Source organism: Luteibacter sp. OK325, from assembly GCF_003050935.1.
Taxonomy (GTDB): domain Bacteria; phylum Pseudomonadota; class Gammaproteobacteria; order Xanthomonadales; family Rhodanobacteraceae; genus Luteibacter.
In genome coordinates, this window is sequence record NZ_QAOX01000011.1 from 1 (window position 1) to 57,671 (window position 57,671).

The 57,671-nt window shown below is 64.1% G+C and carries 44 protein-coding genes and 2 tRNA genes (1 of these 46 running past the window's edge); 15 read left to right on the top strand and 31 right to left on the bottom strand.

All coding sequences use genetic code 11. The features are described 5' to 3' along the window. Window positions 1-104: 104 nt before the first annotated feature. The 5 genes from C8J98_RS19160 to C8J98_RS19180 all read right to left on the bottom strand — a co-directional run bounded on the left by C8J98_RS19160 (window position 105) and on the right by C8J98_RS19180 (window position 7,234). Window positions 105-2,375, bottom strand: coding sequence for a thiamine pyrophosphate-dependent enzyme (locus C8J98_RS19160; RefSeq protein ID WP_107915052.1), 2,271 nt, complete (start codon window positions 2,373-2,375; stop codon window positions 105-107). A gap of 24 nt (window positions 2,376-2,399) precedes the next feature. Then, window positions 2,400-3,002 carry a glutathione S-transferase family protein gene (locus tag C8J98_RS19165; protein WP_107915054.1) on the bottom strand — a complete coding sequence of 201 codons (603 nt, stop codon included), beginning with the start codon at window positions 3,000-3,002 and terminating at the stop codon, window positions 2,400-2,402. Between the two features lie 13 nt (window positions 3,003-3,015). Next, window positions 3,016-4,185 (bottom strand): acyl-CoA dehydrogenase family protein, encoded by a 1,170-nt coding sequence (locus C8J98_RS19170; RefSeq protein ID WP_107915055.1) that lies wholly within the window; start codon window positions 4,183-4,185, stop codon window positions 3,016-3,018. 80 nt (window positions 4,186-4,265) lie between these two features. Further along, window positions 4,266-5,123: a molybdate ABC transporter substrate-binding protein gene (gene modA, locus C8J98_RS19175; protein WP_199229966.1), complete on the bottom strand. Its 858-nt coding sequence runs from the start codon at window positions 5,121-5,123 to the stop codon at window positions 4,266-4,268. Continuing rightward, a complete protein-coding gene (locus C8J98_RS19180; protein WP_107915057.1) occupies window positions 5,120-7,234 on the bottom strand; it encodes a TonB-dependent siderophore receptor in 2,115 nt (704 codons plus the stop codon). The genes modA and C8J98_RS19180 overlap by 4 nt, the downstream gene beginning before the upstream one ends. Window positions 7,235-7,371: 137 nt before the next feature. On the opposite strand from C8J98_RS19180, the gene C8J98_RS19185 reads away from it, so the two are divergent. Continuing rightward, window positions 7,372-8,247: a DMT family transporter gene (locus C8J98_RS19185; RefSeq protein ID WP_107915059.1), complete on the top strand. Its 876-nt coding sequence runs from the start codon at window positions 7,372-7,374 to the stop codon at window positions 8,245-8,247. A 125-nt stretch (window positions 8,248-8,372) separates the two neighbouring features. Here the strand turns inward: C8J98_RS19185 and C8J98_RS19190 are convergent, their stop codons facing one another. The 3 genes from C8J98_RS19190 to C8J98_RS19200 all read right to left on the bottom strand — a co-directional run bounded on the left by C8J98_RS19190 (window position 8,373) and on the right by C8J98_RS19200 (window position 15,340). Further along, window positions 8,373-9,311 carry a 5'-nucleotidase gene (locus C8J98_RS19190; RefSeq protein ID WP_107915061.1) on the bottom strand — a complete coding sequence of 313 codons (939 nt, stop codon included), beginning with the start codon at window positions 9,309-9,311 and terminating at the stop codon, window positions 8,373-8,375. Window positions 9,312-9,484: 173 nt separating this feature from the next. Then, window positions 9,485-10,243, bottom strand: a complete 759-nt coding sequence (locus C8J98_RS19195) for an NAD kinase (RefSeq protein WP_107915063.1) — start codon at window positions 10,241-10,243, stop codon at window positions 9,485-9,487. A 177-nt stretch (window positions 10,244-10,420) separates the two neighbouring features. Further along, a complete protein-coding gene (locus tag C8J98_RS19200; RefSeq protein WP_107915065.1) occupies window positions 10,421-15,340 on the bottom strand; it encodes an NAD-glutamate dehydrogenase domain-containing protein in 4,920 nt (1,639 codons plus the stop codon). Window positions 15,341-15,608: 268 nt separating this feature from the next. Between C8J98_RS19200 and C8J98_RS19205 the strand changes: the two genes are divergently transcribed. The 4 genes from C8J98_RS19205 to C8J98_RS19225 all read left to right on the top strand — a co-directional run bounded on the left by C8J98_RS19205 (window position 15,609) and on the right by C8J98_RS19225 (window position 21,523). Further along, the gene (locus tag C8J98_RS19205; RefSeq protein ID WP_107915067.1) at window positions 15,609-16,265 is read left to right on the top strand and encodes a TetR/AcrR family transcriptional regulator; all 657 of its coding nucleotides are present in this window, start codon (window positions 15,609-15,611) and stop codon (window positions 16,263-16,265) included. Beyond that, complete coding sequence (locus tag C8J98_RS19210) at window positions 16,262-17,476, top strand: efflux RND transporter periplasmic adaptor subunit (RefSeq protein WP_107915069.1); 1,215 nt, start codon at window positions 16,262-16,264, stop codon at window positions 17,474-17,476. Before C8J98_RS19205 ends, C8J98_RS19210 begins: the two co-directional genes overlap by 4 nt. Before the next feature lie 12 nt (window positions 17,477-17,488). Then, a complete protein-coding gene (locus C8J98_RS19215) occupies window positions 17,489-20,812 on the top strand; it encodes a multidrug efflux RND transporter permease subunit (RefSeq protein ID WP_107915071.1) in 3,324 nt (1,107 codons plus the stop codon). 450 nt (window positions 20,813-21,262) lie between these two features. Then, window positions 21,263-21,523 carry a hypothetical protein gene (locus tag C8J98_RS19225; protein ID WP_107915075.1) on the top strand — a complete coding sequence of 87 codons (261 nt, stop codon included), beginning with the start codon at window positions 21,263-21,265 and terminating at the stop codon, window positions 21,521-21,523. A 73-nt stretch (window positions 21,524-21,596) separates the two neighbouring features. Here C8J98_RS19225 and C8J98_RS19230 read toward each other — a convergent pair whose 3' ends face one another. Next, window positions 21,597-22,763 (bottom strand): acyl-CoA dehydrogenase family protein, encoded by a 1,167-nt coding sequence (locus C8J98_RS19230; RefSeq protein ID WP_343125729.1) that lies wholly within the window; start codon window positions 22,761-22,763, stop codon window positions 21,597-21,599. 164 nt (window positions 22,764-22,927) lie between these two features. Here C8J98_RS19230 and C8J98_RS19235 point away from each other — a divergent pair, with 164 nt between their 5' ends. From C8J98_RS19235 to metH, 3 genes are read left to right on the top strand one after another with little or no spacing between them, the layout of a single operon-like run. Further along, window positions 22,928-23,854 (top strand): metalloregulator ArsR/SmtB family transcription factor, encoded by a 927-nt coding sequence (locus tag C8J98_RS19235; protein WP_107915080.1) that lies wholly within the window; start codon window positions 22,928-22,930, stop codon window positions 23,852-23,854. A 13-nt stretch (window positions 23,855-23,867) separates the two neighbouring features. Beyond that, window positions 23,868-24,950: a homocysteine S-methyltransferase family protein gene (locus C8J98_RS19240; RefSeq protein ID WP_107915083.1), complete on the top strand. Its 1,083-nt coding sequence runs from the start codon at window positions 23,868-23,870 to the stop codon at window positions 24,948-24,950. Then, on the top strand, window positions 24,947-27,649 hold the full coding sequence (gene metH, locus C8J98_RS19245; protein WP_107915085.1) for a methionine synthase: 2,703 nt from the start codon (window positions 24,947-24,949) through the stop codon (window positions 27,647-27,649). The genes C8J98_RS19240 and metH overlap by 4 nt, the downstream gene beginning before the upstream one ends. Before the next feature lie 16 nt (window positions 27,650-27,665). Here the strand turns inward: metH and C8J98_RS19250 are convergent, their stop codons facing one another. The 9 genes from C8J98_RS19250 to pilV form a co-directional block, all read right to left on the bottom strand. Continuing rightward, window positions 27,666-27,998: a lipid-A-disaccharide synthase N-terminal domain-containing protein gene (locus C8J98_RS19250; protein ID WP_107915087.1), complete on the bottom strand. Its 333-nt coding sequence runs from the start codon at window positions 27,996-27,998 to the stop codon at window positions 27,666-27,668. Window positions 27,999-28,098: 100 nt separating this feature from the next. Next, window positions 28,099-28,173: transfer RNA gene (locus tag C8J98_RS19255), tRNA-Val, on the bottom strand. A 50-nt stretch (window positions 28,174-28,223) separates the two neighbouring features. Continuing rightward, a complete protein-coding gene (locus C8J98_RS19260; protein WP_107915089.1) occupies window positions 28,224-28,820 on the bottom strand; it encodes a GspH/FimT family pseudopilin in 597 nt (198 codons plus the stop codon). Beyond that, window positions 28,817-29,278, bottom strand: coding sequence for a DUF4124 domain-containing protein (locus C8J98_RS19265; RefSeq protein WP_158272763.1), 462 nt, complete (start codon window positions 29,276-29,278; stop codon window positions 28,817-28,819). The genes C8J98_RS19260 and C8J98_RS19265 overlap by 4 nt, the downstream gene beginning before the upstream one ends. An 8-nt stretch (window positions 29,279-29,286) precedes the next feature. Then, a complete protein-coding gene (locus C8J98_RS22380) occupies window positions 29,287-29,709 on the bottom strand; it encodes a type IV pilin protein (RefSeq protein WP_199229967.1) in 423 nt (140 codons plus the stop codon). A 2-nt stretch (window positions 29,710-29,711) separates the two neighbouring features. Next, window positions 29,712-35,195 (bottom strand): hypothetical protein, encoded by a 5,484-nt coding sequence (locus tag C8J98_RS19275; protein ID WP_107915096.1) that lies wholly within the window; start codon window positions 35,193-35,195, stop codon window positions 29,712-29,714. 17 nt (window positions 35,196-35,212) lie between these two features. Beyond that, a complete protein-coding gene (locus C8J98_RS19280; RefSeq protein WP_107915098.1) occupies window positions 35,213-35,908 on the bottom strand; it encodes a PilX N-terminal domain-containing pilus assembly protein in 696 nt (231 codons plus the stop codon). Further along, window positions 35,905-37,038 carry a PilW family protein gene (locus C8J98_RS19285; protein ID WP_158272764.1) on the bottom strand — a complete coding sequence of 378 codons (1,134 nt, stop codon included), beginning with the start codon at window positions 37,036-37,038 and terminating at the stop codon, window positions 35,905-35,907. Before C8J98_RS19285 ends, C8J98_RS19280 begins: the two co-directional genes overlap by 4 nt. Window positions 37,039-37,049: 11 nt before the next feature. Next, window positions 37,050-37,556, bottom strand: a complete 507-nt coding sequence (gene pilV / locus C8J98_RS19290; RefSeq protein WP_146171679.1) for a type IV pilus modification protein PilV — start codon at window positions 37,554-37,556, stop codon at window positions 37,050-37,052. Window positions 37,557-37,750: 194 nt separating this feature from the next. On the opposite strand from pilV, the gene C8J98_RS19295 reads away from it, so the two are divergent. Next, the gene (locus tag C8J98_RS19295) at window positions 37,751-38,011 is read left to right on the top strand and encodes a hypothetical protein (protein ID WP_107915104.1); all 261 of its coding nucleotides are present in this window, start codon (window positions 37,751-37,753) and stop codon (window positions 38,009-38,011) included. Between the two features lie 337 nt (window positions 38,012-38,348). Here the strand turns inward: C8J98_RS19295 and C8J98_RS19305 are convergent, their stop codons facing one another. Further along, the gene (locus tag C8J98_RS19305; RefSeq protein ID WP_233260303.1) at window positions 38,349-38,909 is read right to left on the bottom strand and encodes a GNAT family protein; all 561 of its coding nucleotides are present in this window, start codon (window positions 38,907-38,909) and stop codon (window positions 38,349-38,351) included. A 136-nt stretch (window positions 38,910-39,045) separates the two neighbouring features. Here C8J98_RS19305 and C8J98_RS19310 point away from each other — a divergent pair, with 136 nt between their 5' ends. Then, the gene (locus C8J98_RS19310) at window positions 39,046-39,483 is read left to right on the top strand and encodes a hypothetical protein (RefSeq protein WP_107915108.1); all 438 of its coding nucleotides are present in this window, start codon (window positions 39,046-39,048) and stop codon (window positions 39,481-39,483) included. 89 nt (window positions 39,484-39,572) lie between these two features. On the opposite strand, the gene C8J98_RS19315 is transcribed toward C8J98_RS19310, so the two are convergent. The 6 genes from C8J98_RS19315 to murJ all read right to left on the bottom strand — a co-directional run bounded on the left by C8J98_RS19315 (window position 39,573) and on the right by murJ (window position 46,871). Then, window positions 39,573-39,648 (bottom strand) — tRNA-Thr (locus C8J98_RS19315). Between the two features lie 42 nt (window positions 39,649-39,690). Continuing rightward, window positions 39,691-40,632, bottom strand: coding sequence for a 4-hydroxy-3-methylbut-2-enyl diphosphate reductase (gene ispH, locus C8J98_RS19320; RefSeq protein WP_107915110.1), 942 nt, complete (start codon window positions 40,630-40,632; stop codon window positions 39,691-39,693). Window positions 40,633-40,752: 120 nt separating this feature from the next. Continuing rightward, a complete protein-coding gene (lspA, locus tag C8J98_RS19325; protein ID WP_107915112.1) occupies window positions 40,753-41,259 on the bottom strand; it encodes a signal peptidase II in 507 nt (168 codons plus the stop codon). Window positions 41,260-41,334: 75 nt separating this feature from the next. Then, window positions 41,335-44,193, bottom strand: a complete 2,859-nt coding sequence (gene ileS, locus C8J98_RS19330; RefSeq protein ID WP_107915114.1) for an isoleucine--tRNA ligase — start codon at window positions 44,191-44,193, stop codon at window positions 41,335-41,337. 5 nt (window positions 44,194-44,198) lie between these two features. Beyond that, window positions 44,199-45,164, bottom strand: coding sequence for a bifunctional riboflavin kinase/FAD synthetase (locus C8J98_RS19335; protein WP_107915116.1), 966 nt, complete (start codon window positions 45,162-45,164; stop codon window positions 44,199-44,201). Between the two features lie 99 nt (window positions 45,165-45,263). Beyond that, complete coding sequence (gene murJ, locus C8J98_RS19340; RefSeq protein WP_107915118.1) at window positions 45,264-46,871, bottom strand: murein biosynthesis integral membrane protein MurJ; 1,608 nt, start codon at window positions 46,869-46,871, stop codon at window positions 45,264-45,266. A 199-nt stretch (window positions 46,872-47,070) separates the two neighbouring features. Between murJ and rpsT the strand changes: the two genes are divergently transcribed. After that, complete coding sequence (gene rpsT, locus C8J98_RS19345) at window positions 47,071-47,334, top strand: 30S ribosomal protein S20 (protein ID WP_046969368.1); 264 nt, start codon at window positions 47,071-47,073, stop codon at window positions 47,332-47,334. A gap of 238 nt (window positions 47,335-47,572) precedes the next feature. Here rpsT and cgtA read toward each other — a convergent pair whose 3' ends face one another. The 4 genes from cgtA to C8J98_RS19365 all read right to left on the bottom strand — a co-directional run bounded on the left by cgtA (window position 47,573) and on the right by C8J98_RS19365 (window position 50,161). Further along, a complete protein-coding gene (gene cgtA / locus C8J98_RS19350; RefSeq protein ID WP_107915119.1) occupies window positions 47,573-48,640 on the bottom strand; it encodes an Obg family GTPase CgtA in 1,068 nt (355 codons plus the stop codon). A 90-nt stretch (window positions 48,641-48,730) separates the two neighbouring features. Beyond that, window positions 48,731-48,988, bottom strand: a complete 258-nt coding sequence (gene rpmA, locus C8J98_RS19355; protein ID WP_063571082.1) for a 50S ribosomal protein L27 — start codon at window positions 48,986-48,988, stop codon at window positions 48,731-48,733. Between the two features lie 19 nt (window positions 48,989-49,007). After that, the gene (gene rplU, locus C8J98_RS19360) at window positions 49,008-49,322 is read right to left on the bottom strand and encodes a 50S ribosomal protein L21 (protein WP_107915121.1); all 315 of its coding nucleotides are present in this window, start codon (window positions 49,320-49,322) and stop codon (window positions 49,008-49,010) included. A 302-nt stretch (window positions 49,323-49,624) separates the two neighbouring features. Further along, on the bottom strand, window positions 49,625-50,161 hold the full coding sequence (locus C8J98_RS19365; protein ID WP_107915123.1) for a DUF2059 domain-containing protein: 537 nt from the start codon (window positions 50,159-50,161) through the stop codon (window positions 49,625-49,627). 202 nt (window positions 50,162-50,363) lie between these two features. On the opposite strand from C8J98_RS19365, the gene uvrA reads away from it, so the two are divergent. The 4 genes from uvrA (at window position 50,364) to C8J98_RS19385 (ending at window position 56,261) form a co-directional block, all read left to right on the top strand. Then, window positions 50,364-53,339: an excinuclease ABC subunit UvrA gene (uvrA, locus tag C8J98_RS19370; RefSeq protein WP_107915125.1), complete on the top strand. Its 2,976-nt coding sequence runs from the start codon at window positions 50,364-50,366 to the stop codon at window positions 53,337-53,339. Further along, window positions 53,336-53,770, top strand: a complete 435-nt coding sequence (locus C8J98_RS19375; RefSeq protein ID WP_107915127.1) for a thioesterase family protein — start codon at window positions 53,336-53,338, stop codon at window positions 53,768-53,770. Before uvrA ends, C8J98_RS19375 begins: the two co-directional genes overlap by 4 nt. Before the next feature lie 183 nt (window positions 53,771-53,953). Continuing rightward, window positions 53,954-55,423: a DUF4139 domain-containing protein gene (locus tag C8J98_RS19380; protein WP_107915129.1), complete on the top strand. Its 1,470-nt coding sequence runs from the start codon at window positions 53,954-53,956 to the stop codon at window positions 55,421-55,423. An 82-nt stretch (window positions 55,424-55,505) separates the two neighbouring features. After that, the gene (locus C8J98_RS19385) at window positions 55,506-56,261 is read left to right on the top strand and encodes an enoyl-CoA hydratase/isomerase family protein (RefSeq protein WP_107915131.1); all 756 of its coding nucleotides are present in this window, start codon (window positions 55,506-55,508) and stop codon (window positions 56,259-56,261) included. Between the two features lie 187 nt (window positions 56,262-56,448). On the opposite strand, the gene C8J98_RS19390 is transcribed toward C8J98_RS19385, so the two are convergent. Both C8J98_RS19390 and C8J98_RS19395 read right to left on the bottom strand, forming a co-directional pair. Then, window positions 56,449-57,381, bottom strand: a complete 933-nt coding sequence (locus C8J98_RS19390; protein WP_107915133.1) for a Nudix family hydrolase — start codon at window positions 57,379-57,381, stop codon at window positions 56,449-56,451. Continuing rightward, a protein-coding gene (locus C8J98_RS19395; RefSeq protein WP_107915135.1) for a dihydrofolate reductase crosses the window boundary here: on the bottom strand, window positions 57,381-57,671 show its 3' portion. Its footprint extends 198 nt past the window's final position; 291 of the gene's 489 nt are visible here — the last part of the coding sequence; its start codon lies off the right edge, out of view — the gene reads right to left on this strand; the stop codon is at window positions 57,381-57,383. Before C8J98_RS19395 ends, C8J98_RS19390 begins: the two co-directional genes overlap by 1 nt.

Sequence of the window (57,671 nt, forward strand, 5' to 3'; positions counted from 1 at the left end):
CGCTTGAGCGCCGGGTCGATCGGTCGATATCCCATGGGTCACCTCGGTAGGGATTTTGCTCCTACATGGGTGTCCAGGAAAATTAGACCACTGCAAATCGGCTCCTACAGGAGGGCTAGCTCTTCCGCCGCAGCCACGATATCGTCATCGCCCGGCAGCACCAGGAACGCGGCGCCGGCAAGCGGCGTAAACGTATCCGCGCCGACCACGCGCTTTAGCGGCAGATGTCCCAGCCCACCTTCGACGATGGCGGTGATCACGCCCTCGCCGACGCCGGCACTCTTGCGGCCTTCGTCGACGACGAGGATGCGCTTTGCGTTGGCCGCCTGCGCAGCGATGAAGCCGTCGTTGAGCGGTACCAGCCAGCGCAGGTCGACGACGCGGACCTTCCAGCCATGCGCCGCTTCGATGCGCCTGGCCGCGCGCAAGCTCATCGGCACGCCGTTGCCGAAGGTGAAGATGACCAGGTCGTCCGCATCGTCGTTATAGACGCGACCCTCGCCCAGCGGCATGGCCTGGCCCTGCTCGGGATACGCGAACTGCCACTGGCCATCACCGGGCTCGTACAGATCCTTGGTCATGTACAGCGCGATCGGCTCGAAAAAAGCGGTGACACGACCGTCCACCTTAGCCAGTGCCGATAGCGTGCGCAGCATGGTCGCCGCGTCGTCGCCACGGCTGGGACAACCGACGACAAGGCCGGGGATATCGCGCAGCGCGGCGATGGAATTGTCGTTGTGGAAGTGGCCACCAAAGCCCCGCTGGTAGCCGAGCGAGGCCACGCGCATGAGCATCGGGTTGCGATACTGGTCGTTCGAGAAAAACTGCAGTGACGCCGCTTCGCCACGAATCTGGTCGCAGGCGTTGTGGAAGTAAGCGAGGTACTGGATCTCGGGCAACGGCAGCATGCCCATGTTCGCGTACCCCTGGGCGAGGCCAAGGATCATCGTTTCATCGAGCAGCGTATTGAATACGCGCGCGTTGCGGAATGCCTTGTGCAGGCCCTTTGTCACCGTGTACACGCCACCCTTCTGCGCAACGTCTTCGCCGAAGAGCAGGCTCTCGGGGTACTTCGCCATGAGGTCGTGAAGCGCCTGACCGATCTGGATGGCCAGATGACGTGGCGGCTGCTTCTCAGGCAGCCTTTCAACACCACCGAAGACGCGCTCGCGCTCGGTGGCATCGGCAGGACGCTCGGCTTCGGCGCGAACGGCGGCCGGTGTATACGGCGCCAGCGGTTGCATCACCTCGGCGAGCGTGGTGATACGCGGCCGACGATCTGCCTCCTCGGCGGCCTCGAAGCAACGCTTGCGCGTGTCGTTATAAAGATTCAGCAGGCTATCGCGGTCGTACAGGCCGGAGGCCAGCGCGATGGCCGCGCTGCGTAGTAGCGGATCGGTGGCTTCAAGCGCCACCAGTTCCTCGATCGAACGCCATTCGATCTCGAAGTCGGTGCCGGCATGACCCATCACGCGCGTGGTGCCCAGATGCAGGAAGGTGGGGCGGCGCGTGCGACGGCAATGCTCCACGGCCTTCTGCACGTCGGCGTAGCCGCCGGCGAGATCGAGGCCGTCCGCGTAGAAATAATCCAGATCCGGACGGTGGCGGAAGTTGTTCGCCACCCAACCACCCGGTGTCTTCACCGAGATACCGATGCCATTGTCTTCGCAGACGAAGAGCACGGGAGCGGGCAGCTTCTGGTACGCCGTCCACGCCGCCGCATTGAACGCGGTCTGTGCCGTGGCATGGTTGGACGACGCGTCGCCAAAGGAACAGATGGCGATCGAGTCGGCGGGAATCGGCAGCGTATGCGCGATACGACGCGCCTGCTCGATGGCGACGGCCGTGCCCAGGGCCTTGGGCAGATGCGAGGCGATCGTCGAGGTCTGCGGCAGTACCCACAACGGCTTGCTGCCCCACACCTTGTGGCGACCACCGGAGGCCGGGTCGTCCTTGCTTGCGGCGAACGAGAGCGCGGAATCCATCACCGGATCCATACCCGGCAGCTTGCGGAAGCGCTCGGCCATGAAACCGCCGCTACGGTAATGCAGGAAGGCGGGATCGGTGTGGCGCGTCAGTCGCGCCACCATCGCATTGCCTTCGTGACCGGACGAACCAATGGTGTAGAAGACCTTGTTCTGGACGCGCAGCACGCGCGCCATGAGATCCAAATGGCGACTGATCAGCTGTGATTCGAGAAGTTCGCGAAAGCCCCGCGCATCGAGCGCGCTGCCCGGCAGCACGGGCTCATCGTCGCGCGGAGGCCGGGCGACATCACCCTTCCAGAACTGCACGAACTCGACGAAATTCTGGTCGACGATCTCGGCGCGATTGAAGCCCTTGTGGCGGGCGGCGATGGGATGCGGAACGGACATGGCGAAGCACTCGGGGAAAGAGGATCAGGCGACCATCGCGGAAAAGCGGGGCTGCGCGTGCACGCGCTCCAACCAGGCGGCAATGCGCGGCCAGTGGCTCATCTCGAAACCGCCGTCGGCGGCACAATGGGTATAGGCGAACAACGCGATGTCAGCCACACCAAAATGACCGCCACTGAAGAACGGCTCACGACCGAGATGGTCTTCCATCACGTCGAAGGCCTTGGCGCCACGCTCCAACAGAACCGGAAGTTCGCTGCGGCGCGCGTGGCTTTCGGGCAGCCATTTGCAGACGAAGCGCGCCACGGCGACATAGGGCTCGTGGCTGTACTGCTCGAAGAACATCCACTGCAGCGTACGCGCCCGGTCCCACGGGTCGGCCGGTAAATAGGCCGTACCGTCGGCGAGATAACACAGGATCGCGTTCGACTCCATCAGGCGACGGCCGTCCTCGAGCACCAGCAGCGGCACCTTGCCGTTCGGATTCAACGCGAGGAATTCCGGTGTGCGCGTGGCGCCGCTGGCGCTGTCCGTGTCCACCCAGCGGTACGGCGTGCCCGTCAGTTCCAGCAGCAGCTGCAGCTTGTAACAGTTGCCTGACGAGCGCAGGCCATACACGGTGAGCATGAGGAGTTCCGTCTCAGAACGCGTTAATGCCAGTGAGTTCGCGGCCGACCACCAGCTGATGCACGGTCTCGGTGCCTTCGTAGGTGATGACCGATTCCAGGTTCAGCGCATGGCGGATGGCCGAATGCTCGGTGGTAATGCCGGCGCCGCCGAGGATGTCGCGACAATCGCGCGCGATGTCCAGTGCCATGCGCACATTGTTCCACTTGGCCAGCGAGACCTGGGTCGGCTGCAGGCGGCCGGCATCCTTCAGACGACCGAGCTGCAGCGAGAGCAGCTGCGCCGTGGTGATGCGGCGGGCCATGTCGGCCAGACGGATCTGCACGGCCTGGTTGGCCGCCAGCTGGCGACCGAACAGGATGCGCTGCCCGGCATAGTCGAGCACTTCCTTCAGGCAGGCCTGCGCGGCACCGATCGGCCCCCAGGTGATGCCGTAGCGTGCCTGGTTGAGGCAGCCGAGCGGCCCCTTCAGGCCCTTCACGTTCGGCAGGCGGGCGCTGTCGGGCACACGCACGTCGTCGAAGAACAGGCCGGAGGTGACCGAGGCGCGCAGGCTCATCTTCTTGTGCACGACTTGCGCGGCGAAACCCTTGGTATCGGTCGGCACGACGAACCCCTGGATGCCGTCATCGGTCTGTGCCCAGACGATGGCGATATGCGCGAGATTGCCGTTGGTGATCCACATCTTGGCGCCGTTGATCACCCAGTCGCCGCCATCCTTGCGCGCCACCGTTTTCATGTTGGCGGGATCGGAACCGCCGTGCGGCTCAGTCAGGCCGAAGCAGCCGATCACTTCGCCGGCGGCCATGCGCGGCAGGTACTCACGTTTCTGTTCGTCTGAGCCGTAGGCGAAAATCGGGTACATGCACAGCGAGCTTTGCACCGAGGCGAAGCTGCGCAGGCCGGAATCGCCGCGCTCCAGTTCCTGGCAGATCAAACCGTAGCTGACAGCGTTCATGCCCGCACAGCCGTATTCCTCAGGCAGCGTGGCACCGAGCAGCCCGAGCGCAGCGATCTCCGGCACCAGTTCGGCCGGAAAGCGGGCCTGGTCGAAAGCGTCGCCGATCATCGGCAGGACCTTTTCGTCGACGAAACGGCCGACGGTATCCTGGACCATTCGCTCCTCGTCGGTGAGCAGGGAACGGACGTCGTAGAGATCGAGGGGGTCGAGACGCTGAGCCATGCGGGTACTCGTAAGTCGGCTACGGGAAAGCCCTCGATTGTAGTCCTGCCCCCCCTCCCGGTCATGCCGGGGCGCAACATTCAGCGCTCAGGCGCCGCCACCGCGCGGAAGCCGTAAGCCGGGAGGCGCTCCTGCGCCGCAGGGGACATGGCGTAGAGCGCGAACCGGTACGCCGCAGCGCTCCGCGCGGGGTCGCCGTCCCGCAGCACCACGCTCATGCCGTAGTCCACAGGCAGAGACAGGTTGGCGGGCACCTCGACCTTGCGCAGGTCCGGGTCGGGTGTCGCGTCATGTGAACTGCAGTAGCCAAAAAACACGTCGACGTCGTGGTGCTGGAGGAAGTACTTCGCCGCGCCCACGTTGCCCGGAATCGTGGGCGCGACCGGGCCACCGACCAGTTTCTTCGCTTTGGCTTCGAGGTTGGTGCGCGCGCCCGGATGGACGGTCTCCGCGCGAGCGAAGAATTGCCATGCGTAATCGCCTCCGGGATCCGCGCCGGGTGTCGACGTGCCGATGCGCGTGCCGGGCGCCAGCAGGCGATCGAGCAGATTCGCGCTAGTGATTCCGGCGTCCGGCAGCGTCTGTACGCAAAGCGCGTTACGTGCGAATACCACCGGCGGCGTTGCCTTGCCCTCGCTGGCGAGTCTCTCCGGGTGTGCCATGTTGGCGGAGATGTAGACATCCGCCGGCTCGCCTTTCTCGATGCGTTCGCGCAGCAGGCCGGCCGGACCGTTGACGATACGTACCGGTTCTCCGGTCGTTGCCGTGTACTGTTTGGCGATGTCGGCAAGGGCTCCGGTCAGGCTGCCCGCCGCATAAACGACGATGCCTGCCGGCGTGCTCGAGGTGGCCGAGGGCGCTGCCGCCGGAGGCGACGTCGCTGCGACGGCTGGGAGAACCACCAGCGCGCCAGCCATCATCCATGTCGCCATCTTCATAGCAGGTCCACCTGGACCGACGCGCGTACCGTTCGCGGCGCGCCCAGCGTCGCCGTGGCGCTACCGGCGGCGTTGTATCCATTCTGGCCGGCAGGGCTGACGTTAGCCCAGTAATGCCGGTCGGTGGCGTTGTCGAGCGCGAGACGGAAGGTCACGGGGTAGGTATGAATGCGCGTCTGGAAGCGTCCGCCGATGTCGGCCACGGTATATCCCTTCACGAAATAACTATTGGGGTAGTCGCCGGCACGGCGACCGGCGTGATTCACGTTGAGGGTCAGCGTGAGACCCGAGACCCACGGCAGCCGATACTCGATGAGGGAGTTGTAGACGACACGGGCCAGGCCGAGGATCTGCTTATCGCTGGTGCTGGCCGAGCCCGTTCGGTACAGGCGCGGGTCGAGCAATGAGACACCGGTGAAAATGGTCACGTCACGGCCGACATCCCCGTTCGCCGTCAGTTCGATACCGCGGTTCACCTGGCGCCCCTGCTGCGCAAACACATTGTCGGCACCGACGTAGGCATACGGACGTTCGATGCGATACAACGCAGCGCCAAGATCGATGCCTGCCACGCGAGCCTTGTAACCGGCCTCCCATTGTTTGCTGCGGTAGGGCGACAGGCTCTGGTTCACGTTCGCCGTGCCGGCGGGTGCGATATCGCCTTGCTGCAGGCTGTCCGCATAGGTGACATACGCCATCTGTGTCGGCACCAGCTTGAACATCACACTACCAGTGGGGCTGATACCGTGGGCATCGTAGGAGCTCGTCGTCGCCCCCTGGCGATTGTAATTGCGCACGTACAACCAGCTGTCGCTGGCAACCACCAGCGCCGACCACTGCTCGTCGAAACCGATGGTGTCGCCGAGCGAAATCGATTGCTGCTTCGTGTTCATCGACTTGTAGCGTTGCGAGAAGTCCGGCAGTCCCGGTTTCGCGAAAGAGACCGGAGCGTCGAGACTGGCGCGGCCGACGGTCACCGGGCCGGTCGTGAGCGGTGTATAGCGGCTCCAGTAAAAGCCGTTGTTCGCGATGAGCAGGTCGTGGGTAAGCGGGCCGGTTTCCACGCGACCGTTCAACGCCAGCATGTTGCTGACGATCATGTCGTAGCTGTATGTGGTGGTCGCCGCCGTCGTCGTGTAGTCACCGGCGTTGTCCGTCAGCGTATTGGTTGGCACCGTCGAACGCCGGTCGTTGCTCTCCTTCAGCACTCCGGCGCGGAAGGACCAGCGATCGTTGAACGCCGTGCGCAGGCGTGAGCTGACGATGCGGGTGATGTTGTCGTCACCACCCCAGGTTTGTCCGTAGCCTTTACGCGTCGGATCCGGCGCGGACGGCAGGACCACGCCGCGCCCCAGCGCGAACGTGCCCGGGAAACCGGTGGAGGTGTAGTGGTAGTAGCTCGCGTCGTTTTCCAGCACGGTGCTTTCACCGAGCCGCGCGTCGAAGGCAACGCTACCGAGGCGACGGGCGAGCCGGCTGCCATCCACGTAGCCCGGTCCGTTCTGGTCGAGCACGTTCACCCGGTATCCGAAGCGGTCGTCCACGCCGAAACGACCGCCGAGGTCGGCGTGGCCAAGCGCCGAGCCGCGCGAGTTGTAACGTACATCGAATTCGCGCAGCGGCGCGTCCGTGGGCCGCTTGAAGATGTAATTGAAGGTGCCAGCGGGACTGGCAGGGCCGTACAGCGCCCCAGCGAGGCCGTTCAGCACCTCGATCTGTTCGAACTGTTCGATCGGGTAATCGGTCGTGGCGGCAATATTGAGGCCGTCGATACGGGTGTTCTGGACGACGCCGGCCTGCAGGCCACGGCTCTGTGGCCGGATGTTTTCGCCCTGCACGGTCGGCAGGAAGCGGAACGCCTCGCGAACGCTTTGCAGCTGCTGATTGCGCGCGAGGTCGTTGTTCACCGCCTGCACCGAATACGGCGTATCCAGCGGTGAGCGATCGCCCAGCGGCCCCATGCCGACCTTTTCGGTCCGGTAGGAGGCCTGTCCGGCCTCCACCGTATAGCCCTCGAGATCCGTCTTCGGCGTGGCATCCTGGCCAAACACGGGCGATACGGTGAGACACAGCCATGACAGCGACAGGAGGCGGCGCGGCCGGAAACGCATGTTTGAACCCTGAAAAGCGAGATATACCCGACTTTATAGCGCAGTCGCGAAGCATTCTTTACCATTCGTGACGTACCGATGCGCCAGAAGATGCAAACGTTTGCATAATGGCCCTGCCCTCGCCCACTGGATTCCCCATGTTCAAAGGCGTCCTGCTCGGCTTCGCCTGCTACGCCGCCTACGCGTGGAGCGATGCCTTCGTGAAGTCCCTGGAGGGCTCGCTACCGCCTTACGAGGCGGTTTTCTTCGGCGCCGTGCTGGCCATGGCCGCCTTTCCGTTCCTGAAGAAGCCCGGCGATCGCTGGAGCGAGATCGTGGTGTCGAAGATGCCCGGCCTGTGGCTGCTTCGCGCCATGGCCGGCGCGATCGGCAATATCACCGCCGTGATGGCCTTCACCGCCCTGCCCATGGCCGAGGCGTTCTCGCTGATCTTCCTGCTGCCGATCTTCGTCACCATCCTCTCGGTGGTGTTCCTGCGTGAACACGTCGGCTGGCGGCGCTGGTCGGCGGTGCTGGTCGGTTTTCTCGGCGTGCTGGTGGTGCTGCGTCCCGGCTTCCGTCATCTGGGCACGGGCCACGTCGCCGCGATCATCTGCGGCATCACCGGCGCTTTGTCGATCATCGCCCTGCGCATGGCAGGGGCCACGGAGAAGCGCATCACGCTTTACGGCGCGGGCGTGGTCGGACCCATGCTCGCCGGGTTCATCATGATGCTGCCGCATTTCGTCTGGCCGGACGCGCACCAGTGGTTGCTCGTGCTCGGTTACGGCCTGCTGGCCGCGGCCGGCGCGGTGCTGCTGATGCTGGCGACGCAGAACGCGCCGGCGGCGCGAGTCGCGCCCACGCAGTACAGCCAGATGCTATGGGCGATCCTGTTCGGCTACCTGATCTTCCACGACCATCTGGACTGGCCGATGCTGGTTGGCATCGTGCTGATTCTGGGCGCGGGCTTGTTCACCTTCGTTCGCGAGGAGAAGAAGACCGATTGGTGGCGGTGGACGAATATTGTTTGAGGCGACCTGGATTCGCCGATGAATCGGCTCCCACAAAAGCGCAAGGGAATCGCCGATGAATCGGCTCCTACAAAAGCCGTTCTGTGTGTGGGAGCCGCTTCAGCGGCGATCCGGCGGCAGCCGGCCTAGGTATTCGAAACCCCATGGGGTACGTGCCCAGTCGCCACGTGGCGCCTCGCCGATTCCACATTCGCCGGTGAATCATCGAAGAAAATATCCGCCCCGAAGGCATCGAGGAACGGACCTTTGTCGCGGCCGCCCAGGAACAGGGCTTCGTCGATACGGACACCCCAGCGGCGCAGCGTCAGGATGACTCGCTTGTGTGCCGGTGCGGAACGGGCCGTCACCAGGGCCGTGCGAATGGGTGAGGTTTCTGCCGGGAACGCTGCTTGCAGGCGGTGCAGCGCGGAAAGGAAACCACGGAACGGGCCACCCGAAAGCGGCTCCGCCCAGAGCTCGGACTCGCTGCGATGGAACGCATCAAGGCCCTGCTCTTTCGACACCCGCTCACCTTCGTCGCCGAATATCACGGCGTCTCCATCGAAGGCGATACGCAGCTGTTCGCTGGAGCGCTGCGGCGCCGTGGACGGCAGGATCGTCGCGGCGGCAACGCCGGCGCGGAGTGCGCGACCCACGTCTTCCGCATTGGCGGAAAGAAACAGGTCGGCCCGGAACGGTGCAATGTAGTCGGAAGTCGGCGCACCGCTGGTAAAAGCGGCGCGCGAGATATTCAGCTTGTAGTGCTGGATGGCATTGAAGATGCGTAAACCCGTATCGCCGGAGTTCCGCGACAGCAGGATCACCTCCACGGGCGGCACGTCGCCAGACAAGGCGTTCAGGCCGAGCAACTTCTGCACCAGCGGGAAAGCCACGCCGGGGGTCAGGAGTTCGTTCTCACGCTCGATCTGGTATGAGCGATAAGCATCAAGGCCATCGCGCTCGAACAGCTCGTGACCGTCTTCCATGTTGAACAGCGCACGCGACGAGATGGCCACGACCAGGCGGTTGTCGTGCACGGAGGCATCGGCGTGGGCGGTCTGGGTATCGTTGTCGGGGGCGTTCATCGGGGCGGTGTCCGTGTTGCGTCACTGGACACCATCCTAATGCACCGGCCCAACCTTGCGGGGGGGCCATGCTGTTGTGGGAGCCGATTCATCGGCGATGGGGGGCTCGCGAAACACTGGCCCGCTGCCGCGGGATCGCCGATGAATCGGCTCCTACAGGGGTAGTGGCCGCTCTACAGGGCGAACTGCTCGTCGAGGATGCGCTGCTGCAGGTTGTGTTCGGGGTCGAACAGGAGGCGAACGGCATTGCGGCGGGATTGCTTCACCTCCACCTTGCGCACGTCGCGCACTTCGTGGAAGTCGGCCGTGGCGCTGATCGGTCGCTTGTTCGGATCCTTGGTTTCAAAACCCACCCGCGTGGCGTGCGGAAGGATGGCTCCTCGCCAGCGGCGTGGGCGAAAGGGGCTGATCGGCGTCAGCGCCAGGACATTTGCATCCAGCGGCAGGATCGGACCGTGGGCGGAGAGGTTGTAAGCGGTGGAACCGGCCGGTGTGCTCACCAGGATCCCGTCGCAGACCAGTTCTTCGAGCTTCACCTCGCCGTTAAGGCTCACGCGCATGTGCGCGGCCTGGTTGCTCTGACGGAGCATGGCCACTTCATTGAAAGCGAGCGCACGATGCTCGGCGCCATCGCAACAGGTGCTGTGCATCTCCAGTGGATGCAATACGGCCGGATGCGCACGCTCGATGCGCTCGGCGAGCGCGTCGAGCTCGTGCTGGTTCATGAGAAAACCGAGGCGGCCGAGCTTCATGCCGTAAAACGGCACGCCAAGGGTTCGGTAGGTATGCAGCGTGCGCAGCATGAAGCCGTCGCCGCCAAGTGACACGATGATCTCGGCGTCCCCGGGTTCCACGCTGCCGTAACGCTTTATCAGGGCGGCGCGTGCACGTTGGGCGACGTCGGTTTCGCTGGCGACAAAGGCTAGGCGCATGGATGTCGGCTTGAAAGGACCAGCGGGGAGCTTAGTCCTTCGGGCGGGAGATCGGCTAGGTGGAGGGTTTCGCCAGCACCCATTCGCCGATGAATCGGCTCCTACCAGGCAGGACATCACCGATAAATCGGCTCCTACATTTTCCTGTAGGAGCCGATTCATCGGCGATGGCCCGGGTCAGACCGGGATCTGGGCCAGCTGGGCCAGGCGACGGACGGCGACCGAGGCGATCGGGTAGTCAGCGTTCTGGGTGAGGATTTCCGCCAGCATGGTGCGTGTGTACTTGAGCGTGGCGTCGTCACGCTGCAACCAGGCCTGGACCGGGCTGACATCGGTACGATCGCCGGCGACCGAGATCACCTGCAGGGCCAGGGCGCGATGCTGGGCGTTGAGCTCGTCCAGCAGCGAACCACGGGCTTGCGCGTGCCATGCGCCTTCCACGTTGAGCGCTTCGATCTGCCCACGCAGCCACTCGAGGTCGAGGGCTTCGGCCAGCTCGTAGAACACCCTGGCAACAGTGGCGATGTCCTTGCCGCTCTGCTTCGACACTTCGACCATGTCCAGTGCCGCGCGCAGTACCGGGACACGGGCAAGGCGAACCGCCAGCGACTCCGGCACGCCCAGGCCTTCCCACTTCTCCTGGCTCGCGGCGAAATCGCCACGACCGGTATCGGTCAGGCCGTCCGGCAGGGCCTTGCGCAGAACGATCACTTCGCTGGCGTAACGATCGACATTGGCCGCGATGTCCAGCGTGCCGCCCGGACGGTTGAGCAGCCAGCGGGTCAGGTGGCGCAGCAACGACCAGATCTGCAGGATCGCGTCGATCTGGGTGTTCTCAGCCACCGTGCCGTCGAGTGCCTCGATCTCCGCCCAAAGCTCACGGGCATCGAGGATCTCGCGCGCCGCGGTGTATGCCTTGGCGATAGACGCCGGGCCATGGCCCGTGTCTTCCTGCATGCGCATCATGAAGGTGGCGCCCATGCGGTTGATCGTCGAGTTCGTCACCGCGGTGGCGATGATCTCGCGCTTCAGCCGATGACGCTGCATGTGCTCGGCATATTTCTCATGCAGGGGCACGGGGAAGTAACGCACCAGCTCACGCGAGAGGTACGGATCTTCCGGTACGTCGGAATCCAGCAGCTGCTGGAACAGGCGGATCTTATCGTACGACAGAAGCACCGACAGTTCCGGACGCGTCAGGCCCTGTCCACGCACTTTGCGTTCGGTGAGTTCGGCTGCCGTCGGCAGCGACTCGACCGCGCGGTCGAGCATGCCTTCGGCTTCCAGCGTGCTGATGAAGTGGGCCATCGAGCCCAGGCGACGCACCGACTGGTGCTCCATCACGGTGATGGCCTGATTCTGGCGATAGTTGTCCCACAGCACGAGGCGGCCGACTTCGTCGGTCATCTCGGCAAGCTGCTTGTTGCGGCCCTCGAAGGTCAGCTCACCACGCTGCACGGCGTCGTTGAGCAGGATCTTGATGTTCACCTCGTGATCGGAGGTGTCCACGCCCGCAGAGTTGTCGATGAAGTCGGTGTTGAGCAGCACCCCGGCCTGTCCTGCCTCGATACGGCCCTTCTGGGTCATGCCCAGGTTGCCGCCTTCGCCCACCACCTTGCAGCGCAGCTCGTTGCCGTTCACGCGCAACGCGTTGTTGGCGCGGTCACCGACGTCGGCATGCGTTTCACTGGTGGCCTTGACGTACGTACCGATGCCGCCGTTCCAGAGCAGGTCCACCGGCGCTTTCAGGGTGGCCGAAAGCAGGTCGGTCGGCGCCATGTGCGTGGCGTCGCTACGAATACCCAGGACAGCCTTGACTTCCGGCGACACCGGAACCGACTTGGCGCTACGCGGATACACGCCACCACCGGCCGAAATCAGCGATTTGTCGTAGTCGTCCCACGAGGAACGCGGCAGCGCGAACAGTCGCTGGCGCTCGACGAAGGACTTCGCCGAATCCGGGTTCGGGTCGAGGAAGATGTGGCGGTGATCGAACGCGGCGAACAGGCGGATCTTCTCCGACAGCAGCATGCCGTTGCCGAAGACGTCGCCCGACATATCGCCCACGCCAACCACGGTGAAGTCTTCGGTCTGGCAATCGCGGCCCAGCGCGCGGAAGTGGCGCCTGACCGACTCCCAGGCGCCCTTGGCGGTAATGCCCATGCCCTTGTGGTCGTAGCCGTTGGAACCGCCCGACGCAAACGCGTCGTCGAGCCAGAAGCCATGCTCGGTCGAGATCGCATTGGCGATATCGGAGAACGTGGCCGTGCCCTTGTCCGCGGCGACCACCAGGTACGGGTCGTCGTTATCGTGACGAATCACGCCTTGTGGCGGCACCACCTTGCCCTCGACGAGGTTGTCGGTGATGTCGAGCAGGCCGTTGATGAACATGCGGTAGCAGGCGATACCCTCGGCCAGCTGTGCGTCGCGATCGCCGCCCACCGGCGGGCGTTTCACGAAGAAGCCACCCTTGGAACCGACCGGCACGATGACCGTGTTCTTGACCATCTGCGCCTTGACCAGGCCGAGCACTTCCGTACGGAAATCCTCGCGGCGATCGGACCAGCGCAGGCCACCGCGCGCGACCGAACCGAAGCGCAGGTGGATACCTTCCACGCGCGGTGCATAAACGAAAATCTCGCGGAACGGCACGGGCTTGGCCAGCTCGGGCACCTGGTGCGAGTCGAACTTGAAGCTCAGGTACGGACGGTACGCGCCATCCCACAGCTGGAAGAAGTTGGTGCGTAGCGTGGCATGGATCAGCGCGATGAAGCTACGCAGGATGCGGTCTTCGTCGAGGCTGGAGACGTTGTCCAGCAGGGCGTTGAGGGCCTCCTCGACAGCGGTTGCCTGCTCATCGCGCGGCCGGCCCAGCGACGAGACCAGGTTGCCGATCAGGCCCGGCTGCGCGGCCAGCGTTTCCGGGCCGATAAGCGCATGCATCTCATGCGAGAGCAGGCTTTCGGCGCGTTCGCGTTCTGCGCTGTCCAGGCTTTCGCGGCGTGGATCGAAGCGCGCATTGAACAGCTCGACGATCAGGCCGGCGATGGCCGGGTAGTGGTTGAGAGCGTCTTCCATGTACGCCTGCGAGAAGGCGACGCCGGTTTGCAGGAGGTACTTGGTGTAGCTGCGCAGGATGGCTACCTGGCGCCAGCCGAGTTTGGCGCCGAGGACGAGGCGGTTGAAGCCATCGTTCTCGGCGTTGCCGCGCCAGACCTGCTCGAAGGCATCCTCGAAGATCGAACCGACCTGTTCGACATCGAAAGCGAGACGGTCGACCGGCTGGACTTCGAAGTCCTGGATGTACAGCGCGCTGTCGGCGAGCTTCAGCTCGTACATGTGCTCGGTGAGCACGCGCAGGCCGAGGTTCTCCAGTTGCGGCAACACTTCGGAAAGCGCGATGTCGGAGCCGGAACGGTAGACCTTGAAGCGCAGCTCTTCCGGGCGATTCTGCGGATGGTAGAACGACATGCTGATGGCGTCGGGGCCATCCAGGCCGGCCAGCGCGCGAACGTCGGCGGCGGCCACGTGCGGCGCTACTTCGTCCACGTAACCGGCAGGAAGCGCCTTGCCGTAACGGTTGGCCAGAATGATGCCCTGCTGCTCGCCGGCGATTTCGATCAGGCGGTCGCGCAGCTCATCGTTCCAGTTGCGCGCGATCGAGGCGATCTGCGCCTCCAGGGCGGCAGCGTCGTAGGTCGGATGGTCGCCGATGCGCGGGCGAACCACCACATGCAGGCGAACCAGCGCGGCCTCGCCCATCAGTACGGCCGAATCCACATGCTCGCCATGGAAGGCTTCGCGCAGCACGCCTTCGACGCGTTCACGCACGGCCGTATTGAAGCGGTCGCGCGGAATGAACACCAGGCAGGAGAAGAAGCGACCGTAGCTGTCGCGACGGATGAACAGGCGCGTGCGCGTGCGCTGGGCCAGCTCGAGCAGGCCGATCGCCAAGGCATAGAGCTCGTCGGTGCTGCACTGGAAGAGTTCGTCGCGCGGCAGGGTGTCGAGGATATGGCGCAGCGCCTTGCCCGAATGCGAATCACGCTTCAGGCCGGAGCGGGTCATGACCGCCTCGCACTTGTCGCGAACCAGCGGCACATGCTGCGGATGGGCCATATAGGCGTTGGACGAGAACAGGCCAAGGAAGCGCTGCTCGGCGACCGGACGACCCTTCTCGTCGAACTTCAGCACGCCGATGTAATCCATGTAGCCGGCGCGGTGGATCGGCGAGCGTGCGTTGGTCTTGGTCAGGATGATCGCGTCGGTGGAACCCGAACGCGGTAGTTCGCTGGCGACCAGCGTGCGCAGCGAGCGCGGGGCAAGCGAGCGCTCAGCGGCGCGCAGGATGCCCAGGCCCGAGCCTTCGACCGTCCTGAGGACATCGTCGCCCTCACCGTGGGCCACTTCGTATTCGCGGTAACCCATGAAGGTGAAGTGGTCATCGGCCACCCAGCGGAGGAACTCCGTGGCTTCGCGCACTTCGTCCGCCGTGTACGGCAGGGAGCGCTTGCCGAGGTCGTCGGCGACTTCGTTCATCCGGGCGCGCATGGCGCGCCAGTCGTCCACGGTCTCGCGCACGTCCGAAAGAGCGGTTTCGAGGTTGGCCTTGACCGTGTCCAGTTCGGTGTCGTCGAGACGGTCGACCTCGAAGCGCATGATCGACTCGGTGCTTTCACCCGTACCGACCGCTTCAAGAAGGCCGGCGGCGGAACGGACGACCGGCACGACCGGGTGGATGATGACCTGGATGTCGGCATGGGCGGCGGCGACCATCGAGACGGTGTCGACCAGGAAGGGCATGTCGTCGGTGACGACTTCGATCACGGCCCGGCTGCCCGACACGCCCGGGTTGTAGACGCGAACCTTCGCCTTGCCCGCCTGGCGCTCGCGCGCGAAGGTGAGCAGATCGGCGATCAGGGCGGCCCAGCGATCCGGCGCGTGCAGCGCGTAATCGGCAGGCGCGATGCGCTCGAAAAAGGCTTCGATAAAATAGCGGGCCTCGTTGAGGCGCTCCGCGGGGTAGCTGATCTTCTTCAGTTCATCGAAAACAACGGCGTGGAACTGGCCGTCTGCTGCGGCGCGAATCGCATTCATGGGCGGATATCGATGTGGGGAGAGAGAGGAAAACCGCCAAAGCATAGCTCTCACCCATGGCATGTAGCCACACCGTCGCACATTGGCAGTTAGCGGTTTTTCAGTGCGCCGCGACATATTGCGCAACCTCTCACGAGGCGAAGCGGGCATGCTCCCCAACCGCGTCCGGGTGCAACGCAACAATTCGCACGCGAATGTTGTTCATGACCGTTGACGCTGGTCCGAGGGAGATTCTAAACTGGACGGTATAGTCCAGCAGGTATACGAAATGGCGAACCTGGATACCCGGCCGACCTCCGATCGTCAGCAGCGGGTGCTCCAGGCCGCTTGTGCGTTATTCCTGCGTGATGGTTATCGCGTCAGCATGGGTGCGGTGGCACGCGAGGCGGGCGTGTCCAAGCAAACTGTGTATGCGCACTTCGAAAACAAGGACACCCTGTTCCACGCCGCCGTCGAACAACTTGTCTTACCCCTGCATGCCACCCTCACCCCGGAAAGTCGCGGCCTGAGCAACACGCTCATCGCGCTGGCCAGGGCGCACCAGACCTACGTGATGGACCAGGCAAACGTGGCGCTGGGCCGGATGCTGATCGCGGAAGCCCCGCGATTCCCGGCCGCGGCGCGTACGTTTTTCCGGACCGCGATCGACACCGTCGCGAGCCGGCTGGCCGATTGCATGGCTGAAGCCATGGACCACGGAACGATGCGCCGCGAGGACCCCGAGGTGGCCGCGGAGCTCTTCCTGTCCATGCTTCACGGGCTCGAAGGGGATCGCCGCCTCTTCGGTATGCACGCAAGAGGACAAAAGGCACAGGACGACTGGGCGCGACACGCGGTAACTGTATTTATGCATGCGTACGACATCCTCCCGGATGGCACGGCGCTTACGACAAAGAAACCTGGAATAGGAACGGAGTTCTCATGAATCCCCTGCCCCTGCGCACCCCCCTGCTGGCCCTCAGCCTCGCTGCGGTGCTTGCCGCCTGCCACAAGCAGGAAGCACCGCCGGCACCGCCGCCGGCACCCGTCGGCACCATCAGCGCCCAGCCGCAGACCGTTCCCCTGATCCAGGATCAGGTCGGTCGCATCTCGTCGCTGCGCACGGCCGACGTACGCGCTCGCGTGCCCGGCATCCTGCTCAAGCGCCTCTACCCCGAAGGTACGGACGTCAAGGCCGGCCAGAAGCTGTTCCAGATCGACCCGCAGCCGCTCACGGCCGAGCTGAACTCACAGCTCGCCCTGCTGGCTTCGGCGAAGGCGACGGCCGCCAACAACAAGGCGACCGCGGACCGCAACCGTGGCCTGATCGGCAAGAACTACGTGTCCCGGCAGGACCTGGACAACGCCGAGGCCGCCCAGCGCACCGCCGATGCCGCGGTGAAGCAGGCCGAAGCCAACGTGCAGGCGGCCCGGATCAACCTCGCCTTCACCGACGTGGTCTCGCCGATCGACGGTCGCGCCGGCCAGCAGCAGGTCACCGAGGGTGCCCTCGTCGGCCAGGGTGACACCACCCTGCTGACCCAGGTCGACCAGATCGACCAGGTCTACGTGAACTTCAGCATGTCGGTGTCCGACCTCGACACCATGCGTCGCGCTGCGGCCTCGGGCGACGCCACGCTCTCGCCAACGGACAAGTCCACGGTGAGCATCCAGCTGCCTGACGGCTCGGACTACAGCGAGAAGGGCATGCTCGACTTCTCTTCCGCCACGGTGAATCCGCAGACCGGCACGGTGAACCTGCGTGCGCAGCTCGCCAACCCCGACGTGCGCCTGCTTCCGGGCCAGTTCGTGACGGTCAAGGCCAATCTCGGCAATCTCCACAACGTCTATCTGGTGCCGCAGGCCGCCGTGCTGCGCGACCCGGGCAGCGCCTACGTGCTGGTCGTTGGCGACGCCAAGACGAAGGACGCACAGACCGGCGTCGAGAAGACCATTCCGTCGGCCGCCGTCCGTCGCCCGATCGTCACCAGCCGCCTCAATGGTGCCGACTGGATCGTCACCGGCGGCCTCAAGCCGGGTGACAAGATCATCGTCGACGGCCTGGCCAAGGCGAAGGAAAACGCACCGGTGAATGCATCCCCGGCAAAGGCCACGCAGGACGCCGATGCCCCTGGCGCCCCCGCTGGTAAGCAGTAACGGAGTTTCGTCATGCCGACTTTCTTCATCGACCGCCCCATCTTCGCGTGGGTCGTGGCGATCCTGATCAGCCTTTGCGGCACGATCTCCCTGCTGAACATGGGTATCGAGTCGTATCCGAACATCGCACCCCCACAGGTCGTCGTTACGGCGACCTACCCGGGTGCGAGCGCGGACACGACCGAAAAAACCGTGACCCAGGTGATCGAGCAGCAGCTGACCGGTATCGATCACCTGCTCTATTTCAGCTCCGCCTCCAGCTCCAGCGGCACGGCTACCGTCACGCTGACGTTCGAGACCGGCACCGATCCGGACATCGCCCAGGTCCAGGTGCAGAACAAGGTGTCGCTCGCAACGCCTCGCCTGCCTACGGAAGTGACCCAGCAGGGCGTCGTGGTGGCCAAGTCCAACCCCGACTTCCTGATGTTCGTGGCGCTGACCTCGTCCAATCCGGCCATCGACGGCAACCGCCTGACCGACATCGTCTCCTCGCAGGTGCTCGACCAGATCGCCCGTATTCCGGGCGTCGGCAGCACGCGCCAGCTGGGTTCCGAGTACGGCATGCGCGTCTGGCTGAATCCGGACAAGCTCCGTGGCTACGGCCTCTCGGCCACCGCCCTCAGTAACGCGCTCGCCACGCAGAACGTCCAGTTCGCCGCTGGCTCGATCGGTACCGACCCCGCCGTCAACGGCCAGGGCTTCAGTGCCACCGTGTCCGCGGAAGGTCGCTTCACCACGCCGGAAGAGTTCTCCGACATCATCGTTCGCGCGAATAACGATGGCACTGTCGTTCGCCTGAAGGACGTCGCCCGCGTCGAACTCGGCCCGCAAACCTACGGCTTCAACGCCCAGTGGAACGGCACACCCACCGGCTCCTTCGGTGTGCAGCTGCTGCCCGGCGCGAACGCGCTGGATGTGGCTAATGCCGTGCGCGCCAAGATGGCCGATCTGGCCAAGAGCTTCCCGGACGGCGTTACCTGGTTCGCCCCGTACGACACGACGCAGTTCGTCACGATCTCGATCACCGAAGTCGTGCACACCCTGGTCGAGGCGATCATCCTCGTCTTCCTGGTGATGCTGCTGTTCCTGCAGAACTTCCGCGCCACGATCATCCCGACCCTGGTTATCCCGGTGGCCCTGCTCGGCACCTTCCTGGGTCTGTCGCCCCTCGGCTTCACCGTCAACCAGCTCACCCTGTTCGGCATGGTGCTGGCGATCGGTATCGTGGTCGATGACGCGATCGTGGTGATCGAAAACGTCGAACGCATCATGTCGGAGGAAGGGCTATCGCCACCGGCAGCCACGCGTAAGGCCATGGGCCAGATCACCGGCGCCATCGTCGCGATCACCGTGGTACTGGCGGCGGTGTTCGTTCCCTCGGCTTTGCAGCCGGGCGCGTCGGGCATCATCTACAAGCAGTTCGCGCTGACGATCGCGGTGTCGATGGGTTTCTCGGCCTTCCTCGCCCTGTCGTTCACGCCGGCGCTTTGCGCGACGATCCTCAAGCCGACCCATGGCGAGCGGAAGAACATCGTCTACCGCAAGTTCAACCAGGTGTTCGACAAGGTCCAGCACACCTACTCCGGTCATATCGGCAGCGCGATTCGACATGCGCCGCGCTGGATGTTCGTGTTCGTGCTGATCGCCGTGCTGTGTGGTTTCCTGTTCGCTCGCCTGCCGACCAGCTTCGTTCCCGACGAAGACCAGGGTTACGCGCTGGCTATCGTGCAGCTGCCTCCCGGTTCGAGCATCGCGCGCACCGAAAAGGTGATGACGGACATGCGTTCGATCATCCTCAAGGACCCGACGGTCGCCGGCGTGTTCCAGATCTCCGGCTTCAGCTTCGTGGGTTCGGGTGAAAACGTCGGCATGAACTTCATCAAGCTGAAAGACTGGGACACCCGTGACCTCACGGCTACCCAGATCATCCAGCAGATGAACGGCAAGATGCAGGCCGTGCACAATGCGACGATCTTCGTCGTCAACCTGCCCACGATCCGCGGCCTGTCGCAGTTCGGCGGTATCGACATGTACCTGCAGGCACGTGCCGGCCAGTCGCGTGACGAACTGACCAAGGCCCGCAACGCCCTGCTCGGCGCGGCCGCGCAGAACAAGGCCCTGGTGGGTGTTCGTCCGAACACGCTGGAAGACGCCCCGCTGCTGCAGCTGAGCGTGGATCGTACCCAGGCCCAGACCATGGGCCTGAATGTCAGCGATATCTATACAGCGATCCAGCTCACGCTGGCTCCGGTGTACATCAATGACTTCCAGTACGAGGGCCGCGTGAAGCGCGTGATGGTGCAGGCCGACGCGCCCTACCGCATGGGCACGGACTCCTTCGCGCACATCTTCACGCCCAGCACGCTGGCTTCCACCACCGCCACGACGACGGGCACGACGGGGTCCTCCGTTGCCAGCTCGTCCACCACCACCGACAGCTCGATGATCCCGCTGTCCACCGTGGTCCACTCGAAGTGGACGATGGCGGCGCCGACGCTCAATCGCTACAACGGTTATTCGGCGGTGGAAATCGTCGGTAACGAAGCGCCGGGTTACTCCACCGGTCAGGCGATGGGCGTCGTCGAAGGCATCGTCAACGACAAACTGCCGAAGGGCTTCGGTTATGACTGGACCGGCCAGTCGTACCAGGAAATCCTCTCCGGCAACTCGTCGACGATGCTGTTGGTCCTGTCCATCGTGATCGTGTTCCTCTGCCTCGCTGCTCTGTACGAGAGCTGGTCCATCCCGGTCGCCGTGCTGCTGGTGGTGCCGCTGGGCATCCTCGGTACCGTCGTCTTCTCGATGCTCCGCGGCCTGCCGAACGACATCTACTTCAAGATCGGCATGATCACGGTCATCGGCCTGGCGGCGAAGAACGCCATCCTGATCGTCGAGTTCGCGGTGGAGAAACAGCAGGAAGGCAAGACCCTGCGCGAAGGTGTGGTCGAGGCATCCCGCCTGCGACTGCGCCCCATCCTGATGACCTCGCTGGCCTTCATCCTCGGCGTGTTCCCGCTGGCGATCAGCACCGGTGCGGGTGCGAACTCCCGCCACGCGATTGGCACAGGTGTCATCGGCGGCATGCTCTTCGCCACCTTCCTCGGCCTGCTGCTGATTCCGGTGTTCTACGTCAGCGTTCGCCGCATGCTGGGTGACAAGCTCGACGAGGTCTCGCACACGATGCCGCACGTCGGTCATGACGACGACAGCGATCCGCATGGCGGTGGTGAAGGTCCGCACGACGGTGGCCCGACCAACCTCGAACCGCACGCACCGAACGTCGGCGACGTGAGAGCCTTCGATTCGGACTCGCATCGCGGAACGGATCGAACGTAACCAGCGACATCGATATTGAAAAAGCCCGGCGAAAGCCGGGCTTTTTTTGTCTGTGAGAACTGTCTGCGGGGCCGTCTGTAGGAGCCGCTTCAGCGGCGATGCTCTCCGCCCAGCCACCTCACAAGTCAAAAGAGGCCACCTACCCTCTCCGCCTCTTCCGACCGACATTACGCAGGAACAACTAAATCGACCCTAGGTGATCCGGACACGCGGACATCACCATGGAAGGAAACTCAGATTCCTTCTATTCCCCCAAAGGGGCTACGCGTAGTTTCATGGCCATGCAGGGTCTCTCATGACCCTGACCTTCGAAGGGGACGAAGCAAAAGCTCGAAAGAATAAATCCAAACACGGCATCTCGTTCGTTCAGGCGTGCGATGCCTTCTTCGATCTCGGTCAAGCAAGATCGATTTCAGCGACTGCCCTGCGACCCCTCCGGACGCCCTCTGGATGAGGCTGGGACCCGGCAACTTTCTGGGCCCCCTGATGGCTGAAGCGCGAGAACGTGAACTCACCGGTAGCGTCCTCAAAGACGTTGAACGCTTGCTTCCGAAATTCATCGCAAGAGTGGCCGCCATGTCAGATAACTTCCTCGACTTCAGCGACATGCCGGAAATGGCGCCGTATGCGGTCACGCTAATAACCGGTGACGGCCCCAGTCTCGGAATCCTCCTGCCGGAAGCCCGCAAACTCGCATTCGCTGCCGCTTGATCCATAAAAAACCCCGGCGATGCCGGGGTTTCCGTATACGTAGATTCAGCTTTGGAGGCAAGCGAAACGCGCCTTACCGCAACCCCGTCTCCGCACGCGCAATCACCAGACGCTGGATCTCGCTCGTACCTTCGTAGATCTCGGTGATTTTGGCATCCCTGAAGTAACGCTCCAGCGGCATTTCCTTCGAATAACCCATGCCACCGTGAATCTGCACAGCCTGGTGGGTAATCCACATGGCGGCTTCCGAGGCGACCAGCTTGGCCATCGACGCTTCGGTGCCGAAGCGGCCGCCGGTCTTCTCGACCTGGCCCTTCGTCCACGCCGCGCGCAGGGTCAGCAGCAACGCCGAGTCCAGCTTGCACTTCATGTCGGCGATCTTGGACTGGGTCATCTGGAAGGTACCGATCGGGTGGCCGAAGGCCTTGCGATCGCGCGACCAGACGAGGGTGGCCTCATACGCCGCGCGAGCGACGCCGATCGCCTGCGAGGCGATGCCGATGCGGCCGGCGTCGAGCACGCCCATGGCGATACCGAAGCCCTTGCCCTCGGCGCCAAGCATGTCGTCAGCCGGGCACACATAGTCGTGGAACTCGATCTCGCAGGTGGCCGAGGCGCGGATGCCGAGCTTCGGCTCGGTCTTGCCGGCCAGGAAGCCCGGACGCTTGGTGTCGATGATGAAGGCCGACACCCCGCGAGCACCCATCCCCGGCGTGGTCACGGCGAACAGCACGATGTAGCGAGCCACCGGGCCGGAGGTGATCCAGCTCTTCTTGCCGTTGATCACCCAGTCACCCTCGGCGTTCTTCACGGCGCGGGTGTGCATGTTCGAGGCATCGGATCCCGATTGCGGCTCGGTGAGGGCGTAGGCACCGATGGCTTCGCCCGAGGCGATGGCGCGCACATACTTCTGCTTCTGCTCTTCGGTACCGTTCTTCAGGATGCCGTTGCAGAACAGCGAATTGTTGACCGACATGATGGTCGAGGTGGCGGCATCGGCCGCGGCGATCTCGACCATGGCCAGCACGTAGGCCACCGGGTCCATGCCCGCGCCACCGTACTCTTCGGGCACCTCGATGCCCATCAGGCCCAGCTGTCCCATCTCCTGGATATTCTCCAGCGGGAACTCACCCTTGGCGTCGTGTTCGGCGGCGACGGGGACGATGCGCTTCTGCGCAAAGTCGCGGGCGATGGACTGGATCGACAGTTGGTCGTCGGTAAAACGGAAATCCATGAGCATTCCTCGGGCCGGCCGGAAGGTCGGCAAGTCTTGGGGTAGAGACAAGCCGCCCATTCTAACGGCCGTTCGAGCCGTTGCCTCCATGCACTGCAACATCGGCCTTGACGCTGGGGCGGCGGGGCCGCATCCTTATGTATCTCTTTATCGCGATAAAAGGATTCGGCATGGACTTGTCGACGGCCTCCACCGTGCTTCGCCTGCTGGCCGATCCCACGCGTGTTCGCCTGCTCGCCCTGCTGGACCGCGAGGAGTTGACCGTGGCCGAACTGGCCGCCGTGCTGCACCTGGCCCAACCGCGTGTTTCCACCCATCTGGCCAAGCTCAAGGAAGCCGAGCTGGTGCGTGACCGCCGGGCCGGCGTGTCCGCCTATTATCGCGCCAACGCGGAGGCCGACCCCACCCTCGCCGCTCTCGTGGCCTCGTTGCGCGACACCCTGAGCGACGCCCTGCTCCGCGAGGATGCGGAGCGGCTACCGGCCGTCCTCGCCCAGCGGGCACGTACCGAAGGCTGGGCGGACACCGTCGCCGGGGATATGGAGCGCCACTACTCCCCCGGCCGCACGTGGGAAACCCTCGCCCGCTCGCTGCTCCAGCTGCTCGCCACCGGCGATGTCCTGGACATCGCCTCCGGGGACGGCGTCACAGCGGAACTGCTCGCACCGCATGCCCATTCGATTGTCTGCGTCGACAGTTCCGAGCGTGTCGTGGACGCCGCGCGCCAGCGACTGGCCAGCTTCACGAATGTGGACGTGCGCACCGGCGACATGCACGCGCTCGACCTGGAAGACAACCGCTTCGACCTTGTCCTGCTGCTTCACGCCCTTACGTATGCGGAGCGCCCCGAGGCGGTGTTTACCGAGGTCGCCCGGGTACTGAAACCGGGTGGAAGGCTTCTGGTATCGACTCTGGGCGAACACGAGCACCGCGCCGTGATCGAGCCCTTCGACCACCGCAACCTGGGCTTCACCTGCGAGGCCCTCGTCGCCCTGGCGAAGGCAGCCGGCCTGGACGTCGTCAGCTGCGAGCGCCTCAGCCGCGAACGCCGCGCGCCGCATTTCGAAGTAATCAGCCTGCTCGCACGCAAGCCCTGACCGGAGACCGCCGATGAGCACCCTACCCTGGCTCCACCCCGACCGCGTCGCCCTCATCGAGAAGGCCCTGTCCGAGCGGATCATGATTCTCGACGGCGGCATGGGCACCATGCTGCAAGGCCACCAGCTGGATGAATCCGGCTACCGCGGCGAACGCTTTTCCGGCGGCCTCGACAGTCGCCACGAACACAGCCACGACCACCCCGGCGAGTGCGACCTCAAGGGCAATAACGACCTTCTCCTGCTGACCCAGCCGGAGATCATCCGCGGCGTGCACATGGCGTATCTCGAAGCGGGTGCGGATTTCGTCGAAACCAATACCTTCAACGCCACGCGCGTGAGCCAGGCGGATTACCACCTCGAACACCTGGTGCCCGAGCTCAACCGCGAAGGCGCGCGCATTGCCCGCGAAGCCTGCGACGCCATGACCGCGCTTACGCCGGACCGGCCGCGCTTCGTCATCGGCGTGCTCGGTCCCACCAGTCGCACGGCCTCCATCTCGCCGGACGTGAACGACCCGGGTTTTCGCAACATCAGCTTCGAAGCGCTCACCGCCAATTACGTCGAATCGGCGCGTGCGCTGATCGAAGGTGGCGCCGACACGATCATGGTCGAGACCATCTTCGACACACTCAACGCCAAGGCCGCGTTGTTCGCACTGACCGAGCTGTTCGACGAACTCGGCGCCCGCGTGCCGGTGATGATCTCCGGCACGATCACCGACCGTTCGGGACGCACGCTGTCGGGCCAGACCGCCGAAGCGTTCTTCTACTCGGTGGAACACATCCGGCCGTTGTCGGTAGGCCTCAACTGCGCGCTCGGCGCGGAAGACCTGCGCCCACATGTGCAGATGCTCTCGCGCATCGCCGGCAGCGCGGTCAGCACGCACCCCAATGCCGGCCTGCCCAACGCCTTCGGCGAGTACGACGAAACCCCCGAGGCCATGGCCTCGACCATCGCCAGCTTCGCGGCCGAAGGTCTGCTCAATATCGTCGGTGGCTGTTGTGGCACGACGCCCGCTCATATCGCGGCGATTGCCGCCGCCGTGGCGCCCTACCCGCCGCGCGTACGCCTGGACGCCACGCAAGCCGCATGACCACTCTCCGCCATACCCGCCTGTCCGGCCTCGAGCCGCTGATCCTCACGCCGGACCTCAATTTCGTTAACGTCGGCGAACGCACCAATGTCACCGGCTCGGCGCAGTTCCGCAAACTGATCAAGGAAGGCCGCTACGAAGAGGCGGTGGATGTCGCTCGCCAGCAGGTGGAGAGCGGCGCGCAGATCATCGACATCAACATGGACGAGGGCCTGATCGATTCCGAAGCGGCGATGACCCGCTTCGTCAACCTGATCTCCTCCGAGCCTGACATCGCGCGCGTGCCGATCATGGTCGACTCTTCCAAGTGGACCGTGATCGAAGCCGGCCTGCGCTGCATGCAGGGCAAGGGCATCGTTAACTCCATTTCCATGAAGGAAGGCGAGGCGCTGTTCCTCCAGCATGCGCGCAAGGTGCGCCAGTATGGTGCCGCCGTGGTCGTGATGGCTTTCGACGAAGTGGGTCAGGCGGACACGAAGGAGCGCAAGATCGAGATCTGCTCGCGTGCCTACGAGCTGTTGGTCAATGAGGTGAACTTCCCACCGGAAGACATCATCTTCGACCCGAATATCTTCGCCATCGCCACCGGTATCGAAGAGCACAATAACTACGCTGTGGACTTCATCGAAGCCACGCGCGAGCTTAAGAAGCGCTTTCCGTCGTCGCACATCTCCGGCGGTGTTTCCAACGTCTCGTTCTCGTTTCGCGGCAACAACCCCGTGCGCGAAGCGATCCACTCCGTGTTTCTGTATCACGCGATCGCTGCGGGCATGGACATGGGCATCGTCAACGCCGGCGGCCTCTCGATCTACGACGATCTTCCCGAGGAACTGCGTGAGCGCGTCGAGGACGTGGTACTCAACCGCCGTCCCGACGGCACCGAGCGCTTGCTTGAGATCGCCGACAAGTACAAGGGCGGCAAGGCCGAGGTCGCCGTTGAAACGGCTGCCTGGCGCGAGAAATCGGTGGTCGATCGACTGAGCCATGCGCTCGTCCACGGCATCGACCAGTTCGTCGTTGAGGACACCGAAGAGCTACGGTTGATCTCAAAGCGGCCGCTCGACGTCATCGAAGGCCCGCTGATGACCGGCATGAACGTCGTCGGTGACCTCTTCGGTGCCGGCAAGATGTTCCTGCCGCAGGTGGTGAAGTCCGCGCGCGTGATGAAGAAAGCCGTCGCCCACCTGATTCCCTTCATCGAAGAAGAGAAGAAGATTTCCGGAGACAGCGCGAAGAACAACGGCAAGATCGTGCTGGCCACGGTGAAGGGCGACGTCCACGATATCGGCAAGAACATCGTCGGCGTAGTACTCCAGTGCAACAACTTCGAGGTCATCGACCTTGGCGTCATGGTGCCGACGCAGAAGATCCTCGACACCGCGCGTGAAGTGGGTGCCGACATCATCGGCCTCTCCGGCCTGATCACGCCTTCCCTGGAAGAGATGAGCCAGGTGGCGCGCGAAATGCAGCGCCAGGATTTCCACGTGCCGTTGATGATCGGCGGCGCGACCACCTCGCGCGCGCATACCGCGCTGCGCATCGAGCCGCATTACAAGTCGCCCACGGTGTGGGTGAAGGACGCTTCACGTGCCGTCGGCGTGGCGCAGTCGCTGGTCAGCAAGGACCTTATCGACGAGTTCATGATCAAGGTCCGCGCCGATTACGCCGAGGTGCGCGAGCGTCACAAGGGACGCGGCACCGGCAAGCAGCTCGTGACGCTGGCCAAGGCCCGCGCGCAGCGTTACGTCGGCGAGTGGCAGGCTTATGAACCGCCGACGCCGAGGACGCCCGGCATCACTGCGTTCGAGGACTACGATCTCGCCGAGCTGCGCACTTACATCGACTGGTCGCCCTTCTTCAACGCGTGGGAGCTGGCGGGCAGGTTCCCGGCCATCCTCACCGACGAGGTTGTCGGCGTGCAGGCCACGGAGCTCTACAACGACGCCCAGGCCATGCTGGACAAACTCATTGCTGAGAAATGGCTCACCGCCAAGGGCGTGATCGGGTTCTGGCCCGCCGCGCAGGTTGGCGACGATATCGAGGTTTACGCCGAGGTCGGCACTGCCAAGCGCAAACCCGTGGCGACGCTTCGCCATCTGCGCCAGCAGGTGGACAAGCCCGTGGAGCGCCCGGACTTCTGCCTGTCCGATTTCGTCGCACCGAAGGACAGTGGCCTGCAGGACTGGATCGGCGGCTTCGCTGTCACCGCGGGCATTGGCATCGACGAGCATGTGGCCCGCTTCGAGGCCGGCCACGACGACTATTCGTCCATCCTGCTCAAGGCCCTGGCCGACCGCCTCGCCGAGGCCTTCGCCGAGCGCCTGCACGAACGCGTGCGCAAGGAATTCTGGGGTTACCAGCCGGACGAGGCCCTGGACAACGACACCCTGATCGCCGAGGGCTACCGCGGCATCCGCCCTGCCCCGGGTTACCCGGCCTGTCCCGAGCACACCGAGAAAGGCACGTTGTTCGAATTGCTCGAAGCGACGACGCACACCACGGTGCAGCTCACCGAAGGCTTCGCCATGTTCCCCACGGCGGCGGTTTCGGGCTGGTACTTCTCGCACCCGGACAGCCAGTACTTCGTGGTCGGCCGCCTGGGCCGCGAGCAGGTCGAGGACTATGCCAAGCGCAAGGGCTGGGACCGGACCGAAGCCGAGCGCTGGCTGGCGCCGTACCTGGATTACGACCCGGACTGACGATGGCCCGGCCCGGTCAGGTCTCTTCCGGGCCGCCGGGCTTGATCTCTTCGCTGGCGTTGCGATGCTTCAGGTGGGCGAAGACGTTGTAGAACGACACGATCATCGGAAAGGCGGTCTGGATGATGCCGACCGAGTCGTTCTTGCCCCAGATGAAGTACGCCAGCGTGAGCACGCTACCGAAGACCGACAGGTACCAGAATGACATCGGCACGGTGACCTTCTTGTTCTTCTTCGTGGCGTAGAACTGGACGAACCAGCGCGCCGTGAAGAGCAAGGTGCCGAGCAGGCCGATGACCTTCCACGGGGTCAGGATGAACAGGTGAAGGTTTGCGAGGACTTCGTGCATGGCGGTATCCGGTGAGTCAGCCGGCGCATTGTACCGGTGGGACCTTTCGGTAGCCTGAAAAACGAAAACCCGGCGCAAGGCCGGGTTTTCAGTTTTTTCATGGTGGGCGGTACAAGGATCGAACTTGTGACACCTGCCGTGTGAAGGCAGTGCTCTACCGCTGAGCTAACCGCCCATCGAGCGCGGCATTTTAAGGCGGTATGCCCGGACAGTCAATCCCGAGGATCAGGTTGCCGTGCAATAGCCCTGCCCGGTCGTCTTCGACGAGGATGTCTGCAGGGGCGTGGCACCCGCCCGCCCGCCGCTCTGTAGATCGATGCGGCGACCACTGTAGCGAAGCGCGCTCTGGCCGACCGTGTCGTCGGCGGCCTTGGAGCAGATGAAGAAAGACAGCGTGCCGTAAGTCGACGAACCGCGTGCGTCGAAGGTCACGACCGGTACCGTCGTCGCGCCCTGGATCGATGCCCCGGGAACGTTCTGCGCCACGCGCAGGAGCTCGTCTGTCGGCTTGTAGGCCTCACCCGCCTTGGTCGACGTATAGATGAGCCAACCGGTGTTAAAGGTATTGGTGGCCGCGCACAGCGGTGTCGTCGTCGACGAGGTCGTGCTGGGACATATCGAGACTATCGTGCTGCGGGTGACTGCCGTGGACCGTGCGAAGCGGATTGCCCCCAGGAAGTCGTTGGTCTGGTTGCTTACCATGTTGCGCTTCATGAAATCCGACAGCGACGGAACCGCCAGCGCCGTGAGGATAGCGAACACGCCGATCGCCACCATCAGTTCGATGAGCGAGAAACCCGCAGTCCGTCGTGATGCGTTCATGGTGCACCCTTAGGGCAGTTCTCGGTCACATCGATATTGGCCACCCGCTGCGCAGTCTCGAGCTGCTCCGGCGTCATGCGCTTGGCCGAGCTCGGATCCGAACTGTCCACCAGCAGTGCGTTGCCCGAGAGCGTCTTCAGGTTGGCCTTCGCGTTGTCGCAGTTACGGGAACGCGCCGCCTGCTCCGCTGCGGCCATGCCCGAGGGCGCTGCCGCGGCGGCCTGAGCCGCCATGCTTGCCGACGATACCGGAGCCGCCGGCTGCACGGGCGCACCAGCCGATGACGTCACCGAACCCTTCACCTTGACCGGAGTGGACCTGCCGCCCGCAGGCGGTGCGTCGCCGTAATGGGTGACACCACTGGCGTCCTTCCAGCGGTAATACGTGCCATTGCTCTGGGCATACGCCGGTGCAAGCACCGCCAGGGCAAGCACCGCGACGACAGCTAGGGAAGGCATCCGCATCGTCATTTGCTCCAGCAGACCGGGTCGTTGGCGGTCGCGCCGGTGGATGCCTGCACGCCCGTGTTCGTGATCGTCAGCGTCTGGCACTGTTTGTCCGAGGTCTGCTGCGTCCCCACGGCCGACGCCGTGATGCTGAACGCGGTCGACGATGCGGAAGGCGGCGCAATGGTGTAGTTGGCACCGGCCACGCTGCTGTTGGCACCAAGCGCAGTGAGGTTCGGCGTGTAGGCGTTGTTCGAATAGAAGAACCGCTCCTGTCGCGCCGCAAGGTCCATGAGGCCGCGCCGCGCGTCGACGCGGTTGGCCCGCACCACGTACTGGCGGTACGAGGGAATGGCGATGGCCGCGAGGATCGCGATGATGAGCAGGACGATCACCAGCTCGATCAGCGAGAAGCCGCGCACGTTAGTCGAAGACTTGGTCATCGTCATTTCCCCAGGGGTTCACGCCAGGACGACTCGCCGCTGGTCACGGGATTGAGTGTAGCGACATCCTTGCAAACGATCGCGCCGGTCGAGGTCTGCGTGCAGGCTGTTACCGTCTTGCCGCCGTTCGTTGCACCAGCGTCACCGGTGTGCAGGCTCGGTGGTGCAGGCAGGCCGGCTCCGATGGGGCTGCTGACAAGGACATTGCCGGACTTCGAGTCGGTGCCAAAGAAGCCGCTAGGGTCGCCCGTGCCCGTCTCGTAATTCTGTCCGTACAGCACCGAGGTGCCGAGGCCAGTGCAAATCGACGTACCTGGCGTATAGGCTGCTGTAAGCAGCAACCCACCCAGGAGGGCCTGTGCACTGACCACCCGCTCCGACGGATTACTGGTGCCGTTCGTTGTCAGGTTCCGGTACCAACCGGCAATGCCCGGCGCATTAAAGGCGCTGGCAAGATCCAGGAAGTTCGATACGCCGCTCAAGGCGTCGTTACCTGTGGGCAATCCGCTGACAGCCTGCGTCGAACCATTCACATTGACATTGGTGACGTTAATAAGGGTGCCGAGACCGATCTTGGTGCTCGCCTGCGGATCGGTCGATGGCAGCAGCTCGGTGTCAATAAGGCCGAAGATGCGCTGCGTATCGGACGTGGCCTTGTCCGCACTGTTGAACAAGCGACCCGTTCCAAAGTAGACCATCGGCGCGCCGCGCGCGTTACGGCCCAGGGTCGGGCGGACCGTCACCGGCATGCCATTGGTCGCGCCCACGCTCGCATCCGTCAGGTGGAGCATCTCTTGCGCTTTCCAGTTCTTCGCGAGCGAATCACCGTTGGTGAATAGTCTCCAGAAGTGGCCACCAAACTTCGTCGACGTACCGTCGCCGAGCATGCTACCGAAGTACACCGCCTCGGCCATGCCGTCGAGATTGAAGTCCGACGCAATGAGGTCGCCCGCCGAACTGCTGAGGGCGTCCGCCGCCGCCGTGCCGCCGTCCGACGCGGCGTTGGTCATGTCGAATGCTGCCGGAGTGGGCGGGACGGATGCATTGATGAAATCCGCCACGTTGTACACGTTCACCCGCAGGTGCTGGCTTGACGCCACCTTTCGTGCGTCGGTCGGACCCGAGCCAATGGCCAGATAGAACTTGTTCGGTGTACCGGACGTCGCGTCACGCATCATTACCACGGCGGGTGCCGAAGTAGTCCACGTGCCGGGCAGCGTGATCTCACCGAGCACGTTGGGCGGCAGCTCGGGATTCGTGATGTCCATCAACACATAGGCCGACTCGGAGGTCACGTTCGCGTTCGCTGCATTACCGTCCTTGTCCGTGACCTGGGCGTTGACCGTGATCGCACCGCCACCCAAGCGGAAGGGGACCACGAGGATCGTGCCCCAGCCATCGACGTGCGTCGTGTCCGCACTGAATACCTTTGCATCGAAAGCAATCGGCGAGCCGTCCACGTAGTACGTGTGCTTGTAGGCGGGGTCCGTCAACCAGCGCAGATGTGCCAACAGGTTCTTCGGGATATAACCCCATATCTCTGCCCCTAGCGGGTGCGCGGTCGGGGTTGAGGTGGTGTTGCCACTGGCAGTCGGCGTCGACGGCGTGCACACGGCATCAGTGGGCTGCATCTCGAACCGCTGGCAGCTGGCGTTGTAGAAGCCCGCATTGAAGGCATGGACCATGCCATCGTTCGCACCGACGTAGAGGACCTGGCGGCGGTCTCGATAGGTGGTGCGGAAGTTGGCATAGGTCGTGTCGTTGTAGAGGAGGTCGTACGATTCCGCAGGTGCGCTGACGGCGAGCGGCGTCGAGTTCACGATGTCACCAAGACGTGTGATACGCCCCTGCTCCGTGATGTCCGTCCCATAGTCCACGGTTCGACTGCGCAGCCCAGCGATTTCCTTGCCACGAATCCAGTTGACGATATTCGTGGCCTCCGTGGTCGAATCGGTATTCAGGTATCGGTAGTTCGTATCGTTGATACCGGTGGTGTCATATACGAACGGAACGAGCTCCTTGGCCGCGACGACGCCGTCATTGTTGGCGTCGACCCATGTGAAGATGTATCGACCGTTGGTGTCGTTGAAGACAGAGCCATAGATGCGCTGTGTGTTCACCAGTTCCGGATCCCACAGCAGCGTACGTGCGTTCCAGATCGTAGCGAGCTCCGTAAGCTCCACCTGAGTGCCAATGGCCGGAGGCACGTACTTTGCCGGGTCGGTACTTACGTACACCGTGGCGATCGTCCGCTGCAAGCCTGCGTCAAAGGAGAACGTGACCACGGGATCGGTCACATAGTCGTCGAGCTGATGATTGTGATTCCCGTCAACTCGCAGCAAGCCGAAACTGTCGGTCCACAGCGCACCCAGCGAACCGATCCAGGTCGCACGACCACCGTTGTTATCGGTTCGCTCGGCCTCATACAGCGCCTGGTACGTCACACCTGTGCCGTTCGCGCTGGCCGCTACCGTTGCTGCCGCAGTACCGGACGAAACCTTCGCCAGGATCTTGCGGAACAGCGTGTCCAGCGATTTCTGCAAATCGGTCGGATTGGTGACGAGGAAGTAATTGTCCGGCGTGTCTTTATTGGCCGGGTCGTTGTTCCACTTGGAACTGTCGAGAGGATTGGCGTCGTTGACCGGCGTATCAGTGCCATCCGGCTTCGTCGTGTCCGCGCGGAATCCGCCCCACTTGGCCGCATAGAGAAGTGGGTCGCTGAGCGTGCCGGCGCTGGTCGAACCAACCGCGTAGACAGCCGTCGTCGCGGGATCGCTCACCTGGCAGTTCGTGCAACCGCCGCTCGAATTTACGCTACCCGAACCATTCACCTTCACGCCCGCGGCGTTATAGATATCTGGAAGGGTGGGATCGGTATAGCTGAAGTTGTAGATGCCCGAATGAAAGTGTGGGCCGTCCTTGGTCGTGCCGCCGATGATGTAACCAAAGCCCTGACCATTGTTGGTCGACGCGGATACGGGCTTGGTCGTGATCTTCACCTGCGTGGCGGTGATCGCATAGGTGATGATGCCCCACATGTCCTGATCGTAGTCACCGCCGGCGAAGCTGTCCTCCCAGTCGGCGTAGAACGATCCCCTGGCCGTACCCGTCCCGTCGTCTGCGATCTGCGAGAGGATCTTGAAGTCCACCAGCGCACCACCGCCCACACCGCTTGGCAGGACCAGGCGGTAAGCCGGAATGATGGTGACGAACTGGGCGGAGGCCCCGGACGTGCCGGGTACCTGGACGCGGATCTGCGGCGTATTGGTGGCCAGCTGCACGCCGAAGGTGTTGACCTTGAGCGAAGTGCGGTCAGTGCTCGGCACAATGGGGCTGCCGTTGGCGTCTACACCAAGATCGCTGATTCGGTTGATATGGGCGCCATAAGCCGCGCCAGCCATCAGGTAGCCGCCCTTCAGCGCCGGGGACTCCGGGCAAATGCCCTGCAGGCCCGAGAAATTGGCGACTGCTTTCGCCGAGCACAGATCCTTGTCGGCGTCCGCGTAGGTGCTGGTCGGATTGCCGACGAACCAGTTCTTGCCGTTAATGCCTTCGCCCACGCCGACAAGGTCGGTCCACGCAGCAACGGACTTGCCGGTACTAAGATCGTCGAAGCCGGCTACCGCATCGGTATCGTAGCTGAGTGAGCTGGCGTTGAAATTGATAACGTTCAGCGCGGCACAGAAGTTCGCTGCCGTGATCGGTTTGTTCCATGTGGCGACTACGCTCAGGCCCAGGGTGCTGTCTTCCGACCCCGAGGCGAACGACGTATTGGCCGTCTTGCCTGCGAGGTACCGCAGGGTTTCGATATAGCTTTCGGCCATGGGGTTACCCCAGGACGAACAGTTGCCTTCCGCAACGAGTGTGCCCGAGCCTGAGCCCGTTGTGATACCGGTCTGCTGATAGGTACAGCCGTTACCCGTGCCGTAGTTATCGCCTGAATTATAGGCGTAGCCGTAAATGCGCAGTGCGTTGATGTTACTGATGATGCCCTTCGCGGTGGTGAACATGCCCGTCGCGGGGTCGATCTCGTTGCTGATGAAATTCCCGTCGTTGACACCCGCCTCCGGCAGCGCCGCTCGCAGCACGCCACCCGACGCATTGTGATCGAAGGTCGGCGTCACCAGGCCGAACTTGATGTCACCCGACTCGCCGTACTTCTGAAGCAGACCAGTCGGCTTGTACTTGCGATCCGTAGCGACGCTACTGAGCGGATACTGCTCACAACTCTCAGTGCCGATCAGTCCAGTGACGCAGACCTGTACCCGCGCATTGAGTTCGATGCCCGTACTCTTGGCCGGGTTCTCCGCCGCCGAGGCCAGGCCGGAGAACGCGGAACGGTTGCCGTTACTTAGGAATCCATCACCGAAACCGCTCTGCAGATTGCTGTTCTCGTCGGACCACTTGCACTGAAGGCTCTCGTTCGATGCCCATAGCGCATAGTTACCGCGCACTCCGCGGATCAGAGGCGGTGCCTTGTTCGTCTGCGAGCGGTCGGTCGACCCACCCTGCACGGTCGTATTGCAGAACGTCACCCCGGAACGCGTCAGGTTGGTGATCGTCCACGTCTGGTAAGACCGGAACGCCGTCAAGCAGCTCGCGAAGTCCGTGCACGTCATGTTCAAAAACATGCCGTTCTGCACACGCAGTTCAACGCGATTCACCGGTGCAGCCGAATAGCCGCCCGTATTCAGGAACCGCACCGGTGCTTCGAGCGTGGGCGGATTGACCGCATTTACGTCCCCCGCCACGATCCTGATCTGATCGCCAACCTGAAAGCTGAGGTCGGCGACGCCCTGCAGGCGCAGCAGGTTGTAGTTATTGCCGTTCTCACCCAAGCCCTGATTGTCGAAGTAGTAGCTCGACGACTGACCTGATGTGCTCGGGGCGACGGCGCTAGCCGAGTACGGCATGAGCTGGCTGATATCGGTGCCGTTGTAGAACTTGGCGAAGGAATGCGCGTCCGTCGGCAGATAGGCACGTTCGAGAATCGTCGTGTCCGCCGTATCGGTGGAACGAAATCCACCGTAAAGGATGCTGCGCACCTCATCCATGCGCGTCATCGTTGCCCAGTTCAGGAAATTACCGGACCATGCGTTCGAGCAATAGTTGTCCTTGTCCACCAGAGACGACGGCTTGAAGTAACCGTCACTCGTCGTATAGGTGTAGCACTTGCCTGAATCGAAGTACCCCGCGTAGGTATTCCCGTTGCTGTACGTCGTATCGATGGTGCTGTTGTTCTTCAGGGAAGAGAAGTCGTTGTACGCCTTGTAAAACAGTTGGTGGTCACGCGAAAGATTGATCATCACCAGGGGCGCGGCGCCGGCGATACCCAACGGTGGGTCGATCGCGTACGCGGCCGCTCGCTGCGTGCTGGAGGAGATCGCGTCGGCCTGGGCCACCGGCGTGCTTGCGAAGGCCGTGACCGCGAGGGCCACGAGGTAGCCGAACAGAAGCCCGGGTCGCTGGATGCGGGAAGTACTCATCGACAGATTCCTTGGCCTTAGTTACGTATGTTCTGGTGGTATTGGGTCAGCGTCGTCGACACACCGTTACCGGGTGCCACAGCGACACTGCGAATCTCGAAGAGCATGTCGGCACCACCACCCGCCGCGCCGATACCCAGGCCGCGGTAACCTGCCGCCTGTGCGCCGCCGGAGCCGGCATTCAACACCGTGCCGTCGGGAACGATGGCGAGCGTGGCACTCACATCGGCCGAACAGGTCGCACTGGATGTGTCGCAGATGGCGATCTTCATGTCCGGATGCCAGGTGCTCGGGTCGTACAGCGTTTCCGCCAGCAGGTCGCCACACGCTGGCTGCAGCGTGCCGTAGAACAGCGATATCGCACCGCTGCAATCGTTCTGAACCGCGGTCTTCACCTTGGTCAGCATGTCGGCCGAAAAGGTGCTCGAATAGGTGAAGTCCGAATCCGGCACGGTGCCGCCGGGAAACGACGTTGGCCAACCGCGTTCAAACACGTGCTGGTCGAACAAAGTCACGGGTACGGCGCGCAGGGCTTCGGATGCTTCGAACGCGGCTTCGTGCCGGGCGACGTTGGTGACCATCTTCATTTCGGTGAGCGTGCCGCGCATTGCCATCACCGCAATGATGGAAAGCACGAGCAGGAAGATCATTCCGACGAAGAGGGCGACGCCGCGCTGCGCGCGCATCGGTTTCATCATGGTGACCATGGTCATCCCCTCACCCGGTTGCGCAGAACCACAACCTGGGTATTGATGGTGCGGGCGTACTGCTGCGGTTTGTCGCCGTAATTGGACGCAGGCGAAGTGGCGCAATTATTGGTGGCCGTCGTCGTGTCGTAGCTCACGGCGCCTGCAGTGCTGACCGAATACGCGCAGTGCCCGGACAATGCGAACGAGCCTGCGTGAGGCACGGCTGTATCACGCGTGGTGGAACGGGCGACGATCGACACGCGCACCTGGGTCACCGTGGGGAAGTTCGCCAGCGACGCCTGCGCGAAAGGCGTAGAAGCCGGCACGTCTCCCGGAATCGGCGAAGCGTATTCGAACTGAAGCTGTTCGATACCGTCGACGACTGCTTCGGAGATGAGCGCGCCCGTCGTATCCATGCGCATCCGCATGAGTGTCGGTGATCTCGCATCGGCGTCGCCGTCGTCGGCCGTGCCGCAGACCTTATCCGCACCCGGGTCGGAACAAGGCTGCAGGTAGTACATTTCGAGCTGATAAGGAAAGACATAGCGGCCACTGGTCGAGCCCAGCGGGTTCGAGGGGACTGCCTCGCCAAGACGGAATATCGTGGCCGACTGGTTGACCGCCGAAACGACGAAGATACTCGTCTGGTTCGGCACGTCGCCCGGCGTCGTCGAATCGAAGTTCGTCGTACTTGAGGCCTTCGCCGGATCGTAGCCATGCGTGTCGGCGTAGCGCACGACGACGACGTCGGAGTACTTGACGTAATTGGCGTCGTTGACACAGTTGGCGAGGGGGAACGTCGCTCCGCCATCGTATCCGGCGATGCCGTTGCCGGGTGCGGCGGTACCGACATTCAGTACCCAGGTGCCGCTGCAGGCGCCAACACCACCGACGCCGGTGGTATTAGTGGTCGTTGTGAGAGCCGTCCCTTTCACACCACCCCAGAAATCGGCCATGCGCAACGACCAGGCAAGCCGCGTCGCCGCGAAGCGCAAGCTTTCCTGGTTGAAGTTGCTGCCCTGCTGGATGGTGTACGCCGCGCGGTTGGCCATGAGCACGCTCACCAGACCGGCGACGACGATAAGGCCGAGAACGATCGAGATCATCATCTCGACCAGCGAGAAGCCTTTGCTGGAGCGCGGGCGGGAGGCCATAGGCGACGTTCTCATTGCAGGTAGCTGAAGCTGTAGGACTGGGTCGCGTCGGCGGTGGCGTCATCCGCGACGCCAGCCCAGGAGACCGTGATGGTCAGCGTGCCCAGGGTCGCGTCCTTGGTCACCGTGGCCAGCTTGGACCCCGAACCGGTCGGCAAGGGAATGGTCCGTTTCAGGGCGATCTGCCAGCACGCCAGGTCGCGGGTCGCGATGGCCTGGGGCGAAGCGAGCGATGCGCTGTCGCACTGCGCCTGGGTGTAGGTCGTGTCGCCGTCGTAGAGGTAGGCACTGTCGCCGGTCTTGGGCAGGGCGCCGTCCGGGTTGGCGCGCATCGACTCCGCAAGGCTGCGCGCCAGGATGATGGCCGAGGTGCGCGACGCGGACTCGCGCGTGAACTTGGCACCCTTCATCTGCAGCAGCGCAAGGCCGAGCATCCCGATGCTGAACACCAGGATGGCCACCATGACTTCGATAAGCGAAACGCCGCGCACGGCGCCGCGTGTAGATAGACGGACCACCCTAACCCCCTGCTGGACCCAATCCGGCAGGCTCAGATTAGCCTTCGTTCATAAAGCCGCAAGGGAACACCGACCGTCGGTGGGATTTCGCCGACAAGCGGGCCCCGCTCCTCCCGACGCAATAGCGTAGTCTCGGGATAACAAAGCGGTCACGAGCGCCCGGTCAAACTACTCCGGTCACGAAGGAGTGGTCCGTGCTCGCGCAATATGTCTTTACCTCGGTGGAAGGTCCGTTCCGCATCGTCCGTCATGGCCATCGCTGGCGCGCCCTGCGCGGCGACAGTGAAGTGGGCCGTTTCGACTCCCCTGAAGTGGCTGTGTCCAGCCTGCGCGAGATGTTCGCCAGCTGCCGGCTACCGCGCCACCTGTCCGACTGGCGCTTCTTGCCGGCCGCCGCCCTCGGTCACCTGGCGCCGCCCAGTGCCGCAGCGCTCGCCCGTCTTGCCGCTGCCTGACACCGTTCGCCGGATTCCGGCGAGGAGTCGGTCAAAGCGCCATGGACCGCCAGTGGCCATGGTCGTCCTCGACCCTTAGTTCCACGGACACCCCCTGTCCGGAGCGTGCCCGCGCCTGCCGGAGTGCGTAGCTCAAGGCGTCTTTCTCGTGCCGGAAACGCGCAGGCTTGTCCGAGTCCACGCGCACCGCCCATTCCGCCCCGACCTCAGGAGGCTGAACAACGTAGATGCGCACGTACCGCTCGCTCATTGGGGTCCCCGCGCCAGTCTCCGCCCTGTGTCGCACCCAGGCCATGAAGACCATGTATGCGCCGGCGCCACACCGGCCGCGGGATAGTCAGCGGTGACGCACCCATTCGCGCGCCAACAAAGCGAAAATCACGTCGTCCACCCATTCGCCGCGAAAGAAATAGCTCTCCACGTGATGAGCTTCCTGGCGAAAACCCAACGAACGCAGCAAGGCCATGCTGGACACGTTGCGTGGGTCCACCGAACCTACCGCGCGCCGGTAGGCCCAGTCGCCGAAGGCGAGGTCCAGCACGGCCGCCATGGCTTCACGGGCGAAGCCCTGGCCCTGTCGCTCTGGCCGCAGGGAAAGCCCGAATTCGATCGGGTCATCGGTGCTGGCCGGAAAGTGCACGCCGAAGTCGCCGAACAGTTCGCCGGTGACCTTGTCGCGGATGGCCAGTTGGCACCAGCTGTCCGCCGTGCCGAAGGCCAGCAGGGACTGGTCGGCAATGAAGGCTTCCGCCGCTGCGACATCCGCAGGCTTCCAGCCCTGGTAGCGCGCGACGGCATCGTCGCCGCGGTAGGCGAAAAGTACCGGTGCATCGGCCTCGCTTAGGCGATCCAGCCGCAGGCGCGCCGTCGCGATGGCGATGTCCTGTGTTCCGTCCATAAGGAACTCCTTGATGGTTTTCAGGCGACGGTAGCATTTCTTTACGCAGCCGTTACCCGGAAAGCGCCCGAATGGCGCAGCCTTTTTACGCATCGCGGTCGGATACTGCCTTACCGAATTACTGGAGCAGCGAACGATGTCGATCGTCGTGATCACGGGCCCGCGTCGTGACGCGGTACACGCCACCCTGGCGGATGACGCGATGTGGCGACTGTGGGAACGCGCGCAAGCCGCCGGCGTCGACCTGCTCTGGCGGCCCTGCAACGACTTCATCGAGTTGACCGGCTACCTCGATCGCTCGATCGGCGACCACGCCGAACTCGTCCTGCTCGATGTGGACGCCAACGATGTCCCCGCGGAGGACATCGCCCCTCTGCGTGACGCGCTCGCGCATCTGGGCGTGCCGTACATCGAAATCCATGACGGCAGCGACGAAGCGGACGCCTCGGCGCTCGTGCCGGGTCATCCTTCATTGGTTAGCGTGGTGGTGCCTGGCAACGCTGGCGCGGGTTACAACATGGCGTTGTCGATCGGCTTGCGCTATCTCGCCGAGGATGCCCGTCTCGCCGCCTGATCCACACCGGATCGCAGATACAAAAAAACCCGCATCGGCGGGTTTTTTTGTGCTTCCGGGACCGCTCGACGGCAGTTCGGGAAGAATAGTGGTGCCGAAAATAGGAATCGAACCTACGACCTCATCATTACGAATGACGCGCTCTACCAACTGAGCTATTTCGGCGAGAACGGGGATTTTAGGGAAGCTTGGTGCGCGGCGCAAGCCTTAACCGGCCAGACGAAGCTCTTTGGGCAGGGCGAAGGTGATGTTCTCGGCTTCGCCGTCGAGTTCGCGGACGCTGCCGGCGCCCCAGGACTGCAAACGGGCGATCACTTCCTGCACCAGCTTCTCCGGCGCCGAGGCGCCCGCGGTCACGCCGATGCGAGTCTTGCCTTCGAGCCAGCTGCGCTCGATGTGCTCCGCGCCGTCGATCAGGAAGGAGGTAACGCCCTGCTTCTCGGCAAGTTCCTTGAGGCGGTTGGAGTTCGAGCTGTTCACCGAACCCACCACGAGGACGAGATCCACGGCATCGGCGAGGCGACGCACGGCGTCCTGGCGATTCTGCGTGGCGTAGCAGATGTCGTCCTTGCGCGGCCCTTCGATGGCACTGAACTTCGCGCGGAGTGCGCCGATAATGGCGATGGTGTCGTCGACCGAGAGCGTGGTCTGGGTGACGAAGGCCAGCTTCTGCGGCTGTGACGGCGCCAGCTCGGCGACGTCGTCCACCGACTCGACCAGATAGATGTTGCCGCTATTGGCGGGATTCCACTGACCCATCGTGCCTTCGACTTCCGGATGGCCGGCATGGCCGATCAGGATGACGTCATGGCCGGCACGACCGAGGCGCGCGACTTCCATGTGCACCTTGGTGACCAGCGGGCACGTGGCATCGAACACGTTGAGGCGGCGACGATCGGCCTCCTCGCGCACGGCCTTGGGCACGCCGTGGGCGCTGAAGATCACCGTGGAGCCGTCCGGCACCTCGTCCAGCTCGTCGACGAACACAGCGCCATCGGCACGCAGGCGCTCGACGACGAAACGATTGTGCACCACTTCATGGCGAACGTAGATCGGCGCACCGTAGGACTCGAGCGCGCGCTCCACGATGGCGATCGCACGATCGACACCGGCGCAGAAACCGCGGGGATTGGCGAGCAGGATGTCCAAGGGGGACCTCGAATGAGCGGTGGCGCCTGGTGGGCGCCGGGACGTTCGAATTATCGCATGGCTGCCGGGTGGGCGCTGTCGCCAGGCCCAATCGCCGCTGAAGCGGCTCCCACAAGGGGCTTACGGCGATGCGGGCTTCTCATGCCCCGTAAACAAACTGAACACGATCATCGAAACCGCCCCGACGCTGATCGCCGAATCGGCCACATTGAACACCGGAAACGGATAGCTACCCAGGAAAACCTGGATGAAATCGGTCACCTTGGCTGCGTGCAGCCGGTCGATGACATTCCCCAGCGCCCCGCCCACGATCAGGGCAAGCGGCGCGGCGGTGCGCCAATCGGCCCGCGGCGTCCGCGACAGCCACACGCTCAGCGTGGCGCTGATCACCGCAGCCAGCAGCACGAAGAACCAGCGCTGCCAGCCCGCGCTATCGGCGAGAAAGCTGAACGCGGCGCCGGTGTTGAAAGTGAGCGTCCAGTTGAGGATGCCCGGGATCACCGGATGCGGCGTTTCCGCCGGCTGCAGGGTGGTCAGCGCCCACCACTTGGTGAGCTGGTCGAGACCGATCATGGCGGCAGCGAGCCAGAGCCAGGAAAGCGCATTGGGTTTGGGGCGTACGGTCATTCGGGCGGGCCATTCGAAGCGGAGCGGCCGCGCCGCCGTGTGGCGGCGCGGATGGTTCGGGTCGGGACCGGTTCCTCAGAACCAGCGGCGATCTTCGCCCTGCCCTGTCAGGTTCTCGACGCAGCGGCCGCAGATCTCAGGATGAGCCGGATTCACACCGACATCCACGCGATGCTGCCAGCAGCGAATGCACTTCACGGCCTCGCTCACCGCCGCTGAGACATAAATCTCGGCGCCATCGAGTTCCACGCGTTCGGCCGAGGTCGGGCGACCTTCGAGCGTCGCCAGCGTGACTTCGGAGGTGATGAAGAAGAAGCGCAGTTCGCTGGCGGACTCGGCCAGCGCCGCCTGGGTGGCGGTGTCGGCGTGAATCGTCAGCGTGGCGTCGAGCGAGGCGCCGATCTGGCCATCCTTGCGCATGCGCTCCAGCACCTGCGAGGCCGATGCGCGAACACCGAGCAGGGTCGACCACCAACCGCGCGCATCGCCGTCTTCGCGCACGTCGAGACCCTCATACCAGGTCTCGAACAACACGGACTCGCTGCGCGAACCGGGCATGCTCACCCAGATTTCCTCGGCGGTGAACGTGACGATCGGCGCAAGCCAGCGCACCATCGCTTCGAGGATGCGGTACATCGCACTCTGCGCGCTGCGACGGCCACGGCTGTCGGTCGGCATCGTGTACAGGCGGTCTTTAGTGATGTCCAGGTACAACGCGCCCAGCTCGTTCGTGCAGAAGTTCTGCACGCGCTGCACGATTTCCGGGAAATCGTAACGCTCGTACGCGGCGATGATGGCCGCCTGCGTGTCGGCGGCCTGCTGCACGGCCCAGCGGTCCAGGTCGAGGCAACCCGCCGTCGGCAGCAGGTGCTTGTCCGGATCGAAACCGTCGAGGTTGCCGAGCAGAAAACGCGCGGTATTGCGCACGCGGCGATACGTATCCGCCACGCGCTTGAGGATCTCGTCCGACAGCGACATTTCGTTGCGGTAATCGGTCGAGCAGATCCACAAACGCAGGATGTCCGCGCCCAGGGTCTTCATGATGTCCTGCGGTTCGATGCCGTTACCCATCGATTTGGACATCTTGCGGCCCTGTGCGTCCACGGTGAAACCGTGGGTGAGCACGTGGTCGTAAGGGGCGCGGCCGTTGATCGCCGCCGAGGTGAGCAGCGAGGACTGGAACCAGCCGCGATGCTGGTCGGAGCCTTCCAGGTACATCACCTTGTATTCGCTGGCGTCGCCGGCCTGCAGTTCCGGACGCGCGCCGATCACGGCATAGTGGCTCACGCCGGAATCGAACCACACGTCGAGAACGTCAGTGACCTTTTCGTACTTGTCCGCGTCGTCGCCGAGCAGCTCGCGCGCATCCAGCGAGAACCAGACATCGATGCCCTCGCGGGCGACGCGCTGGGCCACCTTTTCCAGCAGTTCGACGCTGTCCGGATGCGGCTCATGCGTGTTCTTGTCGACGAACAACGCGATGGGCACGCCCCACGTGCGCTGCCGCGAGATGCACCAGTCGGGACGACCGTCGACCATGCCGGCAATGCGCTCTTCGCCCCAGCCCGGAATCCAGCGCACCGACTTGATCGAGGTGAGCGCGGTGCGGCGCAGGTCGGCCTGTTCCATGCCGATGAACCACTGCGGCGTGGCACGGAAAATCACCGGCGTCTTGTGGCGCCAGCAATGCGGATAGCTGTGCGTCAGCTTGGCGAACGCAAGCAGCACGCCACGATCGCGCAGCAGGTCGACGATGGCATCGTTGGCCTTCCAGATATGTATGCCGGCGAACGACACGTCGCCGGCGAGCGGCAGGTCGCTGCGATACACGCCACGGCCGTCCACGTAATTGAGCGTACCGATGCCGTAGTGCTGGCTGATCACGAAGTCTTCCGCGCCGTGGTCGGGCGAGGTGTGCACGGCACCCGTGCCATCTTCGTCGGACACGTGCTCGCCGAGGATCACCGGCACCTGCTTGTCGTAGAACGGGTGACGCAGCGGCTGGTTTTCGAGTACCGCCCCCTGCACGCGCCCGAGCACGTTCACCGTCTCGACGCCGTAGCGCGCCAGCGCCTTCTCCACCAGCGCCGAGGCGATGACGAGCAGCAGCGGCTTGCCGTTGCGCGAGGGACCTTCGACGAGCGCGTATTCGATCTCGCCACCGAGCGACACAGCCTGGCTGGACGGCAGCGTCCACGGCGTGGTCGTCCAGATCGGCACGGCGATCACAGCGTCACCCGTGGCGATGCCGAACAAGGCACCGAAGGACACCGGATCCACCGCGTCGTAAGCGACATCCACGGCCGGCGAGGTCTTGTCGGCATACTCGATCTCGGCTTCGGCCAGAGCCGAGCCGCAGTCGAAGCACCAGTAGACCGGCTTTGCGCCACGCACCACGTGACCGTTCTCAACGATGCGTGCGAGCGCACGGATCATGTCGGCTTCGTAGGTAAAATCCAGCGTGCGATACGGCTTTTCCCAGTCGCCCAGGACACCGAGGCGCTTGAAGTCCACGCGCTGCAGGTCGATCTGCGCCATCGCGTATTCGCGGCACTTCTGGCGGAAGGCGGCAGCGTCGAGCTTGTCGCCGGCCTTGCCGAACTTCTTCTCGATCGCGATTTCGATGGGCAGGCCATGGCAATCCCAGCCCGGCACGTAAGGTGCACGGTAGCCGGCCATCAGTTTCGACTTGACCACGACGTCCTTGAGCACCTTGTTCACGGCATGCCCGAGGTGAATGGCGCCGTTCGCATAGGGCGGGCCGTCGTGCAGCACGAACACCTTGTCGCGGTCGGCGGCCTTTTCCTGGATTTGCGCGTAACGGTTCACGCGCTCCCAGTTGGCCAGCCAGCCCGGCTCCCGCTTCGGCAGGTCGCCGCGCATCGGGAAGGCCGTCTGCGGCAGGTTGATGGTGTTCTTGTAGTCCTGGGTCATTGCTGTCAACCGTGGGTTTCTGAGGCAAGTATGGGGTTCATGCCAAGGGCTTGCCGGGCGGCGATCTCGTCCTGGCGCATCTGCGCGGTCAGGGCGTCGAGGCCGTCGAATTTTTCTTCGTCACGTAGCTTCCGCACGAACTCCACGCCGATGCGCTGGCCGTAGAGATCGCCGGAGAAATCGAACAAGTGCGCCTCGAGCAGGGGCTCGCGCACTTCGTTCACCGTCGGCCGAAAGCCGAGGCTGGCCACGCCCGGCCAACTGCACGGGCCTTCACCGACGCCGATGCGCACGGCGAAAATCCCGTGCACGGGGCTGACCCTTTCACTGAGATGGACATTGGCGGTGGGATATCCAAGGGTGCGGCCCAATTGCTGGCCGTGCTCGACATGACCGTCGATCACGAAGGGGCGCCCAAGCAACCGGGCGGCCTCGGCGAAACGGCTTTCGCCAAGCAGCATGCGCACCTTGGACGAGGAAACGCGCTCGCCATCGATTACCACCGGCGGCACGGCGTGGGCCGTGAAACCGAGTTCCGCGCCCATGGTCTGCAGCAGCGCGAAGTCGCCGCCACGGCGGTGGCCGAAGCGGAAGTCCTCGCCGACCCAGACCTCCCGCGCCGCCAGCCGGCCGACGATCACCCGGCGAACGAAGTCCTCCGCGGACATGGCGGTCAGCGCCTGGTCGAAACGCAGCGAAAGCAGCTCACGGATGCCTGCGGCAGCCATGCCTTCCGCCTTCTCGCGCACGCCGGACAGGCGCGGCACGGGTTCTTTCGAGAAGAACGCACGTGGCAGCGGTTCGAAGGTGATGACGGCGGGCACGAGGCCACGCGCCTCGGCGCGGCTACGCACCTCGTCGAGGATAGTCTGGTGGCCAAGATGCAGGCCATCGAAAGCGCCGATGGCGACGATGCTGCCCTCGGGTGCCAGGCAGGGGCCGTCGACGTCGCGATGAAGTCGCAGCGTCATGCGTGGGCGTCCAGGAAGCGATGCGGAATAAAAGCCATCGGGCCAGTATAGCCGCCCCGTTGCGCCGCACAACGCTAGCCGGCACGCCCCGGCGTCGACTCAGCGGGCGCGCAGGTCACGCAGGCGGAAACCCATCGCGAACAGGGCCACGAGGTAGGCGCCGCCACCGGCAATTACCAACACGGCCAGGCGCCAGACGCGCACCCATTTCTCGACATCCGTCCATTCCGGCCAGATGGCGAGACCGACCAGGAGGACGGCGACCATCGCCGCACAGGCCACGCCCAGGCGGAGCAGATGCCGGGCCCAGCCGGGCTGACGCTCGTACACGCCGGCCTTGCCCAGCCAGCGCCACAGCAACAGAAGGTTGAGATAACTGGCAAGCGCGCTGGCCATGCCCAGGGCCATGTGCAGGCCGGGGATGGTCGAGATCGCCGCGAACCAGGAACCGGCCTTCTGCTCAGGACTCGCCCAGAGGAAGAACAGCAGGGCCAGGAAGGCCACGTTGAACACCATATTGGCGACCAGCGAAGCCACACCGGCGCGCACCGGGGTACGCGTGTCCTTGCGGGCGTAGAACGCCGGCAGCACCACCTTGACCAGGGCGAAGGCAGGCAAGCCGAAGCTCAGCGCCGAAATCGACAGCGAGGCCATCCGCGTGTCGAACGCGGTGAAGCGACCATGCTGGAAGATCGTCGCCACCAGGGGCACCGAAAGGAACATCAGGGCGAACATGGCCGGCACCGCGATCAACAGGGTCGTGCGCAGCCCCCAGTCGAGCGCCCGCGAGAAGGCCTCCTTATCGGAGCCCACGTGGTGACGCGACAGGGACGGGAGAATCACCGTACCCAGGGCTACACCGAACACGCCCAGCGGCAGCTCGAGGAAGCGATCGGCCTGCGACAGCCAGCTCTGCGAACCCGCTACCAGCAGCGACGCGATCACCGTATCCAGCAGCAGGTTGATCTGTGCCACGGACGAACCGAACAGGGTCGGCACCATGAGCCGCATGATCCGGCGCACGTCCGGCGAGCTCCAGCCCCAGCGCGGCAGCGCAAGCAGGTCGAGGCGGCGCAGCGTCGGCAACTGGAAGGCCAGCTGGAGGATGCCCGCAAGGAGGATCGCCCAGCCCATGGCCATGATCGGCGTGTGCAGCCTCGGCGCCAGCCAGAGCGCGCCACCGATCATGCACAGGTTGAGGATTACCGGCGTCAGCGCCGGGAGGCCGAACTTATGGAAACTGTTGAGTGCGCCGCCACATAACGCTGTCAGCGAGACGAACAGCAGGAACGGAAAGGTCAGCCGCAGCAGGTTGACGGTGAGCTCGAATTTCTCGGGTGTCTCGACCGCACCAGGCGAGAACAACGCCGTCACCTGCGGCGCGAAGATCACGCCCAGGGCCACCACCACCAGCAGCACGCCGCCGAGCGTGCCCGCCGTGCGCGACATGAGCTGCTTCAGCTCATCGTGCGGGCGGGTTTCCTTGACCTCGGTGAACACGGGGACGAAGGCGGTCGAGAACGAGCCCTCGGCGAACAGGCGCCGCATGAAGTTCGGAATGCGGAACGCCACCCAGAACGCGTCCGTGGCCGCATTGGCGCCGAACGAAGCATTGATCGCCATGTCACGGACCAGGCCGAGCACGCGGGAGACCATGGTCATGCCACTGAAAGACAGCACGCCGCGAAGAAGGCTGGGGGTTTTCATCCGTGTCCGGGTGACCGCAAACCCCTAGTTTGACAGCGGCGGGCGGGCGGAGGACAGTCTGCGCTCTGGAATTTTCCGGGCACCGTGCCCGACCCGCCCTCCAGGCCCGCCCGTGCGGGCTCTAAGCTATTGACGCGACCCGTCTTTGGCCTCAAAATGGGCGTCTTTCTTAAAACCAACAGAACTCTGGAGCTTCACCTTGGCCAACATCAAGTCCGCGAAGAAGCGTGCGCGTCAGTCGGAGCAGCGCCGTCTGCGCAACGTCAGCGCGCGTTCCATGGTGCGTTCCGCACTGAAGAAGGTCGTCAAGGCGATCGACGCCAAGGATAAGGCTGGCGCAGTCACGGCTTATGCCGTCGCCGTGCCGGTGATGGACCGCTACGCTGCACGCGGCCTCATCCACAAGAACAAGGCTGCCCGTCACAAGAGCCGCCTGAACGCGAAGATCCGCGACCTGGCGTAATTGCCTGCGCGACATCGCTGTTCGCAAAAAAGCCGGCGCAAGCCGGCTTTTTTGTTGCCCTGGTCTTACTGGAGCGGATTAATGTGGGAGCCGATTTTTAATGTGGGAGCCGATTCATCGGCGATAGGCCTCACGGCATCACCGCTCCGTCGGCTTTTCGCCGCTGAAGCGGCTCCCACATTGCCCGATTCGCCAATGAATCGGCTCCTACATAGAGCCTGCCCATCCAGACCCGGCGTTATTCGCCGCGCATGCGCACGTCGCCGGTCAGCTCCTTGTTTTCGCGCTGCTTTTCGCGCTCGGCGTCGAAGAACTGCTGCACCTTGAGGCAGACATCCCAGGTACCGATTTCACCGGCGGCGGAGACGAGGAACCACGGCTCCTTCCAGTCCAGGCGGGCAACGATATCGTCGGCCGCGCGCTTGAGCTCGGCCTTGTCGGAGAACACGTCGGACTTGTTGATCACCAGCCAGCGCGGGCGCGTGACCAGTTCGGCGTCGAATTCCGCCAGCTCTTTCTCGATGGTACGCACCTGCTCGACCGGATCGGAACCGTCGATCGGCTGGATGTCGACCACGTGCAGCAGCAGGCTGGTACGCGAGACATGGCGGAGGAACTGGATACCCAGGCCTGCACCTTCGGCCGCACCCTCGATGATGCCGGGGATATCGGCAATCACGAAGCTCTGGTCGTAACCGATGCGCACCACGCCCAGGTTCGGGTGCAGCGTGGTGAACGGGTAGTCCGCCACGCGCGGGGTCGCTGCCGACACGGCACGAATGAAGGTGCTCTTGCCCGCATTCGGGAAGCCCAGCAGACCGACATCGGCGAGCAGGCGCATCTCGAGCTTGATGTCGCGGACCTCACCCGGCGTGCCGGGGGTGAACTTGCGCGGAGCGCGATTGACCGAGCTCTTGAAATGGATGTTGCCAAGGCCGCCGCGGCCACCCTGCGCGACTTTGAGACGCTGGCCGTGCGCGGTGAGATCGCCGATCACTTCGTCAGTATCGACGTTGATCACGATGGTGCCGACCGGCACGCGGACGTCGGAATCTTCGCCGCCCTTGCCGTACATCTGGCTGCCCATGCCGCCCTGCCCGCGCTCAGCCTTGAAAGCGCGCATGTGGCGGAAGTCGACGAGCGTATTGAGGCCTTCGTCAGCGACAAGCCAGACCGAGCCGCCATTGCCGCCGTCGCCGCCATCGGGGCCACCGAACGGGATGAATTTCTCTCGACGGAAGCTGACGCAGCCGTTGCCGCCGGTACCGGCCGTGACCCTGATCTGTGCTTCGTCGACGAATTTCATGGGAAAGGAGCCTGGGTGAAGAAGTGATACCGCTTTACAAACGAAAAGCCCCGCCGTGGGCGGGGCCTTCGTTATCGCGTCGAATGAGGCTTACGCCGTGACGACGTCGACAAACTTGCGACCCTTTTCGCCACGGACCTTGAAGGCAACCGTGCCGTCGATCAGGGCGAACAGGGTGTGGTCGCGGCCGAGGCCGACGCCCACGCCAGCATGGAACTTGGTGCCACGCTGACGAACGATGATGTTGCCGGCTTCAACAGCCTGGCCGCCATAGATCTTCACACCGAGATACTTCGGGTTCGAATCGCGACCGTTGCGGCTGGAACCTACGCCTTTTTTATGTGCCATGACTCATATCCTCCGCAGATCAGGCGTTGATGCCAGTGATCTCGATTTCGGTGTAATGCTGACGATGTCCCTGCGTACGCTTGTAGTGCTTACGACGACGGAACTTGACGATGCGGATCTTATCCGCGCGACCGTGGGCACGAATCTTCGCGCTGACGGTTGCACCGGCGACCAAGGGGGCGCCAACGGTGACCGACTCGCCTTCGCCCACCAGGAGGACCTGGTCGAACTGGACGGTGGAATCGACTTCGGCGGTGAGCAGTTCGACGCGCAGGATTTCGCCTGCCATCACACGATACTGCTTGCCACCGGTCTTGATGACTGCGTAGCTCATGGTTGTTTCCTGTTGCTGATTATGTAGTTCTTTTTAGGGTCTTACGGGTGTTGCGAACTGCGAATTATAGCCAAGGGGAAAAGGCAAGGTCAATCAGATGGTTAAGGGAAAGCGGAGCCAGCCCATCGGCCGGGCATCGATGCATCGCGATTCCATACAGATCAACAGGTTATCCGAACCCGCTTTCTGTGGGAGCCGCTTCAGCGGCGATGCCGGGCTACCTCAATCCGGCCCGCTGCCGCGGGATCGCCGCTGAAGCGGCTCCCACATCGCCGCTGAAGCGGCTCCCACACGGTGCGTGGCTATTTCTTTTTGGAGGGGGTGGGTGCGGGGGACGGCACGGGTGTCGCAGCGGCGGGTTTGGCTGCGGCACCTGTGGCCGGACACTGGCCCTGCGGGTTCAGGGTGCCCTGGCTTTGCAGCTGGGAAATCATCTGCTGGCCGCGCTCCTGGCCCCACTGCTTGCCGATCTGCATGCCCTCGGCCATGGTCGCCGGCATCTGGGTGATCACCTTCTGGCCCAGCGGCGAGCGGTAGAACTTGAGCAGGCCGTCGATGTCTTCGGCGGTGAAATGCTTCTGGTAGACCGGCACCATGCGGCCGATCAGCTGGTTGGTGGCATTGGCGTCCACGAAGCCCTGCCAGTAGCTGGCGGGTACGCAGGGCAGCGCGTTCTGCATGACGCCCGCCATCTGGCTGTTCATCTGGCTGAGCATGCGGCCCATGCCTACGGCGTCCATCAGCTGGCGCACCTGCTGCTCGCTGGGCTGCGCCGCTAGCGCCTGGCCCGTACAACCCGCCAGCACCAGGCCGACGGCAATCCCTGTCCACTTACGCATGCGTCACGCTCCTCTTTGGGATGGATGGCACACCCCTCCCCGGGGTGACGGCCATGGTAGCCGCGTCGGCGCCCCACGGGTACGCCCGCCCGGCCGGGTACCGATCCCGCAAATCACCTGTGCTGAATCGTCACAAGTCGAGGCGGAATGAAGGCGGAAAACCCTTGGTATAGTCGGGGGCTTCCCCCATTTATGTCGGCACATGGACAGCATTCGCATCCGCGGCGCCCGCACGCACAATCTCAAGAATATCGACCTCGACCTGCCCCGCGATCGCCTGATCGTGATCACGGGGCTATCCGGGTCCGGTAAATCCTCGCTGGCTTTCGACACCATTTATGCCGAAGGCCAACGTCGCTATGTCGAGTCGTTGTCCGCTTATGCGCGGCAATTCCTCTCGATCATGGAAAAACCGGACGTGGACACGATCGAAGGCCTTTCGCCGGCCATCTCGATCGAGCAGAAGTCGACTTCCCATAATCCCCGGTCCACCGTCGGTACGATCACCGAGGTGTACGACTACCTGCGCCTGCTCTACGCGCGAGTCGGCACGCCCCGCTGCCCGACCCACGGCATCGCGCTCGAGGCGCAGACCGTCAGCCAGATGGTCGACACCGCCATGGCGCTGGACGCCGACAAACGCTGGATGCTCCTGGCGCCGGTCATCCGCGAGCGCAAGGGTGAGCACGTACAGGTGTTCGAGCAGCTGCGCGCGCAGGGCTTCGTCCGTGCCCGCGTGGACGGCGAGGTATATGACCTGGACGCCGTGCCGCCGCTGACCCTGCGCCAGAAGCACACCATCGAGGCGGTGATCGACCGCTTCCGTCCGCGTGAGGACATCAAGCAGCGCCTGGCTGAGTCCTTTGAGACCGCCCTGCGCCTCGGCGAAGGCATCGTCATCCTGGTCGACATGGACGATGCAAAGGCCGCAGAGCAGCTGTTCTCCTCACGGTTTTCCTGCCCGATGTGCGATTACTCGCTGCCGGAGCTCGAGCCGCGTCTGTTCTCGTTCAATTCCCCGGTCGGCGCCTGCCCGACCTGCGACGGTCTGGGCGTCACCCAGGTGTTCGATCCATCGCGCGTGGTCGGCCATCCCGAGCTCAGCCTTGCCGGCGGCGCCATCCGCGGCTGGGACCGTCGTAACGCGCACTATTTCCAGCTGATCATCTCGCTGGCGAAGTACTACGGGTTCGATCCGGAGACCCCGTGGCGCGAGCTGACGAAGACGATGCAGAACGCCGTGCTCAACGGCTCGGGCAAGGACGTGATTCCGTTCCGCTACATCACCGACCGTGGCGGCAAGGTCACCCGTGAGCACAAGTTCGAAGGCATCCTGCCCAACCTCGAACGTCGCTACCGCGAAACCGAGTCGGCTGCCGTCCGCGAAGAACTCTCGCGTTACATCGCGGACCACCCCTGCCCGGACTGCGGCGGCCAGCGCCTGAATCCGTCGGCGCGGAACGTGTTCGTCGCTGACCGCGCGATTCCCGAACTCACCTCCCTGGCGATCGACAACGCCCTGGGCTTTTTCGAAAGCCTGAAGCTGCCGGGCTGGCGTGGCGAGATTGCGGTGAAGATCGTCAAGGAAATCCGCGAGCGCCTGACCTTCCTCAACGATGTGGGCCTGAACTACCTCACGCTCGATCGCCAGGCGGACTCCCTGTCTGGCGGCGAGGCCCAGCGCATCCGTCTGGCCAGCCAGATCGGTGCGGGCCTTGTCGGCGTGATGTACGTGCTCGACGAACCGTCCATCGGCCTGCATCAGCGCGACAATGAACGCCTGCTCGGCACCCTCACCCGCCTGCGCGACCTGGGCAACACCGTGATCGTGGTCGAGCACGACGAGGACGCGATCCGCGCGGCCGACCATATCCTCGACATCGGCCCCGGCGCGGGCGTGCATGGCGGCGAGATCGTCGGTGAAGGTTCGCTGGAAGACATCCTCGCCTCGCCGCGCTCGGTGACGGCGAAGTACCTGACCGGCGAGCGCGGCATCCGCGTGCCGACAAAGCGCCGCCAGCCGCGCGACGACCAGTGGATCGAGCTCAAGGGTGCCACGGGCAACAACCTCAAGGACGTCGACGTCCGCATTCCGGTCGGCACCTTCACCTGTGTCACGGGCGTGTCCGGCTCGGGCAAGTCCACGCTGATCAACGACACCTTCTATCGCCTTGCCGCGATGGAGCTCAACGGTGCGGGCGAACAACCGGCACCGTATGAGTCGATCGAAGGCCTCGAGCTTTTCGACAAGGTGGTCGACATCGACCAGTCGCCGATCGGCCGCACGCCGCGTTCCAACCCGGCCACATACACTGGCCTGTTCACGCCCTTGCGCGAGTTGTACGCGCAGGTGCCGGAGTCGCGCCAGCGTGGGTACTCGGCCGGCCGCTTCAGCTTCAATGTGCGCGGCGGCCGCTGCGAAGCCTGCGAAGGCGACGGCATGATCAAGGTGGAAATGCACTTCCTGCCGGACGTGTACGTGCCCTGCGATGTCTGCCACGGCAAGCGCTACAACCGCGAAACGCTCGAAGTGCTCTACAAGGGCCACACCATCGCCGACGTGCTCGATATGACGGTGGAAGACGCGTTCAAGCTGTTCGAACCGGTGCCGGTCATCGCCCGCAAGCTGGAAACCCTGCGCGCCGTGGGCCTGGATTACATCAAGCTCGGGCAGAGCGCGACCACCCTTTCCGGTGGCGAGGCGCAGCGCGTGAAGCTGTCGAAGGAGCTGTCCAAGCGCGACACGGGCAGCACGCTCTACATCCTCGACGAGCCGACGACAGGCCTGCACTTCCACGATATCGAGCAGCTGCTCGAGGTGCTGCACAAGCTGGTCGAGCACGGCAACACGGTCGTCGTCATCGAGCACAACCTCGATGTGATCAAGACAGCCGACTGGCTGATCGATCTCGGCCCGGAGGGCGGTTCCGGCGGCGGGCGTATCCTGGTCAGTGGCACGCCGGAAACGGTGGCGGCGACGAAGGCGTCGCATACCGGTCGCTTCCTGAAGTCGCACCTGGTGCCGATTGCCACGCCGGCGGCGAAAAGCGGCGCGAAGGCGGCTGCGAAGCCTTCGGCCAAGGCACCAGCGAAAGCCCCGGCGCCGGCAAAGAAAACGGCAACCACTAAATCCATCGCGAAGACGGCTCCGGCCGCGAAGAAGAAAAGAACCGCATGAGCACCGACGCTTCGAACACGCCGTTCCCCCTGTTCATTACGCCGATGGACGTCCGTTGGCAGGACATGGACGCCTACAACCACGTCAACAACGCCAATTACCTGGTTTATCTGCAGGAAGCACGCCTGAAATGGCTGCAAACGCTGCCTGGCAAGTGGTACAGCGAGGAAGGCGCGCCGGTGATGGCGCATAGCGAGATCAACTACCGCCTGCCGATCGAATGGCCGGCGGACATCCAGATCGAGCTGTTCGTCAATCGCCTTGGCACCAGCTCGATGACCGTCGGCCACCGCATCGTCGACTCCGACGACGCGACGAAGATCCACGCGGACGGCAGCGTCACCATGGTCTGGATCAACACGAAGACCGGCCGGCCGGTCGCCCTGCCGCAGGCGATCCGTGACGCCGTGGCGGAAGCCCAGGACGCCTGAGGCTTTTCTGAACCTTCCAGGCATGCCTGGCTCCTTGTGGGAGCCGGCTATGCCGGCGATGGACCCTCAGGCCAAACCGTTCCATTGGCTTTTCGCCACTGAAGCGGCTCCCACATGACCTGATTCCACTCCATTCATTTCTCCCCGGTATGATCTCGCAGGATCATACGGAGAGAGATACCTATGTCGCGTCGTCTGCTTGTTCTCGCGATCGCCGGCGCCATCGCGCTGCCGGCCTTTGCCGCCACCGACGAGCGCACCGCGCTCACCCTCTACCGTGCCGAGGGCGACCAGCTCTTCGCCACCAATGGCGAGGCCGTGTCGGGTGATGGTTATGCCGTGGTCCATGAACGCCGCAGCTTCGACCTGAAGGGCGGCGCACAGGATCTCTCCATCGATGGCCTCCCTTCTGCCCTGGACAGCGAAGCGCTTTCCCTGCGCTTTCCCGGCAAGGGCACGCGGGTGGTTTCCCAGCGCCTCCTGCTCGGCCAGGGTTTTGACGGTGCCGTGGCCGGACTGGTCGGTCACAACGTGACCGCCATCGGTACAACGGGCCAACCCATTGCCAGCGGCATGCTGGTGCGCGGCGGCGACACCCTGGTGATTCGTGAAGCCAGCGGCCAGGCCAGCCTGATCAAGAGCTACGCGGCATTGCGCGCGGCAGACGCCACCGACTTCGCCCGGGGCTCCACCCTGCAGGTGCGGGTGACTGGCGGCAGCGCAGGCAACACCACCGCACAGCTCGACTACCCCACCTCCGGCCTTGGCTGGCGCGGTGCCTATGTGGCGACAATCGCCCCTGGCACCACCTGCAAGATGAACTTCGACGCCTCCGCCAGCATCGCCAACCGCAGCGGTCGCGACTGGAAGGAGGTCTCGCTGAAGCTCGTCGCCGGCGACGCGCAGCGTGCCAAGGCGCCGCCGACGCGGGACAAGATGTTCATGTACCGGGCCGCGCCCGCACCGATGGCCATGGACGTCGCTTCGACGGGACCGCGCCAGGCCACTCTCGGCGACCTGCGTACCTACAGCCTGCCAGCGGCGGTCGACCTGCCCGATGGAAGCGTGACGCAAACGCCGCTTTACGACAGCCGCACGCTGGATTGCGAGCGCGAGGCCGTCTACGACACCAACACGCGCTACTACGGTAACCAGCCGCGCCTGGAGCGCGACATCGGCATGCCGCCGACCACGCAGATCGTCTCGAACCTGCGCTTCAAGGCCTTCGACGCCTTGCCAGCGGGCTACCTGCGCGTGCTGACCACCGATCGCGACGGCAATGCCGAGCTGCTCGGCGAAGGCCGCCTCGATGACACACCGAAGGGCAAGGACGCGACGGTGTCCCTCGGCAACGCGTTCGACCTCACGGCGACACGCGAGCAGACCGCTTTCAGTGCAGACGCGGCCTCGCATCGCATGGACGAAGGCACGCGCCTGACCCTGACCAACGCCGGTGACACGAAGCGCACGATCACGGTGCGCGAGCATCCGAGTCGTTGGCGTGCCTGGACCGTGACGTCCTCGTCGATCAAGCCGACGAAGTCGACGCCGGAGCTGCTGGAGTTCCAGGTGGAGGTTCCGGCCAACGGTTCGGTGATCCTCGATTACGCGCTGCGTTACACCTGGGCGGACGCGGACCTGCCGCATCCGTAAGACGTTCCGTGACCGCAGTGCGGCATGCCCTTGCCGCGCTGCACGGTCATAATTGCCCAACATCACCGACGGACACGCGCCCATGCTCGACATCCTTCCACACGACGGCGGCATCCATGAGATCCGCATGGCGCGCGCGCCAGTCAACGCGTTCGATATCAACCTGGTGCGCGCCCTTCGCGAAGCCATCGTCGAGGCACCTTCCAACGGCGCGCGTGGCATCGTCCTTTCCGGTGCGCAGGGCATGTTCTCCGCGGGCGTGGACGTACCGGCACTGATCCAGCGCGATCGCGCGGGCGTGCAGGAATTCTGGAACGAATTCTTCGCCTTGTGCGGCGCGCTCGCCGCGTCGAGCATCCCTACCGTCGCCGCGATCACCGGGCACAGCCCGGCGGGCGGCGCCGTGGTCGCGTTGTTCTGCGACTACCGGATCATGGCGCACGGCCCGTACAAGATCGGCCTCAACGAAGTGCAGGTGGGCCTGTCGGTGCCCGAGCCCATCCAGTTCGCCATGCGTCGTATCGTCGGCAATTACCGTGCGGAGCGCCTGGTCGTGGCCGGCGCCATGGTCGATGCCGAGCAGGCTCATGCCATCGGCCTGGTCGACGAACTCGCCACGGTCGAGCAGGTGGTACAGCGCGCCGTGATGTGGATGACCGACATGCTCAAGTTACCGCCGAAGGCGATGCTGCGCACGCGCGCCATCGCACGTGCCGACCTGGTTGCGGTGTGGGGCGATACGACCGACCTGTTGGACCCGGGGTTTATCGACGATTTCTTTGCGGATGAAACGCAGGGGGTGTTGAGGGCGTTGGTGGCTCGGCTGAAGTCGAAATAAGGATCGCTTCGCGATCCATCGCCGATGAATCGGCTCCCACAGAAAGCCCGCTTAGGCACCTAGGTGGGAGCCACAGGTGGGATCCACATCTGGGATCCATATGTGGGATCCACATCTGGGAGCCACATGTGGGAGCCACATCTGGGAGCCACATGTGGGAGCCGCTTCAGCGGCGATGCTCCTGGACCTACAGAAACCCGCGAATCCCCGCGACGCCCTGCGCCGCATGCAACCGCGCATCCATCGCATCGTCCGGGCCCAACCCACCCAACGCATACACCGGCAAAGAAGCCGCCTCGGCCAGTTGCGCGAAGCGCGGCCAGCCGAGGGGTTCGGCGCCCGGGTGGCTCGCTGTGGCGTGCACCGGCGACAGCGTGGCGAAATCGCAGCCCAGTGCCGAAGCAAGCGCCAGTTCGGCCGCATCGTGACACGACGCGGCAACCATTTGTGACAGCGGTAGCGGCCTGCCCTCCAGCACATGAAGTTGCGACGCGGCCAGATGGACGCCTACGCCTTCGCCAAACGCACGTGCTGACTCGATATCCCGGTTGAGCATCAAGGTCGCGCCGAGCGCACGCAGCTCCGGCAGTACACGCGTTACCACGGCGTGCACGTCATCTACCGGCACTCCGGGCAGACGTAACTGCAGCAACCGCTCCCCACGCGCCAGCGCGCTCGTCAGCAAAGCCACGGCGTCATCAGGCGACACATCGGCCGGGGTGATCGGGTAGTGCCCTGGCAGCCGTGTCGCGGCGAGGATCGGGCGGTCCGCGGGCGCAAGCAAGGCGGGGTCGATATCGCACGGATCGAGCCAGCGGATCTCGGCGGCATCGAGCGCCTTGGGCTCGCCCGTCCATGCGCGCACGAGGATCGCCTCCAGCAACATCTTGCGCTCGCCGTAGTTCCACGGGATGCGCACGAGCGCTTCGAACGAGAGCGGATCGACAGCAATGCCGAGCTCCTCGTCGAGCTCACGCTCCAGCGCCATCAGCGGCGTCTCTCCCTGCTCCAGCTTGCCACCAGGGAACTCCCACATGCCCGCCAGGTGCTTACCTGGCGGTCGCTGCGCGATGAGGATTCGTCCGGCGCCGTCGACGAGGACGCCGGCAACGACATGCATCAGACGTTCCGGACGTATTCGACCATGTCGAAGGCGTGGGCGTGTTCCTTGTCTTTCGCGTGACGAACGCGCGACACCTCGGCCCATTCCTTGAAATCGATACCCGGGAAGAACACGTCGGCCCCGTCGACCGCGGCGTAGACCCAGGTCAGGTACAGCGTGCGCGCCATCGGCAGCGCCTCGCGGAATACTTCGCCGCCGCCGATGACCATGAGGCCCGCGTAGTTGCAGCTTGCCAGCGCCTCGGCCACCGAGCGCACGGTGATCTGGCCCGGATACGGCGCCTCGCC

Excerpts from the sequence above, each read along its gene's own strand:
- C8J98_RS19160 (WP_107915052.1), bottom strand. The coding sequence starts at position 2,375 with ATGTCCGTTCCGCATCCCATCGCCGCCCGCCACAAGGGCTTCAATCGC.
- C8J98_RS19165 (WP_107915054.1), bottom strand. The coding sequence starts at position 3,002 with ATGCTCACCGTGTATGGCCTGCGCTCGTCAGGCAACTGTTACAAGCTG.
- C8J98_RS19170 (WP_107915055.1), bottom strand. The coding sequence starts at position 4,185 with ATGGCTCAGCGTCTCGACCCCCTCGATCTCTACGACGTCCGTTCCCTG.
- modA (WP_199229966.1), bottom strand. The coding sequence starts at position 5,123 with ATGAAGATGGCGACATGGATGATGGCTGGCGCGCTGGTGGTTCTCCCA.
- C8J98_RS19180 (WP_107915057.1), bottom strand. The coding sequence starts at position 7,234 with ATGCGTTTCCGGCCGCGCCGCCTCCTGTCGCTGTCATGGCTGTGTCTC.
- C8J98_RS19185 (WP_107915059.1), top strand. The coding sequence starts at position 7,372 with ATGTTCAAAGGCGTCCTGCTCGGCTTCGCCTGCTACGCCGCCTACGCG.
- C8J98_RS19190 (WP_107915061.1), bottom strand. The coding sequence starts at position 9,311 with ATGAACGCCCCCGACAACGATACCCAGACCGCCCACGCCGATGCCTCC.
- C8J98_RS19195 (WP_107915063.1), bottom strand. The coding sequence starts at position 10,243 with ATGCGCCTAGCCTTTGTCGCCAGCGAAACCGACGTCGCCCAACGTGCA.
- C8J98_RS19200 (WP_107915065.1), bottom strand. The coding sequence starts at position 15,340 with ATGAATGCGATTCGCGCCGCAGCAGACGGCCAGTTCCACGCCGTTGTT.
- C8J98_RS19205 (WP_107915067.1), top strand. The coding sequence starts at position 15,609 with ATGGCGAACCTGGATACCCGGCCGACCTCCGATCGTCAGCAGCGGGTG.
- C8J98_RS19210 (WP_107915069.1), top strand. The coding sequence starts at position 16,262 with ATGAATCCCCTGCCCCTGCGCACCCCCCTGCTGGCCCTCAGCCTCGCT.
- C8J98_RS19215 (WP_107915071.1), top strand. The coding sequence starts at position 17,489 with ATGCCGACTTTCTTCATCGACCGCCCCATCTTCGCGTGGGTCGTGGCG.
- C8J98_RS19225 (WP_107915075.1), top strand. The coding sequence starts at position 21,263 with ATGAGGCTGGGACCCGGCAACTTTCTGGGCCCCCTGATGGCTGAAGCG.
- C8J98_RS19230 (WP_343125729.1), bottom strand. The coding sequence starts at position 22,763 with ATGCTCATGGATTTCCGTTTTACCGACGACCAACTGTCGATCCAGTCC.
- C8J98_RS19235 (WP_107915080.1), top strand. The coding sequence starts at position 22,928 with ATGGACTTGTCGACGGCCTCCACCGTGCTTCGCCTGCTGGCCGATCCC.
- C8J98_RS19240 (WP_107915083.1), top strand. The coding sequence starts at position 23,868 with ATGAGCACCCTACCCTGGCTCCACCCCGACCGCGTCGCCCTCATCGAG.
- metH (WP_107915085.1), top strand. The coding sequence starts at position 24,947 with ATGACCACTCTCCGCCATACCCGCCTGTCCGGCCTCGAGCCGCTGATC.
- C8J98_RS19250 (WP_107915087.1), bottom strand. The coding sequence starts at position 27,998 with ATGCACGAAGTCCTCGCAAACCTTCACCTGTTCATCCTGACCCCGTGG.
- C8J98_RS19260 (WP_107915089.1), bottom strand. The coding sequence starts at position 28,820 with ATGAACGCATCACGACGGACTGCGGGTTTCTCGCTCATCGAACTGATG.
- C8J98_RS19265 (WP_158272763.1), bottom strand. The coding sequence starts at position 29,278 with ATGCCTTCCCTAGCTGTCGTCGCGGTGCTTGCCCTGGCGGTGCTTGCA.
- C8J98_RS22380 (WP_199229967.1), bottom strand. The coding sequence starts at position 29,709 with ATGACCAAGTCTTCGACTAACGTGCGCGGCTTCTCGCTGATCGAGCTG.
- C8J98_RS19275 (WP_107915096.1), bottom strand. The coding sequence starts at position 35,195 with ATGAGTACTTCCCGCATCCAGCGACCCGGGCTTCTGTTCGGCTACCTC.
- C8J98_RS19280 (WP_107915098.1), bottom strand. The coding sequence starts at position 35,908 with ATGACCATGGTCACCATGATGAAACCGATGCGCGCGCAGCGCGGCGTC.
- C8J98_RS19285 (WP_158272764.1), bottom strand. The coding sequence starts at position 37,038 with ATGGCCTCCCGCCCGCGCTCCAGCAAAGGCTTCTCGCTGGTCGAGATG.
- C8J98_RS19305 (WP_233260303.1), bottom strand. The coding sequence starts at position 38,909 with ATGGACGGAACACAGGACATCGCCATCGCGACGGCGCGCCTGCGGCTG.
- C8J98_RS19310 (WP_107915108.1), top strand. The coding sequence starts at position 39,046 with ATGTCGATCGTCGTGATCACGGGCCCGCGTCGTGACGCGGTACACGCC.
- lspA (WP_107915112.1), bottom strand. The coding sequence starts at position 41,259 with ATGACCGTACGCCCCAAACCCAATGCGCTTTCCTGGCTCTGGCTCGCT.
- ileS (WP_107915114.1), bottom strand. The coding sequence starts at position 44,193 with ATGACCCAGGACTACAAGAACACCATCAACCTGCCGCAGACGGCCTTC.
- C8J98_RS19335 (WP_107915116.1), bottom strand. The coding sequence starts at position 45,164 with ATGACGCTGCGACTTCATCGCGACGTCGACGGCCCCTGCCTGGCACCC.
- murJ (WP_107915118.1), bottom strand. The coding sequence starts at position 46,871 with ATGAAAACCCCCAGCCTTCTTCGCGGCGTGCTGTCTTTCAGTGGCATG.
- cgtA (WP_107915119.1), bottom strand. The coding sequence starts at position 48,640 with ATGAAATTCGTCGACGAAGCACAGATCAGGGTCACGGCCGGTACCGGC.
- rpmA (WP_063571082.1), bottom strand. The coding sequence starts at position 48,988 with ATGGCACATAAAAAAGGCGTAGGTTCCAGCCGCAACGGTCGCGATTCG.
- rplU (WP_107915121.1), bottom strand. The coding sequence starts at position 49,322 with ATGAGCTACGCAGTCATCAAGACCGGTGGCAAGCAGTATCGTGTGATG.
- C8J98_RS19365 (WP_107915123.1), bottom strand. The coding sequence starts at position 50,161 with ATGCGTAAGTGGACAGGGATTGCCGTCGGCCTGGTGCTGGCGGGTTGT.
- uvrA (WP_107915125.1), top strand. The coding sequence starts at position 50,364 with ATGGACAGCATTCGCATCCGCGGCGCCCGCACGCACAATCTCAAGAAT.
- C8J98_RS19375 (WP_107915127.1), top strand. The coding sequence starts at position 53,336 with ATGAGCACCGACGCTTCGAACACGCCGTTCCCCCTGTTCATTACGCCG.
- C8J98_RS19380 (WP_107915129.1), top strand. The coding sequence starts at position 53,954 with ATGTCGCGTCGTCTGCTTGTTCTCGCGATCGCCGGCGCCATCGCGCTG.
- C8J98_RS19385 (WP_107915131.1), top strand. The coding sequence starts at position 55,506 with ATGCTCGACATCCTTCCACACGACGGCGGCATCCATGAGATCCGCATG.
- C8J98_RS19390 (WP_107915133.1), bottom strand. The coding sequence starts at position 57,381 with ATGCATGTCGTTGCCGGCGTCCTCGTCGACGGCGCCGGACGAATCCTC.